At 39.3% G+C, this 57,671-nt stretch carries 52 protein-coding genes and 1 tRNA gene (1 of these 53 running past the window's edge); 21 read left to right on the top strand and 32 right to left on the bottom strand.

Translation table 11 applies throughout. The features are described from left to right. A protein-coding gene (ppx, locus tag J8L71_RS00265) for an exopolyphosphatase (RefSeq protein ID WP_210998757.1) crosses the window boundary here: on the top strand, positions 1-653 show its end. 835 nt of this gene lie to the left of the window's left edge; 653 of the gene's 1,488 nt are visible here — the last part of the coding sequence; the start codon falls outside the window, past its left edge; it ends in the stop codon at positions 651-653. Positions 654-691: 38 nt separating this feature from the next. Here the strand turns inward: ppx and J8L71_RS00260 are convergent, their stop codons facing one another. The 7 genes from J8L71_RS00260 to J8L71_RS00230 all read right to left on the bottom strand — a co-directional run bounded on the left by J8L71_RS00260 (position 692) and on the right by J8L71_RS00230 (position 9,826). Further along, complete coding sequence (locus tag J8L71_RS00260; RefSeq protein ID WP_210998756.1) at positions 692-1,147, bottom strand: hypothetical protein; 456 nt, start codon at positions 1,145-1,147, stop codon at positions 692-694. A 224-nt stretch (positions 1,148-1,371) separates the two neighbouring features. Further along, positions 1,372-4,491: an efflux RND transporter permease subunit gene (locus J8L71_RS00255; RefSeq protein WP_210998755.1), complete on the bottom strand. Its 3,120-nt coding sequence runs from the start codon at positions 4,489-4,491 to the stop codon at positions 1,372-1,374. An 8-nt stretch (positions 4,492-4,499) separates the two neighbouring features. After that, a complete protein-coding gene (locus tag J8L71_RS00250; protein WP_210998754.1) occupies positions 4,500-6,023 on the bottom strand; it encodes an efflux RND transporter periplasmic adaptor subunit in 1,524 nt (507 codons plus the stop codon). Further along, entirely contained in the window at positions 6,013-7,377 is a 1,365-nt protein-coding gene (locus J8L71_RS00245; RefSeq protein WP_210998753.1) for a TolC family protein, read from the bottom strand. Before J8L71_RS00245 ends, J8L71_RS00250 begins: the two co-directional genes overlap by 11 nt. A 111-nt stretch (positions 7,378-7,488) precedes the next feature. Continuing rightward, positions 7,489-7,875 (bottom strand): hypothetical protein, encoded by a 387-nt coding sequence (locus tag J8L71_RS00240; RefSeq protein WP_247655152.1) that lies wholly within the window; start codon positions 7,873-7,875, stop codon positions 7,489-7,491. A gap of 71 nt (positions 7,876-7,946) precedes the next feature. Beyond that, positions 7,947-8,558 (bottom strand): paraquat-inducible protein A, encoded by a 612-nt coding sequence (locus J8L71_RS00235; RefSeq protein ID WP_210998752.1) that lies wholly within the window; start codon positions 8,556-8,558, stop codon positions 7,947-7,949. Positions 8,559-8,560: 2 nt separating this feature from the next. After that, entirely contained in the window at positions 8,561-9,826 is a 1,266-nt protein-coding gene (locus J8L71_RS00230; protein ID WP_210998751.1) for an EAL domain-containing protein, read from the bottom strand. A 147-nt stretch (positions 9,827-9,973) separates the two neighbouring features. On the opposite strand from J8L71_RS00230, the gene J8L71_RS00225 reads away from it, so the two are divergent. The 3 genes from J8L71_RS00225 (at position 9,974) to J8L71_RS00215 (ending at position 12,529) form a co-directional block, all read left to right on the top strand. Then, positions 9,974-10,723: a transporter substrate-binding domain-containing protein gene (locus J8L71_RS00225; protein WP_210998750.1), complete on the top strand. Its 750-nt coding sequence runs from the start codon at positions 9,974-9,976 to the stop codon at positions 10,721-10,723. Positions 10,724-11,006: 283 nt separating this feature from the next. After that, positions 11,007-11,573 carry an alkylphosphonate utilization protein gene (locus J8L71_RS00220; RefSeq protein WP_210998749.1) on the top strand — a complete coding sequence of 189 codons (567 nt, stop codon included), beginning with the start codon at positions 11,007-11,009 and terminating at the stop codon, positions 11,571-11,573. Between the two features lie 137 nt (positions 11,574-11,710). Further along, positions 11,711-12,529 (top strand): META domain-containing protein, encoded by an 819-nt coding sequence (locus J8L71_RS00215; protein ID WP_210998748.1) that lies wholly within the window; start codon positions 11,711-11,713, stop codon positions 12,527-12,529. Positions 12,530-12,609: 80 nt separating this feature from the next. Here J8L71_RS00215 and rlmJ read toward each other — a convergent pair whose 3' ends face one another. Next, positions 12,610-13,449, bottom strand: a complete 840-nt coding sequence (rlmJ, locus tag J8L71_RS00210; RefSeq protein WP_210998747.1) for a 23S rRNA (adenine(2030)-N(6))-methyltransferase RlmJ — start codon at positions 13,447-13,449, stop codon at positions 12,610-12,612. 238 nt (positions 13,450-13,687) lie between these two features. On the opposite strand from rlmJ, the gene zapB reads away from it, so the two are divergent. From zapB to J8L71_RS00170, 8 genes are all read left to right on the top strand, one after another. After that, positions 13,688-13,918, top strand: coding sequence for a cell division protein ZapB (zapB, locus tag J8L71_RS00205; protein WP_058549326.1), 231 nt, complete (start codon positions 13,688-13,690; stop codon positions 13,916-13,918). Further along, positions 13,918-14,223, top strand: a complete 306-nt coding sequence (locus tag J8L71_RS00200; protein WP_210998746.1) for a cell division protein ZapA — start codon at positions 13,918-13,920, stop codon at positions 14,221-14,223. Before zapB ends, J8L71_RS00200 begins: the two co-directional genes overlap by 1 nt. Positions 14,224-14,285: 62 nt before the next feature. Further along, positions 14,286-15,305, top strand: coding sequence for an MBL fold metallo-hydrolase (locus J8L71_RS00195; protein WP_210998745.1), 1,020 nt, complete (start codon positions 14,286-14,288; stop codon positions 15,303-15,305). 59 nt (positions 15,306-15,364) lie between these two features. Beyond that, positions 15,365-16,840 (top strand): transglycosylase SLT domain-containing protein, encoded by a 1,476-nt coding sequence (locus J8L71_RS00190; protein WP_210998744.1) that lies wholly within the window; start codon positions 15,365-15,367, stop codon positions 16,838-16,840. A gap of 65 nt (positions 16,841-16,905) precedes the next feature. Continuing rightward, a complete protein-coding gene (locus J8L71_RS00185; protein WP_210998743.1) occupies positions 16,906-17,394 on the top strand; it encodes a peptidylprolyl isomerase in 489 nt (162 codons plus the stop codon). A 29-nt stretch (positions 17,395-17,423) separates the two neighbouring features. Further along, entirely contained in the window at positions 17,424-18,152 is a 729-nt protein-coding gene (locus J8L71_RS00180; protein WP_210998742.1) for an SDR family oxidoreductase, read from the top strand. Then, complete coding sequence (locus J8L71_RS00175; RefSeq protein ID WP_210998741.1) at positions 18,149-18,988, top strand: amidohydrolase family protein; 840 nt, start codon at positions 18,149-18,151, stop codon at positions 18,986-18,988. The genes J8L71_RS00180 and J8L71_RS00175 overlap by 4 nt, the downstream gene beginning before the upstream one ends. Before the next feature lie 49 nt (positions 18,989-19,037). After that, positions 19,038-19,409 carry a hypothetical protein gene (locus tag J8L71_RS00170; protein ID WP_210998740.1) on the top strand — a complete coding sequence of 124 codons (372 nt, stop codon included), beginning with the start codon at positions 19,038-19,040 and terminating at the stop codon, positions 19,407-19,409. Between the two features lie 73 nt (positions 19,410-19,482). Here the strand turns inward: J8L71_RS00170 and J8L71_RS00165 are convergent, their stop codons facing one another. From J8L71_RS00165 to J8L71_RS00150, 4 genes are all read right to left on the bottom strand, one after another. Next, on the bottom strand, positions 19,483-20,658 hold the full coding sequence (locus J8L71_RS00165) for a mandelate racemase/muconate lactonizing enzyme family protein (RefSeq protein WP_210998739.1): 1,176 nt from the start codon (positions 20,656-20,658) through the stop codon (positions 19,483-19,485). A gap of 9 nt (positions 20,659-20,667) precedes the next feature. Next, entirely contained in the window at positions 20,668-21,435 is a 768-nt protein-coding gene (locus tag J8L71_RS00160) for a class II aldolase/adducin family protein (RefSeq protein WP_210998738.1), read from the bottom strand. A 140-nt stretch (positions 21,436-21,575) separates the two neighbouring features. Continuing rightward, positions 21,576-21,899 (bottom strand): c-type cytochrome, encoded by a 324-nt coding sequence (locus tag J8L71_RS00155; RefSeq protein ID WP_210998737.1) that lies wholly within the window; start codon positions 21,897-21,899, stop codon positions 21,576-21,578. Between the two features lie 217 nt (positions 21,900-22,116). Next, positions 22,117-22,656: a DUF2058 domain-containing protein gene (locus J8L71_RS00150; protein ID WP_210998736.1), complete on the bottom strand. Its 540-nt coding sequence runs from the start codon at positions 22,654-22,656 to the stop codon at positions 22,117-22,119. Between the two features lie 199 nt (positions 22,657-22,855). Between J8L71_RS00150 and J8L71_RS00145 the strand changes: the two genes are divergently transcribed. Next, positions 22,856-24,004, top strand: coding sequence for an MFS transporter (locus J8L71_RS00145; protein ID WP_210998735.1), 1,149 nt, complete (start codon positions 22,856-22,858; stop codon positions 24,002-24,004). Here J8L71_RS00145 and J8L71_RS00140 read toward each other — a convergent pair. Further along, positions 23,971-24,471 (bottom strand): prolyl-tRNA synthetase associated domain-containing protein, encoded by a 501-nt coding sequence (locus tag J8L71_RS00140; protein ID WP_210998734.1) that lies wholly within the window; start codon positions 24,469-24,471, stop codon positions 23,971-23,973. The two genes, J8L71_RS00145 and J8L71_RS00140, sit on opposite strands and share 34 nt — an antisense overlap. A 1-nt stretch (position 24,472) precedes the next feature. Then, complete coding sequence (locus J8L71_RS00135) at positions 24,473-24,880, bottom strand: hypothetical protein (protein WP_210998733.1); 408 nt, start codon at positions 24,878-24,880, stop codon at positions 24,473-24,475. A 165-nt stretch (positions 24,881-25,045) separates the two neighbouring features. Between J8L71_RS00135 and J8L71_RS00130 the strand changes: the two genes are divergently transcribed. The 4 genes from J8L71_RS00130 (at position 25,046) to J8L71_RS00115 (ending at position 32,039) form a co-directional block, all read left to right on the top strand. Further along, positions 25,046-25,121, top strand: a tRNA-Ala gene (locus tag J8L71_RS00130). A gap of 184 nt (positions 25,122-25,305) precedes the next feature. Next, positions 25,306-26,568, top strand: a complete 1,263-nt coding sequence (locus J8L71_RS00125; protein WP_210998732.1) for an extracellular solute-binding protein — start codon at positions 25,306-25,308, stop codon at positions 26,566-26,568. A gap of 44 nt (positions 26,569-26,612) precedes the next feature. After that, entirely contained in the window at positions 26,613-29,774 is a 3,162-nt protein-coding gene (locus tag J8L71_RS00120; RefSeq protein WP_348771766.1) for a response regulator, read from the top strand. A 66-nt stretch (positions 29,775-29,840) separates the two neighbouring features. Beyond that, complete coding sequence (locus J8L71_RS00115; protein WP_210999332.1) at positions 29,841-32,039, top strand: EAL domain-containing protein; 2,199 nt, start codon at positions 29,841-29,843, stop codon at positions 32,037-32,039. Positions 32,040-32,093: 54 nt separating this feature from the next. Here J8L71_RS00115 and J8L71_RS00110 read toward each other — a convergent pair whose 3' ends face one another. Together J8L71_RS00110 and proB are read right to left on the bottom strand one after the other, a co-directional pair. Then, positions 32,094-33,341: a glutamate-5-semialdehyde dehydrogenase gene (locus J8L71_RS00110; protein WP_210998730.1), complete on the bottom strand. Its 1,248-nt coding sequence runs from the start codon at positions 33,339-33,341 to the stop codon at positions 32,094-32,096. Then, entirely contained in the window at positions 33,338-34,444 is a 1,107-nt protein-coding gene (gene proB / locus J8L71_RS00105) for a glutamate 5-kinase (protein ID WP_210998729.1), read from the bottom strand. The genes J8L71_RS00110 and proB overlap by 4 nt, the downstream gene beginning before the upstream one ends. Positions 34,445-35,303: 859 nt before the next feature. On the opposite strand from proB, the gene J8L71_RS00100 reads away from it, so the two are divergent. After that, positions 35,304-37,151, top strand: coding sequence for a sodium:proton antiporter (locus J8L71_RS00100; protein WP_210998728.1), 1,848 nt, complete (start codon positions 35,304-35,306; stop codon positions 37,149-37,151). 86 nt (positions 37,152-37,237) lie between these two features. On the opposite strand, the gene J8L71_RS00095 is transcribed toward J8L71_RS00100, so the two are convergent. From J8L71_RS00095 to cutA, 15 genes are all read right to left on the bottom strand, one after another. Continuing rightward, entirely contained in the window at positions 37,238-37,876 is a 639-nt protein-coding gene (locus J8L71_RS00095; protein WP_210998727.1) for a tetratricopeptide repeat protein, read from the bottom strand. A 111-nt stretch (positions 37,877-37,987) separates the two neighbouring features. After that, entirely contained in the window at positions 37,988-39,301 is a 1,314-nt protein-coding gene (locus J8L71_RS00090) for an adenylosuccinate synthase (protein WP_210998726.1), read from the bottom strand. A gap of 215 nt (positions 39,302-39,516) precedes the next feature. Beyond that, positions 39,517-40,395: a protease modulator HflC gene (gene hflC, locus J8L71_RS00085; protein WP_210998725.1), complete on the bottom strand. Its 879-nt coding sequence runs from the start codon at positions 40,393-40,395 to the stop codon at positions 39,517-39,519. A gap of 5 nt (positions 40,396-40,400) precedes the next feature. After that, positions 40,401-41,570, bottom strand: a complete 1,170-nt coding sequence (gene hflK, locus J8L71_RS00080) for an FtsH protease activity modulator HflK (RefSeq protein WP_210998724.1) — start codon at positions 41,568-41,570, stop codon at positions 40,401-40,403. A gap of 100 nt (positions 41,571-41,670) precedes the next feature. Beyond that, positions 41,671-42,960: a ribosome rescue GTPase HflX gene (hflX, locus tag J8L71_RS00075; RefSeq protein ID WP_210998723.1), complete on the bottom strand. Its 1,290-nt coding sequence runs from the start codon at positions 42,958-42,960 to the stop codon at positions 41,671-41,673. Positions 42,961-42,975: 15 nt separating this feature from the next. Next, positions 42,976-43,239 (bottom strand): RNA chaperone Hfq, encoded by a 264-nt coding sequence (hfq, locus tag J8L71_RS00070; protein WP_007375939.1) that lies wholly within the window; start codon positions 43,237-43,239, stop codon positions 42,976-42,978. 81 nt (positions 43,240-43,320) lie between these two features. After that, entirely contained in the window at positions 43,321-44,211 is an 891-nt protein-coding gene (gene miaA, locus J8L71_RS00065) for a tRNA (adenosine(37)-N6)-dimethylallyltransferase MiaA (protein WP_247655172.1), read from the bottom strand. Between the two features lie 37 nt (positions 44,212-44,248). Beyond that, positions 44,249-46,093, bottom strand: coding sequence for a DNA mismatch repair endonuclease MutL (gene mutL, locus J8L71_RS00060; RefSeq protein WP_210998722.1), 1,845 nt, complete (start codon positions 46,091-46,093; stop codon positions 44,249-44,251). Positions 46,094-46,124: 31 nt separating this feature from the next. Continuing rightward, positions 46,125-47,468 (bottom strand): N-acetylmuramoyl-L-alanine amidase, encoded by a 1,344-nt coding sequence (locus J8L71_RS00055; protein WP_210998721.1) that lies wholly within the window; start codon positions 47,466-47,468, stop codon positions 46,125-46,127. A 54-nt stretch (positions 47,469-47,522) separates the two neighbouring features. Beyond that, complete coding sequence (gene tsaE, locus J8L71_RS00050) at positions 47,523-47,987, bottom strand: tRNA (adenosine(37)-N6)-threonylcarbamoyltransferase complex ATPase subunit type 1 TsaE (RefSeq protein WP_210998720.1); 465 nt, start codon at positions 47,985-47,987, stop codon at positions 47,523-47,525. A gap of 126 nt (positions 47,988-48,113) precedes the next feature. Beyond that, on the bottom strand, positions 48,114-49,454 hold the full coding sequence (gene accC / locus J8L71_RS00045) for an acetyl-CoA carboxylase biotin carboxylase subunit (RefSeq protein ID WP_210998719.1): 1,341 nt from the start codon (positions 49,452-49,454) through the stop codon (positions 48,114-48,116). Between the two features lie 26 nt (positions 49,455-49,480). Beyond that, on the bottom strand, positions 49,481-49,945 hold the full coding sequence (gene accB / locus J8L71_RS00040; protein ID WP_210998718.1) for an acetyl-CoA carboxylase biotin carboxyl carrier protein: 465 nt from the start codon (positions 49,943-49,945) through the stop codon (positions 49,481-49,483). A gap of 38 nt (positions 49,946-49,983) precedes the next feature. Next, a complete protein-coding gene (aroQ, locus tag J8L71_RS00035; protein WP_210998717.1) occupies positions 49,984-50,436 on the bottom strand; it encodes a type II 3-dehydroquinate dehydratase in 453 nt (150 codons plus the stop codon). Between the two features lie 228 nt (positions 50,437-50,664). Then, positions 50,665-52,503, bottom strand: a complete 1,839-nt coding sequence (locus tag J8L71_RS00030) for a protein-disulfide reductase DsbD (RefSeq protein ID WP_210998716.1) — start codon at positions 52,501-52,503, stop codon at positions 50,665-50,667. Next, positions 52,503-52,823, bottom strand: coding sequence for a divalent-cation tolerance protein CutA (gene cutA / locus J8L71_RS00025; RefSeq protein WP_210998715.1), 321 nt, complete (start codon positions 52,821-52,823; stop codon positions 52,503-52,505). The genes J8L71_RS00030 and cutA overlap by 1 nt, the downstream gene beginning before the upstream one ends. Positions 52,824-53,001: 178 nt before the next feature. Between cutA and J8L71_RS00020 the strand changes: the two genes are divergently transcribed. The 3 genes from J8L71_RS00020 to groL all read left to right on the top strand — a co-directional run bounded on the left by J8L71_RS00020 (position 53,002) and on the right by groL (position 55,572). Continuing rightward, positions 53,002-53,478 (top strand): FxsA family protein, encoded by a 477-nt coding sequence (locus J8L71_RS00020; protein ID WP_210998714.1) that lies wholly within the window; start codon positions 53,002-53,004, stop codon positions 53,476-53,478. Between the two features lie 108 nt (positions 53,479-53,586). Beyond that, positions 53,587-53,874 (top strand): co-chaperone GroES, encoded by a 288-nt coding sequence (locus J8L71_RS00015; RefSeq protein WP_089348829.1) that lies wholly within the window; start codon positions 53,587-53,589, stop codon positions 53,872-53,874. 48 nt (positions 53,875-53,922) lie between these two features. After that, positions 53,923-55,572: a chaperonin GroEL gene (gene groL, locus J8L71_RS00010; RefSeq protein ID WP_210998713.1), complete on the top strand. Its 1,650-nt coding sequence runs from the start codon at positions 53,923-53,925 to the stop codon at positions 55,570-55,572. Positions 55,573-56,328: 756 nt separating this feature from the next. Here the strand turns inward: groL and J8L71_RS00005 are convergent. After that, a partial coding sequence (locus tag J8L71_RS00005) for a polysaccharide lyase 6 family protein (RefSeq protein ID WP_210998712.1) occupies positions 56,329-57,671 on the bottom strand: 1,343 nt, incomplete at its 5' end.

The raw sequence follows: 57,671 nt of genomic DNA, 5'->3' as shown, positions 1-57,671 counted from the left end.
TTACAATCACCGAGCTAACTTACAGTGATTTTTCACTGCGCGAGGGATTGCTTCATGAAATGCAGCAAAAGTTAGCCGACAAAGATATACGCAGTAATACCATAAATAATGTTAGCGATAGATACACGGTAGATAAAGCTCACGCGACACGAGTTTCAGATACCGCGATTTGGCTCTATGAGCGCTTAAAATCCCCTTGGCAACTTAACAATAAAGACGATGTTGCTTTACTCATTTGGGCAGCAAAACTACACGAAATTGGCTTATCTATTAACTCATCAGGTATTAATAAGCACAGTGCTTATATTGTAGCTAATAGCCAATTACCGGGCTTTACACAGCAAGAGCAGCTAATACTCAGCTCACTTATTCGTTTTTATCGTAAAAAAATAAAACTCGATGAACTTTCTGAATTTATAACTATTTCTCAGCAGCAGGTGCTTAAGCTTATTACTATTTTACGTTTAGCGATTTTATTTAATCAAAAACGACAAATTAGCCAAAAACCAAATATGGAAATTAGCGCAAATAACACTGGATTATTTATAAAGTTTTGCGATAACTATCTTCAAGAGCACACCCTGCTTCAAGCCGATTTAGCGCTAGAACAACGCTATTTAAAAAAGGTTGGTATCGCGTTTAACTGCTCTTAGATCAAAAAAGCAGGGGGCCAACACCCTGCTTTTTGTAACTACATATCCATATGGCGGTTTGTGCTTTGCATCATTTGCTTTAAGCCTTGCTCTTCCAGCTCTAATATTTGCTCAAGCTTTTCCTGACCGTTATCAGTTTCGGCGCGCTCTAATAAATATTTATATAGCTCAATCACCTTTTGATGCTGACTTGATAAGTAGTTTTGAATTACTTTTTCATCAAACTGCTGATCTTTACTAATATCTTCAAACGTGATCAGGTCAGGGTTTTCTGCAAAGTACTCATAACTATAAGTATCTAAAGTATTAATTTCGGTAATAGCTTTAAAACCCACTAAATCCTCAGCGAGCTTTTTTTCGTAATTTAGGTAATAGTCCACCAGCATCGCGTTATGTTCATCAAGTATGTCCTTTACACTATAAAAATTTGCCGCCATTTGTGTGTGAAATAAAACGGTCCAATCGTACACTTCTTTAATTGTTTTAACTTGCATGTGCGTTCCTTACTAAGTTGACTGTACTACTTTGTTGCGTAAAACATGCCAACTAAAAAAACAACTAAAAACAAAAGCTTAAAATTAAAATAAATAATAATGAATCATTTAATAGAACAACTTACAAATTATAGGTAATTTTTATAGAGCAATGCTTTAGTAACCTGAGCCTAGTTACAAGGCGCAGATCAGGTTAAAAAATGATACATTGCTCTGTTGTCTCGTTATTTAAGCCCTTGCTTGCGCCATAATAAGTAAACGGCTGGAATAACAACCAAAGTAAGGGCAATTGCGCTTATCATACCGCCAACCATAGGCGCTGCAATTCGGCTCATTACTTCGCTGCCAGTACCAGTACCATAAAGCACTGGTAGCAAACCAATAATGATAGTCGCTACCGTCATCATTACTGGGCGCACCCGTAGCCCTGCCCCTTCAATAATTGCTTGTTGTAACTGTATTAAACTAAGCGGCTTACCTATTAGCTCAGCTTCTAAGGATTTTTCTTGATAGGCTTGATTTAAATACACCAACATAATTACGCCAATTTCAACGGCAACACCGGCTAAGGCAATAAAGCCCACACCTACTGCTACTGAAAAATTAAATCCCTCTAAATACATTAACCATATGCCACCAATCATCGCCAGTGGCAACGTAGCCATAATAATAGTCACTTCAGCAAAGCTTCTAAAATTAAGGTAAAGCAATACAATAATAATCGCTAAAGTAAGTGGTAATACGTAAGTAAGTTTGTCTTTGGCTCGCTGCATGTATTCGTACTGCCCAGCCCATGTAATAGAATAACCAGCAGGCAATACTAAGTGCTTATTTAATACTTGCTGAGCATTTTGTACGTAAGTGCCAATATCAACACCGTCAATATCAATAAGCGCCCAACCATTTACACGTGCATTTTCACTTTTTATCCCGGGTGGGCCATTTTCAATAAATACATCGGCTACATCAGCAAGAGCTATACGCTGCCCAGAAGGCGTAACTATAGGAAGTAACATGAGCTCTTCTGGTGAGTCTCTGTATGCTTGCGGATAGCGTAAATTTACCGGGTAGCGCTCTTGCCCCTCTATTGTTTGTGTTACGTTCATTCCGCCAATAGCCGTCGCAACAACTTGCTGTACATCGCTGATATTTAAACTGTATCGAGCGGCTTTTTCACGGTTTATGTCTACTTTAATGTAGCGTCCACCTGCTACTCGCTCAGAGTAAACCGATGCAGTGCCTGGCACGTCTTTTAGTAACACTTCTATTTGTTGACCTATTTTTTGAATTTCACTCAACTTTGGCCCAGCCACTTTAATGCCTACCGGGGTTTTAATACCCGTTGCAAGCATATCAATACGCGTTTTAATTGGCATAACCCACGCATTAGTCAGCCCTGGAAACTTAACCAAATCGTCGAGTTCTTTTTTGAGCTTGTCGAGTGTCATTTCCTTGCGCCACTCATCTTTTGGCTTTAATTGAATGAAGGTTTCAATCATCGTAAGCGGCGCTGGGTCGGTCGCGGTTTCGGCGCGGCCCACTTTCCCAAATACCGTTTTAACCTCTGGCACAGTGGCAATTAACTTATCAGTTTGCTGCAAAATTTCGCGTGCTTTACCTATCGATAAACCAGGGTAAGTAGTGGGCATATACATTAAATCCCCCTCATCAAGTGGTGGTATAAACTCACTCCCCATTTTATCTAGCGGATAAGAGCCTATAACAGCAACCACGCAGGCAAGTAGCAAAGTTACTTTAGGAAACTTAAGCACTTTATTTAATAGCGGCTTATACGCCATAACTAATAAATGATTTACTGGATTCTCTTTCTCCTTAAGCACCTTTCCACGTATAAAGTAGCCCATTAAAACTGGCACAAGTGTAATCGCAAGCCCCGCAGAGGCGGCCATTGCATAGGTTTTAGTGTAAGCCAAAGGTGCAAACATACGCCCTTCTTGCGCTTCTAAAATAAATACCGGCATAAAGCTTACGGTTATAATAAGCAAACTAAAAAACAACGCAGGACCTACTTCACTAGCCGCTTTAACAACTATCTCCCAGCGGTTTTCGTTAGTTAATGGCGTTTTTTCCATATGCTTATGCATATTTTCAATCATGACTATCGCGCCGTCGGTCATTGCACCAATAGCAATAGCAATGCCTCCTAACGACATTATATTGGCGTTAATCCCTTGCCAATACATAATAATAAACGCAGTTAAAATACCTAGTGGCAAGGTAATAATAGCCACTAAAGATGAGCGCACATGAAACAAAAACACCACACACACTAATGCAACTACAATCAGCTCTTCAATTAATTTACTGGTTAGGTTATCAATTGCGTTATTTATTAGATTAGAGCGATCGTACACAGGGACTATTTCAACGCCCTCTGGTAATCCTCTTTTGAGCGATGCTAATTTTGCTTTTACCAATTCAATTGTTTTTTGTGCATTTTCGCCATAACGCATAATAACTATGCCGCCAGTTACTTCGCCTTCTCCATTTAACTCGGCTATACCGCGGCGCATTTGCGGCCCTAACCGTATGTCGGCTACATCTCGCAATTGCAGCGCAGTACCATTGGCGTTTACACCAAGGGGAATAGCCTCTAAATCGGCTACACTTTTTATATAGCCGGTGCTTGTTACCATGTATTCAGCTTCTGCCATTTCTACCACAGAGGCGCCCATTTCTTGATTGCCTTGCTTTATAGCCGTTTGAATTAGGCTTAGCGGAATACCATATGCGCGTAACTTATCGGGCTCTACATTTACTTGATATTGCTTAACCATGCCACCTACGGCTGCAACTTCTGACACCCCCGGCACGGTTTGTAACTCAAACTTTAAAAACCAATCTTGCAAGCTTCTTAATTGGCTAATGTCATGCTTATTTGTTTTATCAACCAGTGCATATAAGTAAATCCAACCAACACCCGTTGCATCGGGGCCAAGCTCTGCATTAGCCGTTTCAGGAAGGCGTTTTGCTACTTGACTTAAGTATTCTTGCACGCGGCTTCGTGCCCAATACAAATCGGTTTTTTCATCAAAAATAACGTAAACATACGAGTCGCCAAAAAACGAAAAGCCTCTTACTGTTTGCGTCCCTGGCACAGAAAGCATTGCCGAAGTCAGCGGGAATGTAACTTGGTCTTGCACGACTTGTGGGGCTTGCCCAGGATACGAGGTTTTAATAATCACCTGCACATCAGATAAATCAGGCAGCGCATCTACAGGAGTATTTTTTACTGCATATAACCCTCCCCCCATGAGTATTAATGTAAGCAACAACACAAAAAAGCGATTGCTAACAGACCAGCGAATAATGGCAGTTATCATAATGGCTCCTAGTGAGAACTGTGTTGCATAGTAGAGTGGCTATTTGGCTTTGCGATCTTTATCTCTGTAATCACAAATTCATCGTTAATAATGCTAAACGTAAAATTAATATACTGAGCATGTTTAAGCAGGCTGATATCTACCTCTGCCGATAATATAAAATCCATTGTGGCAGGCTCTCGATTCCATTTTGGTATGGCCTCACGACTGATATTAATGACACGATTTTGTAAGTTTATTGCATTAATAGTACCGTTAACTGTGGCTGTTTGTGGCTGCATAGTTGCCTTCATATCCATGCTCATACCCGAGTGTGAACTAGAGCCTAAATTAGGCATGTCCATTCGCTTAAAGTCAGAGCTTTTACTCGACTCAGAATCAATTAAAAACTGCGCCGAGGTAACAACCTTATCGCCCTCTAAAACACCCGATAGAATAACGGCTTCGGTACTATTAATATGCCCAACATCTACTTGCACCGATTTAAATCTCCCCTCCCCCTTTGCGATAACAACTCGGTTTTGGTGCTGAGTACGAATAACCGCTTCTTTTGGTACAGTGAGGTGAGCTTCACTCGCACTTGAATGAATACTTACTTGTGCAAACATATTAGGTTTTAAGCGGTGATCTTTATTATTAAATCTGAGTCTTACACGCAAAGTACGGTTTTTAGCGTCAAGCGCGGGGTAAATATAATCGACTTTGCCTTGCCACTTTTCTCCCTTTAAATAATCAAGGGTCATAGTAACGGGTAAGCCAACACTTACTTGCGCCGCTTGTCGCTCAAATACCTCCGCCTCTACCCACACTTCATCTAACTGAGCAATACTCATCATTGATGTACCTGGTTTTACAAAAAAACCTTCCCGTACATTTAGCTCATCAACCACGCCACTTTCACGGGCGTAAAATGTAATGTTTTGCATTACTTTTTTATTATTTTGAAGACGCTGTATAAACCCATCAGACACATTTAGCGATTCTAAACGTGCTTTTGCCGCCCTTATTAGCACCGTATTATTACGGTTTACTGCTAGTAAAAACTCTTCCTGAGCGTTCACCAACTGAGGGGAATATAAGGTATACAAAGACTCACCCGCTTTAACTTGTGCGCCTTGTGCTTTTACAAATAAAGTTTCTAACCACCCTTCTACTCGTGGATGAATATGAATTAACTGATCTTGGTTGTACTGTACATATCCCACGGTATTAATATCGCTTTGCAGAGTTTTTAGCTGTACCTTACTGGTTCTTACACCCAAGTTATTAACCACCTCTGGAGAAATAGTTACGGTACCTGGGCTATTGTTAGCATCATCTTTATAAACAGGTACTAAATCCATCCCCATAGGCGAAAGCCCCGGTTCATTGCGTTTATAATTACTATCCATTGGCGCAACCCAATAAAGTGGCTCTTTTGAGGCATGTTGCTGCTCACCTGCTCCTGAGCTATCTGTTAAAAATTGCTGTGTTATCGCCAAAACACCCGCCCCCACAGCGCCCGCTATAAGTAGTTTTAAATTAGTATTCATTAGTCTCTCCTACTTGCTCAGCCATTACTTGGGTATCTAAACTACTTGCATAGTAATTAAGGCGGGCAGTAATAATTTGCTGGTCGACGGTAATATTTAGGGCATCTATTTTGGCGTTTAGCTCACTAATACGCGCACGCATTACCTCAGAAAAATCACCATCATCGCGGGTATATGCATTTAGCGTAGCTTGGGCTTGCTCTGCTACTTGTGGTAATAATGTGTTTTTATAAAGCTGCTCACGTTTTTTTAGCCGTGCTAACTGGCTGTACTCTTTAAAATACATCCCTTTTAGTTTTTGAAGAGCAACCAACTTTTGCGTTTTAGTTGCCTCTGCGGTTGCAATAGCGGCTTTAACTTGCTGATCTTGTCTGTTATCGGTAAATAGTGGCAAGTCGATACTCAACCCTATTGAGAGTAAGTCAGCTCGCGATTCTCCCACAGGCGTATCATCTCGATATCCATAACCCACATTAACACCCACTTGAGGTTTGTAACTTTGCTTGGCAAGGGTAACTTCGGTTTGTTTAGCTGTGACTGTTTTTTCTATAGCAACAATTGCCGGATGAGCTATTAAAAGCTGTATTAACTGGTTAAATTCTAATTGTGAAAAGTCAATTAATGGGGTCGTTTTAATAAAATCACTATTAACTGGCTGCATTAACATATCCATAGGTAGCCACTGTGCAAGGCGACTTTTAGCACTTTCAAATTGCTGCTCAAGCGTAATAAGCTTATCTTCAAGGCGGGTAAGCTCTAATTGTGCTCGAATAATGTCTTGCTGACGGGTTTTACCTAAGGTGCTTGCGTAACTTGCCTCTGTTATTTCTATTAGCTGAGAAAACAAACCTTTGTCTTGCTCAATTAGGTCAATACTGCGTTGTGCCCTGTAAGCATTTAGCCATGACTCAATTACAATTGCTTTAACCTGAGCAAGCCTATCGGCGCGTTGCCAAGGATACTGCTGCGCTAATTGAGCTAACGCTTTTGTTTGTAAGGCTCGGCTATCACCACGACTAAATTTTTGGCTTAAATCTACTTTTAGCTGCGTCATTCCTTCTTGATCAAACGCATATCCATTCGTTGGTAAATTTAATAAACCAACGGTTAAAACGGGATCGGGTAGGCTGCCCGCAGCAATACCTTTTGACATAGTGGCCGCTTGCATTTCGCTGCTAGCTTTTAGCCATGGTTCATTTGTAAGTGCATAATTTAGCGCCTGCGCTAAGCTAAGCGTTTGGACTGAACGGGGTGAATTTTGTGTTTGAAAATCAAAGGTACTTTGCGCTTTAGCTACCGTACTTAAAAGCACAGTACTACATAATATTATTTTAAAGTTTATAACGAGGTTCATTACCTACTCCGGCCAAAATAAAGAAAACAAAAGTCTTATCTCAAGGCAGAAAAGGTGATTAGCAGCTGTTGAAGCTCAAATATCTAAATTTTAAATACACCTATCCTGCAATTAAGCAAACATAGGAGGTCGGTAAAGTGAGCGAGGTATCGTAATTTGTGTGGATGGGACGCTTAAGTTAACCTTCTCAGACTCAAGCAAGGTAATGCTAAATAAACTTTCTACGTTAAACATTGAATTTGTAGCGCAGCCGTTTATGGGGCACTTGCATTCATTTTTAGATGTGTTTTCGTTGTCACAACAATCCATTGCTGCCATGTTATGAGACATATTCTCATGCATTTGGGCATCACTTTGCGGCATATCCATTTCACTGTGCGTGAATGTTTTAGCGCCCTCATGCGGCATTTCACACACCATAGCTACAGACGCAACAGCTTGACCCACAAAAGTGAGTAACAAGGTGACGATAAGTAAGCTTGAATGAAAACGCTGCAATGTAGTGCCTTTAAAATAAATGTCGGTGTAATTATATGGCAACTCAGTTATTGCCACAAATTTTTAAGTCGTTATTTAGAAACTGTAATTGGTGTTTTTATTAAGTTACTCGCTAAAATTGCAAAAATACAATATGCGCAAAAATACCAAAAACCTTCGCCAAATTGAGCATTCATAATAAGTAACTCACCACTTTGCCCGTGTGCGTTTCCAGCAAGGTAGGTTACTATTAATGCAATAACAAATACATCAACCATACTCCATTTACTCAGTGCACATGTAACCAAACCGAGTTTTTGCTTAACACCTCCCACTGGTAGGCAACAATAAAGCAGCTGCATAAGTAGCTTTAAGCTAGGAATAACAATAGAAAATAACGCCACCAAAGCAGCTACAAATAAGTTGTTGTTATTAGCCAGCTCTTTAACCGTGCCTAAAATACTTTGTGTTTTGCTATAAGCGCTTATTTCGCCTTCTAACTTATCAAGCCCTAACATGTTCGAGAACATCATTAACATACTTCGGGTACGCCCATCACCTTCTTCGGCAAGCATTTCAATACCCGCTTGCGCTAGTTTTGATTTATCAATATTACCTTCAATGCTTAACACTGGTTTTGTAATACCAGGAAAAAGTAAACCTAGTGCAATTACTACACTTATAACCGATAACCAATTACGCATATTTATTCTGCTATCGCCTCAATAATGTCATCACTGTATAAAACAGCATCTAATACAAAGTTAAACATGTGGCCAATATGTAGCTCAGGATTTATTTTAGCCAATTTAATAATTGCTTCATCTGTATTATCTAATTCAAATTCTTTTATAAGCGACAAACAACTCCCTAAGATTCCGCTCTCTAAAAGTAATGCATCCGATATCGCTTCATCTAAAGTGAACTCATTAACCACGTCTTTTAAATCAGCATCTAAAATAGCATCAAGCACTGAGAATAAACCAACAAGATAACCCTGCTCGGTTAAGTCTTCATTATTTTTCTCCAATATAAGCGACATAAGCTGCGCACGCGTTAAAGCTAACTTAGTCAATTCTGTTGGCTTTTCAACGCCTAGTTCGCTTATTGCTAAAACACGTACAAATTGCCTTATAGTGTCTTCACCTAAATAAATAACGGCTTGTGAAATAGAGGTGATTTTTAAGTTTGCTTTACCCGAACGCGCATTTGCTAGTTTTAATACCCTAGCGGTAATAGCTACATCTTTTGCTACTCGTTGATGAACTTCTTTAAAGCAAAGCATTTTTTTAGCCGTAAAGCGCAGTAAGTCAAAAACGGTTAACTTCGATGGCTCTACGCCCTTGTAGGTAATCATTTCTGGGCGAGAAAAAAAGTACCCCTGAAATAAATCACACCCAGCGGCTTTTAATGCATTAAATTGCTCATACGTTTCAATCCTTTCTACAATTACTTTTGCGTGAGGATAGGCGCGTTTGATTTTTTTAATACGTATATTGGTTTTAATAACCGGTTCATCTATTTCTATTTTTATATAATCAACATGCGCCAATAAAGGCTCCCATTTAGCATCCCCATCGTAATCATCTAAAGCAAACACATACCCTTCTTCTTTTAACTCCTGCACACGTTTAGCAACAGCTGGAATGTTGCCTATACGCTCCACAATTTCAATTACACTGTTCTCTGGCAGTAAGAGCTTAGGAAAATTATCTAAAATAGTTTCTGACGATAAGTTTATAAACGCTAAATGATGTGCAGTTAGTCTATCTAGCCCTAATAGCATTAACGCATTGAAAAACAATCGACTAGTAGCGTGCATATCAGAAGTACCCGCAGGAAACGCATTATTAGCGGAGTCGCGATAAAGGAGCTCATAAGAGAACACATTTTGATCAACATCAAAAATAGGCTGCCTTGCAACAAACTGCGTTATTTTTTGTGCTTTGTCAGAGATATTTTGTAATTTCACTTCGCTCTAAACCTATAAGACGGTGGCTAAACAGCCAATAATTAAGTGTACTTTAAAGTAAGTAACACAAGATAAATATAGCAATCATTGCAAAACAACTGAAACTACATAACACTTAGATAAAATTTAACTATAAAGCGTGAAGGTTTGCCAAACTTAATTCGATTATTAGCGTTATGTCCTTTGCTATGTGTATTTTTTAGCTACGCTAGCACTAATGCGATCCCCCTTAAATATAATATTAGCGCGTCGGGTAGTCACTATCCATATTATACGAATAATCCCAAAAAGCCTGGCATACTCCCAGAAATTATCGAAAAAGTACTCGATGGTGCAAATATTGAGGCTTCTCATGTCGACTTACCTACAAAGCGTATTACCAAATACTTACAAAATGAAGTAATAGATTTTGATGTAATTTCATTGGAATGGCTCCCTAAGAGTGAAAGGAATGACCCTCGTTATGTTTTTTCAGAACCACTTATTTATGCCACAGAAATGATTGTTACTTTGCCTCAAAATGTTAATAACTGGCAAAGCGCTGATAACTTAAGGGGTAAAAATGTCGGAACGGTACTAGGCTACTATTACTATGATGACAACACCTTTGAACGTGTTGACTTTCCATCAGAGAAGGAACTTATGACAGCCCTATCAAGAAACCGTGTAGAAGCTGCACTCGTTGGTAAGCTAACAGCGCTTTATTGGGCCAAACAGCTAGATATGCGTATAGCGTTTGGTGCGCAGCACTCTCATGGTTTTTTAACTATTCGTTTGTTAAGTAAACACAAAAACCTATTACCGAAAATAAACCAAGCAATTAAAAACCTTCACAGCCAAGGCTATATAAAAAATATTGAAAATAAGTACATTCTCAACACTGGTTCGCTTAACTAAGCGCTCTATTTGAAGGAGCTAAACATTGTAGGTAGTAAGGTATGGCCTTGTTATTTGGTCTCTTTGACTAATAATTACTACCGCAAGGTTTTGGCTTGCGTATTTATGCAATCTTTTACAGTAGACTTCAAAGTGACTAGCGTCTGGTAAAGCACCTACAAATGATTAAGTCCTAGTATAGATTGATATACCCACACAAAATTAAGGGATTAATAGCGCGGACTTTATGTAATGGGGTATAATAGCAGCAAATGTTAACTCCATCAGAACCAGAAAGAGCCCCATGAGTATTGAAAAAGCCTTAATTGAACGTAGTAATAATCAATGTGAATTATGCGGTGCAACCGACAACTTATCTGTTTACGAAGTACCGCCCGTTACTGAAACTCATTCAGACAAATGCATTTACACATGCCAAACATGTAAAGATCAAATCGAGAATAACAGCGAACTCACTCCAACACATTGGCACTGTTTAAACGACAGCATGTGGAGCCAAACACCCGCTGTACAAGTTGTGGCTTACAGAATGTTATCGCGCTTAGCGCCTGAGAATAGCTGGGCACAAGACGCTTTGGATATGATTTATCTTGAAGAAGATACATTAGCATGGGCCAAAAAAGCATTAGCCGAAGACGATGACGTAAAGCACGTAGATAGTAACGGGGTTGTTTTGCAAGCAGGCGACACAGTAACACTTATTAAAGACTTAGACGTAAAAGGCAGCAGCCTGACCGCAAAACGTGGTACAGCGGTACGTAATATTGGCTTAACGAGTAACCCTGAACATATTGAAGGGCGAGTTGATGGGCAACGTATTGTTATTTTAACTAAGTTTGTTAAAAAATAATGGTATGTATTTAATTATTAAAGGCGCTGGAGCGCCTTTTTTTGTACCTAAAGCTCACCTGAACTCTGAGTAATTAAGTAATTATTAAGCAGCGAAGCACTACACTGTGCGAATAATATTGAGTAAGGATAACTAACATGACAAAGCATCAGGCAGTATTTTCACGTAAAAAAACATTAACAGGCTTAAGTATATTGGCACTCAGCGCTTTTACATTAACAGGCTGCGACCAACAAACTACGCATACTGAAAAAGCCGAGCAAGCCGAGAGTGTATCGAGTTTGACTACACTCGTTACGTATAAAGATCGCAGTATGCTTCGCCCTGATTCACAGTTAATAGTCACGCTTTCTGATGTGTCTAAAATGGATGTTAAAGCCGACATAATCGCACAAGAAGTAATAGATATAACCCAAGCGCCACCTTTCACTGTTGAGATGGTATATGACGCTGACAAAATTAACGACCAAGACAGTTATAACTTAACAGCCAGAATTATTAATAAAGACAACGTACTTTATAAAAGTGACGCACAATACAACCCATTTAAAAGCACACTGTCGGGTGTGCCGCACGAGATAGAAGTTGTTAGAGTTAAAGTACAAAAGCCAAATGTTACTCTCGCTAACACTTATTGGAAGGCGGTAACAGTAAATGCAAAAGCTGTGAGCGTTAAAACTAAAGAGCCATTTATTAAGTTTGATAAAGACAACCGAGTTAATGGCTTTTTAGGCTGTAATAATTTCAGTGGAAGCTACAACACTAAGCAGCAATCTATATCATTTAGCCAGTTAGCAAGTACAAAGAAAATGTGCTCAGAAAACATGGATCAAGAAGCCGCCATGTCAGACGTACTCAGTAAAGCTAAAAAGTGGGAAATCACAGGTGAGTCTTTAAAACTTAAAGACACTAACGCCAGTACTCTAGCGACGTTTAACGCTGTATATTTTAATTAAGCACCGCTGATTAACCTAGCTATACTTTATTTTAATAAAAAACGCCCAGATGAGTCTGGGCGTTTTTTATAGAACTTAACTTATTCGTCGACAAGCTGCTCGCTTCTATAAAAGCCACTTGATTTACTTAAAAGCTCAACTAATTCTGGCATTACCGCATCCATAGTTTGTTTTAGTTTCCATGGTGGGTTAATAACTATCATGCCTGATGCCGTCATTCCGTGAACGTCAGTATCAGCTTCGGTACCTAGCTCAAACAATTGTATGTTTCGCATACCTGAGTTAATTAAGCCTTGCTCCATATTATCAATACGTTCTCTATCCACTACCGGGTACCAAATCATATAGGTACCTGTAGCAAAACGTTGGTGAGCTTTAACGAGTGTACTTACAACTGTTTCGTAATCGTCTTTAATTTCATATGGAGGGTCAATTAACACACACGCTCTGCGAGATGCTGGTGGCAGTAAGCCAACTAACCCTGCAAAACCGTTTTCTCCGCGCACTCGAATAGAGCGTTTACCTTGCATGTTTTCTTCAAGTAACAATAAATCGCGCGGGTGCAGCTCAAAAAACCAACCCTTATCTTGACGACGTAAATAATGCTCAGCAATTTTTGGCGAACCTGGGTAAAACGCTAATTCGCTTGTCTCGTTAAACGATTTTATTAAATCAATGTAATCGTTTAATGCTTCATGCTTACTTGTGTGGGTCCAAAGCTTTTCAATACCATCTTGATACTCTTGTGTTTTTTGCGCATCTGCAGCGGCAAGTTCAAAAAAACCAGCCCCCGAATGAGTATCAATATAATCAAGCGGTTTATCTTTAATTGTTTGATAATTTAACACCTGAGCCAGTACTAAATGTTTAAGTACATCGGCTGGATTACCCGCGTGAAAAGAGTGTCTGTAACTAAGCATTATTTATTTTCGCCATACGCAATTTAATATCGCAAGTGAACCATAAGCACAGGGCTTTGGCAACTTGCACCAACATAAGAGAGTGTTTAAGTGAACCGTTTCTGAACAAAAAAGCACATATACTGAATTATCCCTTAATGAAGAAGAAAAATCAGCTAAAACCACCGTAAATGCTGGCAAATCAACACGCTTTGCTTTACATTTGCATGACATTAATTACAGTTTTATGAGCGCCTTTATGAATAACACTACTCTTCAACAACTCGAACAACTGATCGACTCTTTAATCGAACGTAATAATCAATTACAAGCTGACGTTACAAGCTTAAAAGAACAAAACGCTAAATTAAGCGATGACAACGAATTACTACAGCTTGAAGCGCTAGAAAATGAAGAAAAGCAAAAAGATGCCAGCACTACGTTATCTGGTCTTCTTGATAAGTTACAAAGCGCACAACAGGCTAGCTAATGTCTGAGCTGCAAAACCAGCGGGTCACTGTTGAGTTGCTAGGTAAAGAGCAGCAATTTGCTTGTCCCGAAGGGCAGGAAGATGCATTAATAGCAGCAGCTAAAAATTTAAACGATCTTGTTGAGCAAATGAAACAACGCTCAACCGTAAGAAACGATCAAAAAGCCCTACTAATGGCAGCATTAAACTTAAGCCACGAATTGCTAGAAGCAAAAACACAGGCTACAGTTGAGCAGCAGCATCAAGACCAACTGATTGATAAGCTCAGTCAGCAATTGACAAATGACCCCAAACACAAAAAATAAAAAGCGCACACTGCGCTTTTTATTTATTATAAAGTACTTAAATATTAGCGTAGAGATAATAAATGAAGTTAAAAATTTCAAAAATCACCTCTTTATGTAAGCACTTACTATTAGGCTTTACTTTATTATCATTAGCCCAAAATGCCTATGCAGCTGTCACTTGGAATACAATTAACCCTCATATTCAATTTTTAAAGCAACAAGATGACCTTCGATTTTACGACTCAAATCAGGTTCTCATTGAAGGTGACAAATGCGCTCTACTAGTTGATACCAGCGCCAACTTTGCTGCAGTTGAACAACTTGCCGAAGATTTAAAAAAGCGCCTTAAAACGCCTTTGTGTTATTTAGTCGCGACTCATTACCATGACGACCACTTATTAGGCATGGCGGTTATGCAAAGCTTTTTCCCTGACGCCAAACTTATCGTTCATCAGCAAGTAAATACTAACTTTAGCCAATATCAAAAAGCATATACTGACAAGTTAGACACCTATGAAAAAAGTATTGAGCTGAGTTACCAGCGCTTAGCAAACGTAGATAAAGACGAGCAAGCTCTGTGGCGTAATAAGCTGGAGCTTGCTAAAAGTAGATTATTTCGTTGGCAAGAGTACCAACTCAATAATCCGCAAATAACAATAAAGGCGCCTAAAAAAATTAATCTTGGTGGTTTTGAAATTATGATTGCTCCACAGCAAGCTCATACCAATGGTGATTTAACAATTAGCACTAATAACGCCACTGTACTTATTGGTGGCGATATCGTTGACTGGCTGCCATATCCTGGGCATGGGGAATTAAAAAAGTGGCAAACATTACTTACGCAATATATTAACGATGAAAATCTCAGCGTAATTATTCCAGGGCACGGCGACGTTTTAACAAAGGAGCAGCTTAAACAACCACTCTCTTTTTTAACGGCCATAACCGAGCATGTAAAAAATAACGACGGCCAAACTGTAGAGCAACTAATGCAGTCTTTTCCTGAGTCAGTTATTAAGCCTTACAAACAAGAAGCGCTTAATATAAAATCCAGCAACTTTTTTTTACAAGCTGGGCTTAACCGCGCTAAGAAACAGTAAATAACTCAACACAACGGATTGTGTTAAAATTGTAAAAGGAATTTATAAAAGTGATTACTATGCGCAGTTTGGTTATATTTTTTCTGGGTGTTTTTTTATTTGGCTGTGAGACGACGGAGCCTGAAGTTCAAGAAGCACCACAAATATTTACTCATTTTGAGCCTAGCTACGAACGCCAAAAGCAACTTGCAAAAACGCCAGGTGATACTGAGCCTAAAGCTACGCACACCACATCACAAGCCCCAAAAAAAGTTATCGTAAAAAAGCGACCACCCAAAACAACTGATTTATGGGTGCACATAGCAAATAACCTGCATTTTACCATTTACCAAAATCGCGCTTTAAATAAGCGTATTGACTGGTATTTAAAGCAGCCAAACTATTTACGCACAGTGAGTAAGCGTGCAGCTCCTTATTTATATCATATCGTAAAAAAGATAGAGCAAAAGCAACTCCCTATGGAGCTTGCTTTGCTACCTTTTGTTGAAAGTGACTTTAGGCCTACTGTTACCTCCTCGCAGCAAGCCGTTGGGGTTTGGCAATTGGTAGGCGCAACTGCGCATCATTTTGGGGTTAAGTCAGATCAATGGTACGACGGACGCCAAGATGTATTGGCATCAACCGATGCTGCACTTGATTACTTAAGCTATTTGCATAAACGCTTTGATGGTAACTGGCTGCATGCGCTTGCTGCATACAACAGCGGTGAAGGACGTGTTAAGCGAGCAATCGAAAAAAATAAAAAACGCGGTAAAAGCACGGATTATTGGTCGCTTAAGCTACCTAAAGAAACGGCCGATTACGTCCCAAAATTGCTTGCTTTAAGTTACTTAGTAAAACACCCGCAAAAAGGAATTAACCGGCCAAAACTTTCGAACAAACCAATTACTACGCAAATGAATGTAGGCCAACAATTTGATTTTTCGGTTATTGCTAAGCTCTCTGGCGTGGGTTCAAAACAACTACACTCTTTAAACCAAGGTTATTTAAAAAACCAAAGCTCACCTAATGGGCCTCACGCTTTACTCTTACCAATAGGGCAAGAAGCATTATTAAAAAGCCAGTTTTTTAAATCTAACTTTGCTGGCGAATACATAGTTAAACAAAACGATACGCTGTATGGCATAGCTAAACGTTTTAGTATGTCTGTCAGTGCGCTTAAACAGCTTAACGACAAACAAACTAACCTTATTGGAGTTGGTGAAAAACTCTTAGTTGGGCAACCTAAAACGTTACCTAAATCACTTATAGTAGATTACAAAATAAGCCCTTACCTTGAGCCAAAAGAAGTTGTGATCCCAACAATTGAAATAGACTACGAAGTTAAACAAGGCGACACGCTTTGGAGTATTAGCCAGCTCTACGATGTACCTCATAGTGACTTAGCTAAGTGGAACAAGTTATCAGCTTCAAGTGTATTAAAGCCAGGCAAACAGCTAATACTATTTATACCTCAAGCCGAACAGCCAAAATCAGCCCCGATAAAAAAAAACTTACTGCTCGATTTACAAAAAACACTAAATCAACCTTGGTAAGTTTCTAAAGTACTATATTTCGCGTAAAATCACGCCTTACAACAGTAAAATTTAAAGAGACAAGCATGCAAATTAGTAAAAATTCAGCAGTTGAATTTCATTACACCCTAAGCGAAGCGGGCGAACAAATTGAAAGCAGCGTAAACGATGCGCCACTGAGCTACATACACGGCAGCGAAGGCATGCTTCCTGGTTTAGAAAAATCACTTGAAGGCAAAGTAGCTGGCGATAAGTTTAGTGTTACGTTAGAGCCAAGCGAATCATACGGCGAGCGTGTTGATGACTTAATTCAACGCATTCCTCTTAAGCACCTACAAGGTGATGTAAAAGTATGGAAGCCAGGTATGACGGCAATGGTGCAGTCTAACCAAGGTCGCCACCAAGTAACGATTGTTAAGGTTGGCCGTTTTAACGCAGACTGTGATTTAAACCACCCATTTGCAGGTAAAACCTTAACGTTTGATGTTGAAGTTGTGTCAGTACGTGAAGCGACAAGTGAAGAAGTGTCTCATGGGCATGTTCACGCTGAAGGTGGCTGTGGCCACTCTCACTAAGCATTTTAGTTGTAAATAAAGGAGCAGGTATGTCGAAGGTTGCTATTGTTACAGGCGGAACAAAAGGTATTGGTTTAGCCGTAGTAAAACGCTTTATTGAACGTGGTTTTACTGTACATAACCTTGATATTGAGCCAAGTGAGTTTGGCGAATTTCATCAATGTGATGTAAGTAACGTAAGCGCAGTGCAAACATGTATAAATACAATTTGCCAGCAAAACCCTAAGATTGACATACTTGTATCTAATGCCGGTAAACATTTAAGTGCAAATATAGAGCATACCGATGAGGAAACTCTCGATGCACTTTTTGCACTTAACGTTAAAGGCGCATACGCGGCAGTACAAAGTGTACTGCCAAGTATGAAAGCACAAAACAGCGGTGCTATTATTTTAGTTGCCTCAGATCAAGCAATTATAGGTAAGCAAAATTCGTTTGCTTATAACCTTACTAAGCACGCCCTTGCGTCAATGGCTAAAACTACAGCACTTGATTACGCAAGCTTTAACATTCGTGCAAATGCAGTATGCCCAGGCACTATAGAAACCCCGTTATTTCATAATGCTATTGATGCCTACTGTAAAAAAAGTGGTGCTGATAAAAACAAAATAGTCGCAGAAGAGGCCAGCCTACAACCGCTAAACCGCTTAGGGCAAGCCGATGAAGTAGCTGCACTGATTAGCTTTTTGGCAAGTGATGATGCAAGCTTTATATCAGGCAGCCTGCAAAGTATTGATGGTGGTTACACAGCGCAATGAGCATGCAAATTATTGACCCTCACGTGCATTTTTTTAATCTTGTTGAGGGGCAATATACTTGGCTACAAGGCGAAACCCCACCAGCATGGCCTAATCTAGAAAGAATAAAACAACCAGTAAGTGCAGAGCAACTTATTAAAAGTACTGATTTTGAACTTGCGGGTATTGTGCACATTGAGGCTGGGTTTGATAATCAATCACCTATAAACGAGCTAAATTGGCTAAGCTCGCATTTAAAAAAACTGCCTTTTAAAGCCGTTAGTTATAACCAAATTGACTCACCTACAGAGCAGTTTAAAAGCGCCTTAAACGCTCAAGCTCACCCAAGTTTATGTGGTATCAGAGATATAACCGAAGGGACTGATGCAAAGCGTTTATTAAGCGCTAATAGCTTTAAAAACTTAGCGATGCTCTCAAACAACCAACTGCATTTTGACGCACAATTTAATATTGAAAATAGCGATATTACTAAACAAGTCGCTTACTACGCTAAGCAGCTACCGCAACTTCAGATTATAATTAATCACGCAGGGCTACCTAGCGATTTAGCTACATGGCAGCAAGGTGTTAAGTTACTTGCTCAACACAACAATATCGCCATCAAATTTTCTGGCTTTGAATTACTACACTTTACCAAACAGCAGCAGGTTACTTGTTTTACTTTTCTTTTAAATCACTTTGGTGAGCAGCGCGTTATATTTGCTAGTAACTTCCCTGTGTGTCAAATAAATACAAGCTACAACAACTTGTGGCACAGCTACAAAAGTATGTGTTTAAACAATAGCATATGGCATAACCTTAGCTATACAAACGCTAAGCACTACTATCAAGTGTAACTAAAAATCGTTATATTAAGCTCTCTTTTGCTAATAATTCGGCCAACTTATGAAAGCATACTTTTTAGTAATCGTTGTATTTTCGGCACTTTTTCTCAATGGCTGTATATCACAAAGCCCAGACCCTACACCTAAGCTGCAACACGCTTTACTGGTTGAGCCAAATAAAGCAGCCGTTGGCAAAGCTATTAAAGCACTTGTCCACATTCAAGAGGCCCAATTAGCTAACGATGTATTTACTACTAGCAGCACTGTAATTCTCAATAATGTAAAAGGTAATAATATTATCGATACACAAAGTCGTAATACCGCAGATCAGTTTGAGCTGATGATAAAAGGCACGCAGTGTTATATTCGCCATCTTAATAGTAAAGCCACTATTGAGCTTAAAGAGGCCAAATGTAAAATTAACGAGTTATAACTAACTACAACTTTCATAAAAAGAAAAGCCGGTAAGTGAATAATCACTTACCGGCTTTTTGTAACTTAAAAAGTTACTTTATTTCTACGCGTTGTGAGCGCATAACAATTTCATCATTTAATTCAATACCCAGCCCAGGCTCTTCTGATACTTCAAAGAAGCCATTTTTAGGTTGTGGATCTTGTAAACACAATTCACGGTTCCACTTTTTAATCGCATAAGTATGGTGCTCATGAATCAAAAAGTTAGGTATCGCCGTTTCTAAATGAAGCGATGCCGCTGTTGCAACTGGCCCGCCACATACGTGAGCCTGAATTCGCACATCAAAAATATCAGCGTAGTCACACACTTTCTTAGTTTCAGTAAAGCCGCCACATAAACCAATGTCTGGCTGTAGCACATCAATACTTTGATCTTCTAAATACGGGCGCACACCCCAACGGTTGTATAAACGCTCGCCACCAGCAATAGGCACAGCTACTTTGTCGGCTACTTTGGCATGCAATGAGTGGTTTAAGTAGTTAACCGGTTCTTCGTAATACATACAGTCAAACTCTTGTGCTATTTCGCCAATCTGAATTGCCGATGTAGCACCAGGTAAACTGTGGCACTCAAAAATAATGTCAACTTCATCGCCTACCGCTTCACGTATTGCTTGCATACGCGCACGGTATAGTTTCATTTCTGTACGAGAAATAATATTTGTACGGTCGTAATAAGTATTGCCATCTTTATCGTACTGAATCGGGTCAACTTTTACTGCATCGTAACCTTCAGCAACCGCTTTTAAAGCTGCTTCTGCGTATTCTTGTGGTTGTACTAACGCTTTAAACTCGCTATCCCAGTCAAACTGTAATTGCGATGCGTAAGTGCGTAGTTTGTCGTTAACTTTACCGCCAAGAAGTTGATATACAGGTAAACCAAGTGCTTTACCTTTAATATCCCAAAGCGCGGTATCAATAGCGCTCATTGCAGCATATACAACTGGACCGCCACCTAAGCCCCAAAAGCTTTCTCGTAGCATACGCGACCATAATTTTTCAGTTTGAAATGGGTCATGACCAATTAAAAACGCATCAGCCATTTCTTTAATCATGGCTGCGGCTGCACTGTGCCCTAAATCGTAGGCAAGACCTGCTTCGCCTACGCCGCTAATACCTTCATCGGTATGAATACGCACAAACACAGGTGTCCACGATGGTCTGTCAGGGCAATGAATATCAAATACTTCTACGCGATTTACTTTCATTTAAATTCCTTAATTAGCAAAACTGGGATCAAGTCGGTAGGCTTTACGCAACATAGCTGGCCACGCAAGTTGACCACCTGTAATACCGCTGTGCACCACGTTAGCTTGGTTATAAATATTGTCGATTATTGGCTGTGGCACTTCAATAGCTTCTTGTGAGCTGGCTTGCAATGCTAATTGTATTTCACAAGCACGCTGTAAATCGTAAAAACGCATAAACGCATCACCCACAGTGGGCCCTACCGTTAAGCCGCCATGGTTTACTAACAGCATATGATTGGTTGTGCCTAAATCATTTTGTAGCACTTTGCGTTCATCGTCGTTTACGGCAAGCCCTTCGTAGCCATGGTACGAAAGTGATGGCAGTGAAAACATTGAATATTGGCTCAGCGGTAACAAGCCATTTTTTTGAGTCGCAACGGCAATTGTTTCTTTGGTGTGTAAGTGAATAACACAATGTGCATCTTCACGTACCTCATGAATAGCACTGTGTATTGTAAAGCCCGCTGGGTTAATCTTAAACGGCGTGTCATCAATAATATTACCGTTTAAATCTACCTTCACTAAATTAGACGCGGTTACTTCATCAAACGTTAAACCAAAGGCATTTACAAGGTAATGATCGGTACCGGGTAATCGAGCCGACAAGTGCGTGTATATTAAATCTCCCCAACGAAAGTGATCAACCAGTCTATAGCAAGCAGCTAAATCAACACGTAGTTGCCACTCTTGTTCTGATACTTTATTTTTTAAATCGAGTTGGGGTAAATCAAACATAATAAGCCTTTTAAAAGACGCACCAAAACAAGATGCGAATAGATGTTTAGAAGTCTAAAGCAGTATTAATTTTATAGCAAACACAAACAAAACAGCCACACTATTGTGTGGCTGTTTTAAAGCTTAGCTATTGCTGCAAGTTATTTTACTTTAGATAGGTAATCTGCAATTGCATCAAACTCTTCATCAGTTACTGTAGCAACCATTGCTTTCATTGCCATAGTCATACCGTTGTTACGCGCACCTGACTTAATGTCTTTCATTTGCGCTACTAAGTAGTCTTTGTTTTGACCGTTTAGTTTTGGGTATGCGCCCATAATAGGTGCTTTACCTTCCGCACCATGACATGTTTGACAATTTTTAGCGGTATATAATGCAGCGCCATCAGCAGCTGCTGCATTAAACGAAAAACTTGCGGCTAAACTAATACCCGCGCCTACTAGTAGTGTTTTCATCTTGCTCATTGTATTTTCTCTTCTTTTTGACGGTTAGAAAAACTTCTTCAATGATTGTAGTAAACAATCAAATAAAAAGCATACGTACCAAGTCGCCCTTGACGATCAAACAAAACAGCGCGACTAATAAGTTTATGCTCACTCTTGTATACCTTAGCAAATAAAAATGAGCGACAACTTAATTAACCTAAACATGCTCTATGTATAAGCAAAATTTAGAGAAGATTTACCAAACAATATCATCTGGTACTTCAAAGTCTGCGTATGGATCGTCTTCATCTTTAGGCTTGTTTTCAGGCTCAACATGAAAAACAATATACTTTTCGTCTACTTCCGCCACTTTACGTGCCGGTTCGTCTTCAAGTACAAAAAACTGTCCTTCAAGCACACAAATAGCTAAACGGCCACCCGATAACGCTTTTTGAGTTTTTTCGTTTACGTCTAAACCTTTAACTTTATTTTGATAAGTAAAATTAAAGGTACGCTCGCCACGAATAGTGTCTTGGTTATGATGCTCTAAAATTTGCTTAACACGTGCCTCTTGCTCACGCTGTTTTAATTCATCTTGGCGAGACTGGTTAAGTTCTTCCGCCTTTTTTTGCTGCTCAAGCTTGGTTTGTTGAATATGCTTTTGCAGATCGCTAGGGTTACTTGTTGCCCCTTTTTTTTGCTTTTTTTGTTGCTTACGTTTTTCTGACTTAGCAACTTTAGCTTTGTGCGAAGTTGTTAAACCTGCTTGCAGCAATTGGTCTTGTAATGAACCCATGGCTTTATTCCACTAAAAACTTATATTAAGGTCATTTTAATCACCAACGACTACAAATAATAGTGCTATCGGTATTAATCTATCATACGAATGATTACTAACCATGATTTGGCGCAAATGCTGCTCATTTAACATATGAAATATAAGCCATTTTTAATATACTTTGATTAACTTATCTCCCCATATTCTAAGTTTCACAATGCGTCTATTTCATTTATTAGCATGCTCTGTGTTTATATTTTTTGTGCTTTACGCCCCGCAGCCTCTACTTAGCTTGTTTGCTAATGAATTTAATGTTCTGCCTGCACTTGCAGGCAGTTTAATGACCGTAACCATGTTGCCTTTAGCTATTGCACCACTTGTGTATGGATTAGTGTTGGCTAAGCATAACCCGCTTTTAATTCTTCGCATTGCCATGATTGTTTTAGGTTTTAGCTGCATACTCTTTATTTACGCGCCAAGCTTTGAGCTACTGTTGCTTGTTCGCTTTTTACAAGGCTTAACGCTTCCCGCAGCACTCACCGCAATGACCAGCTATATAGGAATGAGCTATACCGCTGATAGCTTGCAAAAAAACATGACGCTATACATAAGCAGTAGCATAATAGGTGGTTATTTTGGTCGCGTATTAGCAGCTATATTTAGTGACCTATGGCATTGGCAAAGTTTTTACTATGTAATTGCCTTTGCATTAATTTCTTTGGCTTTGAGCATTAACCACTCACGCTTTATTAAGCCGCCTATCAGCGAGGCGCTCTCACCTCTTGGTTACATTAAACAACTTAAAGAAGGGCCTGTGCTAAAAGTATATGGCGCAGTCTTTTGTATGTTTTTTTGTTTTGCAGCGCTTTTAAACTATTTACCCTTTATTTTGCAGCAAACCTTTAAAATAACAAATACGCGGGATATTGGCTTAGTGTATAGCGGCTACTTAATTGGCGCACTAGCATCTATTACAGCACCTTGGTTACTTAAAAAAGCTTCTACCCCTTGGCATCTATTAATTGCAATTTTTATTTTTTATAACATCAGTATTTTATTACTAATGAGCCAGCAGCTAGTGGTGTTTTTAATTGCGTTTACCTTATTTTGTGGCGCTATGTTTGTTATTCACTCTACAGCGGCGCCACTCGTTAATAAAATAAGTAAAGCTCCGCCAAGTGTAACAAATGGTGGCTATGTATCGTTTTACTACAGTGGAGGAGCGCTTGGGTCTTTATTACCAGGAGTGGTGTATCAGCATTATGGGCAAACAGCGTTTATGTTTAGCTTATTGTGTATTTGCCTATGTGGATTTATGCTCATTGTTTGGGCTTACCGAGATGGTAAAAAAACCACCCGTGGCTGATGCTGGGTATAATTAAAAAAGCTTTCTAAATCAGGCTTTTTTAACAACCATGTTTGAGTGTTTTCAAACGGGTGGCAATGAAATAAATCTCCAAACCAAATATCCTGATCTAACCATAAACTAACATTGTTTTGTTTGTCGTTAAACAGTGCCAACATAGACACACAACCAGGCTCAACCTTTAAGTAACGCGCTAAGCGCTCATTTGATGCAAACCCTAATCGCGACAAACCTTGCTGTTTAGCCAAGGTTTTTAAATCGAGCTGTTTATCGTGCGCTGTAATAACTAAAAAGTGACGCTTCCCTTCGTTATCGCGTAAAAATAGATTTTTTAGTCGAGTACCAGGGCGCTCTATCATAAAGGCATCTGCATCAAGACTTGTGTGCAATGGCGGGTGCTCTATTACATCGTAATTTATATTTAGCTGAGTCAGTGCTTCAGCTAGCTTTGCTTTATCCGCTAACATGTTACAAACAACGCCCTCGAAGCTGCACACTTAAATCGCGCCAAAGCACTTCATTCACTTCGTGTTTGTCTGGGCAATAGTTACGCGATGCTAGCTCTTCATTTAAAAGCTCTACAGCTTGATCTTCTAACTGCAGTTTTAATACACTCGACTCTTCAAAATGCTCTTGTTCAATATAACGCTGCACATCCGAACGATTAGGTCTTTTTTTACCGCCTCGTCCACCACCATCATCTAAATTAATATTACTGCGGTGCTTTGCCTTAACCGACACAACATATGCAAACAACTTATTGCCTTGCTCATCTTGCTTTTCGTGGAATTGTTTATTATTTATTTCAAAAGGAGGCTCGTCATTTGTGGCGCAACCCGCGAGTAAAACCATAAGCGCTAGAACAGATTTTTTCATTGTTTTTATCGTTTTAGTGTTGAATTAAGCTGAGTCTATCAAAAATTAGTGTAAACAGTGAAAAATTACGAAAAAATACTTGACCAATTTTATAAAAAAACTTAAAGTTCGTCCCGCTTGGAACTCAGCAGCCAAGTAGTTACGAAATACGTAATTTAGGAATGTGGGGCTATAGCTCAGCTGGGAGAGCGCCTGCCTTGCACGCAGGAGGTCAGCAGTTCGATCCTGCTTAGCTCCACCACTTTCCTACCCCTTCTTTTATACCTTTAGTAACTTTCTAAAAATACTCAAATATCAGTCTGTTTTATTATTTAATCCTATACTCTTTTTTATTAATTATAATTTTTATATTGTGCTGTTAACTTGTGTCTTTGCATGTTGTTGGCTATACATAATGTCAAACATATTAATACTTTAGGCTTAACATGGATTTGCATAAACGCTCCTCATTAAAAAAGTTAGCAACCATAGGGCTAACCGCAGGTGCTATTACACATGTTCCGTATGTATTTGCCCGAAAAAAAGTAACTTTAAGAGTGTTAGGTACCCACGTAACTCTGCAAGAAGCCATTCGTAAACAAGCCATGAGCGACTTAGGTATTAATATAGAGTTCTCCCCTGCAGGTAGCGCAACGGTGCTACAAAAAGCGTCAATGAATCCAGGCTCTTTTGATTTATACGAGCAATGGTCTAACAGTATTAATGTACTTTGGAATGCGGGCTCTATACAGCCAATAGCGAAAAATCGCCTATCTCACTTTAACGAAATAAACTCGCTAACGAAAACTGGTAAACTCACTGAAAATGCAAATATAGGCGCAGGAGATGCTCCTTATAAATTACTTAACGTGCAAGAAGACGGTACGTTAAGTGCACAAGAAAGCGATTCCATTAGCTTTTTACCCTATGTACATAATGTTGACTCCTTTGGCTATAACACTGAATTTATAAAGCCCGGTATTGCTTACGAAACCGAGAGCTGGAGCTGGTTACTAGATGAAGCCAACAGAGGAAAAGTTGCGATAGTAAATGCCCCCACCATTGGGTTGTTTGACCTTGCTTTAGCTGCCCAAAGCAAAGGGCTAATTAAATTTAAAAATATAGGTTCAATGACACGCTCAGAGCTCGACAGGCTATTCAGCATTCTTTTAGATTATAAACGCCAAGGCCACTTTAGTGGCTATTGGAACTCAGTACCTGAGTCTGTTGAATTTATGAAAAGTAATCGAGCTCATATAGAAAGCATGTTTTCCCCAGCTGTTTCAGCCCTAAATAGTCAAAATGTTAATGTTCGCTTTGCGGCGCCAAAAGAAGGTTATAGGGGCTGGCACGGGGTTATGTGTTTATCATCACAAACACAAGGTAGCGTTAAAGACGCAGCTTACGATTATATGAATTGGTGGCTTTCTGGCTGGCCAGGCGCATTTATTGCTCGACAAGGTTATTACATTAGTAACCCTGAGCGATCTAAGAGCCTTTTATCTCAAGCTGAATGGGACTTTTGGTATGATGGTAAAAAAACGCCTGTCGATCTTTTAAATACCAATGGAGATATAGCAATTAAAGCAGGAGAAAGCAGAAACGGTGGCAGCTATGTTAAACGCTTTAGTAATGTTGCAGTTTGGAACTCAGTGATGCCTACCTACGACTACAGCTTACAAAAATGGTATGAGTTAATTAGCCGATAATGTTAACTCGCTCAATAAAGTCAAAAATAACATTAGCGCTATTTGTGCTAATCAGTTTACTGATCATTCAAAGCTATTTATTTAACTACTCACAAAACACCTTGCTGTCTTTGCAAAAAGCGCAGCAACAGGCACTAGTTCAAAGTGGTAACGTAACACAACTTGAAAACGAGGTGATTTCTCTACAAAGCCAAGCAATTGCTTTTATAGATAAAGCAAATAAAAGTACAATTGATAAGTTTAATTTGTATTTCAATCACGCCAATATAAGCTTAGGAAAACTAAAAAATAGCATCTCACAACGCTCACCTGATTATCAAAATATATTAATACGCCTTGATGAGTACCTACACAATTATAAAGAAACTTTTGATCAGACTGTACTTAACAGAAATAAAAGAGAGCGTCTTTATTCAGAACAATTCCAAAAGCCAATAGAATCATTAATACTTGAAATTGAACAACTACAAATAGACGCAACTCAGCAAACTATCTACGCAGATACTTTACTCACAATTAGTAACCTAGAGCATGCTGTAGTGAGCTATTTATACCAGCCAAACTTTGACGAAGCTCAAAATGTGAAGCAAAATTTAAATCACTTACAAACAAAGTTAACTAGTATCACCAGCGATAATCACTCATTTTTAACAAAAGTTGATGAATTAAAAAAAGCATACAACCAACTTATTTTGCTTACTCGCAGTTATACTTTTTCAACCAATGTAGTGCTAACAGGCATAGAAAACGAACTACTCTACCTAGCCACTCAAATAAAAAATATTGAACATGAAAAACTGTCTGAAACAGAAAAAAAACTGAGTTCACAACTAGAAAGTAATACAGATCAAGCAAACGTATTTGCTGCTTTAATTACCATAATTATTATTTTAGCAAGCTACTTTATTTTTAATGCTGTCATTAAACCTATTACTCAGTTAACCACGCTATTGAATGGTATGAGTAACGAGAAGAAAATTACATTAAATAATAGTAACCAAAACCAAAGTGAAATAGCCTCAGTTATTAGAGCAGCCAATACACTTTATGAAAAAAACAAACAAACTAAAGAGTTACTAATAGAAACCCAAGCTTTAAACATACAAATGGAGTCAATGAATAAAGATTTAACGGTGGCTATTTCACAAGCCAAAAGCGCGAATAAAATGAAGAGTGATTTTGTAGCAAATATGAGTCATGAGTTACGCACTCCCATGAACGGTATATTAGGTATGCTGCAATTATTAAGAGACGGTGATTTAGCAACTAAACAACAGCATTATGCTGATAAAGCCTACTCTAGTGCTCATAATTTACTGCATATATTAAATAATATTTTAGATTTTTCTAAACTTGAGTCAGATAAAATAAAAGTAGAGAAAATCCCTTTTACTCTCGATTCGATTATTAAAAATACGACAAACCTTTTTAAAGACAGTGCTAATCAAAAGGGATTAAATTTAGAATTTAACTTGCATGCAGACCCTAACCTTGAGCTTATTGGCGACCCTTTTCACCTAAATCAAATAATCAATAATTGCATTGGAAATGCGATTAAGTTTACTAAATATGGAAAAATTCAATTAATTATTGAAACTATTGCACAACAAAAAAACATAATTAATCTGCGTTTTTGTATCAAAGACACTGGTATAGGCATGGATGCAGAACAGCAAAAGCAAATATTTAATTCTTTCTATCAAGGTGACGCTTCAACCACTCGCAAGTACGGCGGAACGGGCTTAGGTCTTACAATAAGCCAAGAATTTACAAAGGTATTAGGTGGGGAAATACAAACAAGAAGCGAGAAAGGTAAAGGAAGTGAGTTTTATTTTACTCTTCCATTTGAAATTGCACCTCAGCACAAATTAAAAAAACGCGCGCTGTTAATTACACAGCATAAAGAACAAACAGAGCAGCTGCTTTCTCTACTAACTAGTATAAATATAATTCCAGAGACAACCCAAGAGCCACTTAGAGCGCTGGCAAAAGTCTCTCAGCCAAGTTCCCCTTTCGACATTGTTATTTTGACGCTTTGCGAGGAAGAAACTAAAAACAGTATTATTTTGCAAAAGCTTATTGAGAGTGCTCAGACAGGTACTCAAAAGCTAAAAATAATTGCGATTATAACTGACACCGATACCCCTAATTTAAGTAACATCCCACATGATGTTCATATCATAACTAAAAGCTACCGTAATTCTGAACTTTTAAAATTACTAGCTCCAAATGGCTCTCCTAAACAAGTTATACATGAAAATCTTATTCAGTTTACAGGTAATAAAGCACTGATTGTTGATGACAGCCCACTCAATATTGAGGTGACAACTGTCATGCTAGAAAAACTAGGTTTAGAAGTATTTAGTGCATTAAACGGCCAACAGGCCATTGAAGCAGTGGAAATGCACGTTTTTGATATTATTTTTATGGATATTCAAATGCCAGTAATGGACGGCATAACAGCAACACGAATTCTAAGAGAGAATCAGGAGCAACTCCCTATTGTTGCATTAACTGCCGCAGTTCTTCCTGAGGATAAAAAAGCCGCGATAAATGCAGGGATGAATGATTTTTTAACTAAACCTCTTATTTTTGACTCGCTTTATGAATGTATAAAAAAACATTTAACTACAAATAAAAATAGAATGGTGCTGAATATTCCCGTAGCCTTAGAGAACTTAGAACAGAATAGAAAACTTATTAATAAGCTTTTGGAGCAATTTGCAGCAGATTACAGAAGCTTTAGTGTTACATTCAAAAAGCACTTAGATGCTAACAACAGCGCTGAACTGGCTAGAAACACACACGCGCTTAAAGGCTTAGCAGGTACGTTAGGGCTCGAAAAGCTAGAACTAATAGCAAAGGAAATAGAGCGGCAAATAAATAATAAGGAGCCTATTTTATTTTCACAGTTAGATGGGCAGTTAATACTCACATTTCATGCAATTAAACAATATTTGCTCACACAGCAGTTAAGTGAAAAAGAGCCTATGGGCGAGATTCATAACCTTGATGAATCTATAGATGCTATTTACGAATTAGCTGTGAGTGCTAAACCGATTCCAAATGATTTATTAAAAAATTTAAACAGCTCTACCTTAGAAACATCACATCCATTACACCAGCTTAAATCCGCAGTAAATCAATTTAACTATCAACTTGTTATTGAACTTATAACTCAGTATCGAAATGGTGATTTTAATTAGCCAATATTAAAAAATTAAGCTAAGTTATATTAGTTAATATATCTAAAAGGATTGAATGTGCACGCGATGTATTCGGCTGAAAAAAACAATGATTATCATAATCAAAAACACAAACCATTAGTTTTAATTGTTGATGATGAGCCTAACAATCTACACGTTCTGGTTGAAGGTCTGCTAACCGATTATGATGTTAGGATTGCAACTAGTGGTGAGCAAGCGCTTGTATTTATAGAATCGATAAAACCTGATTTGATCTTGCTTGATATTATGATGCCTGGCATGGACGGCTATGAGGTATGCAAAACACTAAAATCTCGACAGAATACTAAAGGTATCCCGATCATTTTTGTTACTGCGATGACCAATGAAGACTCTGAAGAGCATGGGTTTGCATTAGGTGCCATTGATTATATACATAAACCCTACAAACTTGCGCTAGTAAGGGCTCGTATTCGCACACACATCACCTCTCAAGGTATGCTTGATAGGCTTATAGAAAAAAACTTCGACCTACACGATAAATTATTAGAAATAGAATCTTTAGCACAAGAATTAAGTGCAAGAGAAGAAGAGCTAAAGCAACTATCCTCCAAACAAAAGCTTTTTTATCAAGCACTTACAAGCACAGCTGACGGCGTTGTAATTACAGACTCTCAAGGTGAAATAATTGCTGTTAACCCGTCGTTTTGCCGAATTACAGGCTTTTGTGAAGCGGAGGCACTTGGCACTCAGCTGCATAAACTAAAACAAAATAACCAACCTGGCATTAGCTTTAATAACGTATGGCAACATGCAAATAAGGCGGGATATTGGAGTGGTGAACTAGTTACAAGGCGCAAAAACGGTGAGCTATACCCTGAACTTTTAACACTAAGCATGGTTAAGGGCGATCAAGATACCAATATACATTTTATTGGTGTATTTAGTGACATATCGAGCATAAAAGTTACCCAAGAAAGAATAGACTATTTAACTTGGCATGATGAGCTCACAGCCTTACCAAATAGAAACGGCTTTTTAAAACAGCTTGAACAACAATTACAAAATTGCTCCAATGAAAACAGTTATGCCTATATTTATATTATCGATATAGATAGCTTTCATTCTATAAACGATGGCCTAGGTTTATTAGCTGGCGATAAAGTATTAAAAGAGCTCGCCAACCGAATTCACAAAAAACTTGATAAAAAAGATGTAATAGCTCGCCTAGGTAGTGATGAATTTGCAGCGTTAAGCAGTGTGGATAAGGGCGTAGGAAGGCTTAGAACACAAGAAATAGCAGAACGAAAAGCGCAAGAGCTATTAAGAGTCATTAATGCCCCCTTCATGATTGAAGACCAAGAGATTAGTATCACCATAAGTATAGGAACTTATATATTCCCTCGTGAAGATCAATGGGAAAACGCTATTGAAACAATAAGGAACTGTGAGGCAGCTTGTTATAAAGCAAAAGAAAAAGGTGGTAACAGAGTTACTTTTTTTGATAATTCGTTTGGGGAGCAAGCAAGGCGCAGATTTGAAATAGAACAAGATTTACGCAAAGCTATTTCACAAAATGAGCTGTCGCTTTATGTACAATCACAATTTGATGGTAAACAGCAGCTAAAAGGTGGCGAAATTTTACTACGGTGGACTCACCCACAAAAAGGCTTTATTAGTCCCGCTGAATTTATTCCGGTAGCTGAAGAGTCGGACATCATTTATGACCTGGATTGCTGGGTACTCTCTAATGGACTTAAACTTATTGAGAGCTTAGATGAGCGTCACCGAGATTTAAGTCTTTCGATAAATATAAGTGGAAGGCATTTTCACGAATCACGCTTTTTATCTCAAATACAAACCGAAATTGAAAAATATAATATACAACCAAATCAACTAACAATAGAAATTATTGAAGGCACATTACTTAATCATATGGAAGCAGCTGTTGAGGCGGTACGTTTTCTTAAAAACTTGGGTGTGCGCGTATCAATTGATGATTTTGGTACTGGGTATTCAAGCTTAACCTACTTAAAACAGTTGCCGATACAAGAGCTAAAAATTGATCGCTCGTTCGTTTTTGATGCACCGACTGATAATAACGATAAATTAATAATTGATATGATAGTAAGTTTAGGTCGTGTATTTGAATTAGAAGTGATTGCTGAGGGGGTAGAAAACCAATCTCATTTTGATTTATTAAAAGAGTACCCTGAAGTAATTTTGCAGGGCTATTACTTACATAAGCCAGAGCCTGCAAATGACTGGTTAGAAAAACTAAAGTAAAACTAAAAAGCCGAGCAGTTTAACGACTCGGCTTTTTTGACTAACCCGCAGCTATTATTCGCGAACTTGCCCGACACCATTAACTAAGTATTTTTCAGTCGTTAATGATTCTAAGCCCATAGGACCATATGCATGCAGCTTAGTGGTAGCAATACCAATCTCTGCGCCTAGGCCAAGTTGAGAGCCATCTGAAAATCGAGAAGATGCATTTACCATAACTACTGATGCATCAACACTGCGTTGAAACAGCTCTGCTGTCGTGTCGTTTTTAGTACATATTACTTCGGTATGGTTAGAACCAAACTGAGCGATATGATCAACTGCAGCGCTGAAAGTTGGCACGACGCGAATAGCTATCTCAAGATCTAAGTATTCTTCACCAAATTCGTTATCGGCTAGTACGGTTGCATTATCAAAATACTTTGCTGCAGTGCTATCGGCATTAATTTTTACGCCTTCTTGGCGTAATACTACGGCACATAAATTTAAAAATTCATCAGCAACATCTTGGTGAACTACTAAACCTTCAAGTGCATTACAAACGCCGGTACGTTGTGTTTTACCATTAAGTAGTAAGTTAAGTGCAATCTCTAGATCAGCATCTTTATCTACGTATAAATGACACACACCTTTAAAGTGCTGAATAACAGGAATAGTGCTATTCTCAGTTACAAAGTTAATTAAACCTTCGCCGCCGCGAGGAATAATCAAATCGATGCTTTCGCGTTGCTGCATTAATTCCATCAATAAAGCACGGTCAGGATCAGGAATAACAGAAATAAGCGAAGTTGGTAGATTATGCTTATCAAGCACACTGTGCATTACACTTGCGATGGCTTGTGAGCTTTTAAGTGCTTCCTTACCACCACGTAAAATAACACCATTGCCTGATTTGAAACAAAGTGCACCCGCGTCTGCTGTTACATTAGGGCGAGCTTCGTAAATCATACATACAACGCCTAGAGGTACGCGCATTTTGCGAATTTTAATACCGTTTGGTCGCTCAGTGATGTCACGTAACTGACCAACAGGATCATCTAAACTCACAATTACCTCAATACCTTCGGCCATTGCCTCGATACGTTCATCATTTAAAGTTAGACGGTCGATCATAGAGGCTGCTAAATTATTATCACGCGCTGCACTCAAGTCACTTTCATTTTCTTTAATGATAAACGCTTTTTGAGCGCGTAGCGCTTGAGCCATTTCTGTTAATACTTGGTTTTTAGTCTCGGTGTCGAGTAAAGCAAGTGTTGTCGCAGCTTTTGCTGCCTGGCGTGATATATCCGTAATTAAACTCATGACTTCTCCAATAATGCGATATCTTTTTCAGAAATTACAGGACCAATTGAATCCTGCATTTTTTCACTAAATTCACTCTGCTCGTTATCTGCAATAAAGTTTAACAAACAGCTACTATAATTTGCGGTCGCTTTGGCTAAACGCGTACCGTCTTCACTTCGTACTAAAATGGTGTCGCCAACGGCAAATTCACCATGTACTTCCATAATTTCATCACCACGGATACAGCCGCTTTCACCTTCTAGAGACTCATCAAATGAGCCATCGACTACTACTTCACCTTGCTCATTTGCTGTATGCGTCATCCAGTGAACTGAATCTTGCATTGGTTTTTCATATGGTGAGAATACTGTTCCAGGGTTGTCACCGGCTAACAAACGAGTAAATGTTTCTTCTTTAAAACCGTTAATAATATAAGTAGCAATACCATGTGATGTTGCTTTTTCAGCGGCCTCAATTTTTGTTTTCATGCCGCCCGTGCCTACTGAACTTGTAGCACATCCTGCCATAGCATAAATAGACTCATCAATTGATTTAATTTCAGGTAATAAAATAGCATCATCATGCAAATTAGGATTTTTATCGTACAACCCATCAACGTCTGAAAATATTAATAGCGCGTCTGCATCAGCGGCAGCTGCCACCATGGCTGATAAGTTGTCATTATCACCGACTTTTAAATCATCCGTTGTGACTGCATCATTCTCGTTGATAATTGGTAGGATCCCATGTTCAAGCAGAGTAAAAACAGTTTCTCGAATACTTTGGTAACGCTCACGATCACGCAAATCGCCGTGTGTTAATAATAATTGTGCTGAAGGAAAATCAAAAAAGCGGTCCCACATAGCAATCATTTCTGTTTGACCTGCAGCCGCCATTGCCTTTTTCATAACAACTGAACGAGGTTTATCTGAAGGAAATAAGTGCGACCCTGCCGCCACCGAGCCTGACGAAACTAAAATAACCTCAATACCACGGGCACGACAACGAACAATAAACTGTGCGATGGTTAATATGTAGCGCGAACGACAGCCATCTTGATCTGGTGCTATCAGAGCACTACCAACTTTAAGTACGATACGTCGCCAATTTAACTTTTGCATAAATGTTCCACTTTCCATTTTATTTGTGCTCAGCTTTCGTGAGCTAAAACTTAGTAGCCACGTTTATAAACATAGCTGCGAATTTATTTAATCATTTAAAACACTTTTTTGCGCACACACAAAAACCATATCTAAAGCCTTAGCTTTAAATTTGAGGTCATATAAAAATAGCAACAACTCAAAACCTGAGCGGCACTAATTAAAAAATTTAAAAGTGTTGTTTATGCATCGCTGTAAAAAGCTGTGTGTGGCTTTTTTATTAACAACATACATAGAGCCTCTAAAGTCTGATACACCAACAGATAGGGTGAAGACCAAAGGACCGAGATTTAACCGCCACGATGGGGGTAAAATATTGAAAGTAATAGTTCAACTCAAACCTTTGTTTATTTAAAAAATTAAATAAACGTGTTTAGTAAAACCATACCAATAGTTCAGTAAATGATTTTTTATAGCGTTCTAATGCCTGATTAGTCGTTAACAACTGATTATAATGATTAAAAATGACGTTATGATTAACAACGCAATTTTTATTAAATAAACATAATTAGATAACTAATTATTAGAACACGAAGTATATTACGCTATTTTATGCTTTAAAATCAAGGTTAAAATTCGTGCTAAGTAAATACAAAATGATCCTTGAAGGTTATTTTTGATTAAAATTCAATAAATTGAATTGATACAGCTCAACAAAATAAGCTAGTCACCCTCTCGCAAAAACCCGAATGCCGACTAAAATTCCTTAAGTAATTAAAATTAAATTAGTAAATATAAACTTTCGCGTGTATACCCCTGTATTAATAACTAACAAAAGTTATACTTTTAAATAACGTCATCAATAAGGAATTTTTATTCTATGTCAGCAATTTATATAGCCGGTATCGCACTTTGCTCCGTACTTGCCCAATGGGTAGCGTGGGCGTTTAGGGTACCCGCTATTCTCTTTTTATTGCTTACTGGTCTTTTACTCGGGCCATTTAGTGGTGTTTTAGACCCTGATGCACTCTTGGGTGACTTGTTATTTCCTGTTGTGTCGCTAAGTGTAGCGGTGATTTTATTTGAAGGTTCTCTCACCTTGCACTTCAGAGAACTTAAAGGGATAAGCAAGGTGGTGCGCAATTTATGTTCTATAGGAATGCTAACTACCTGTATTATCATTAGTCTCAGCGCTTATTGGTTATTAGAGCTGAATTGGCGTGTGGCTGCAGTGTTAGGCGCCGTTTTGGTTGTTACAGGCCCTACCGTTATAGCACCGTTACTGAATTCAATGCGCCCTACACAAGATATAGATCGCATTTTGCGCTGGGAAGGTATTGTTATTGACCCAATAGGCGCGTTATTTGCGGTTTTAGTATTTGAAGCGGTAATGCTTGTAGGCCAAGGCGAAGTACTTAGCCACACTATTATTGCTTTATTCAAAACACTGGGTGTTGGACTAAGTATAGGTGTCGTAGCAGGCTGGGTGACAACGCAACTTATGCGCCGTGAATGGCTGCCATTTGAGCTCCATAAGTTTGGTATTTTGGCACTTGTACTAATTAGTTTTTCTGTATCAAACTATTTAAGCCACGAATCTGGCTTATTAGCAGTCACCGTATTTGGTATATGGCTGGCAAACCAAAATGATTTGGAAATAGATTCAGTACTAGAATTTAAAGAAGATTTGTCGATGATTTTAATATCGACACTGTTTATTTTACTTGCCGCCCGATTACAACTCTCTGATTTAATGATGCTTGATAGCGATGTTTTCATCTTTTTAGCCGTCGTATTATTTATTGCGCGCCCACTGTGTATTGCAATATCCACTTTTGGAACTGATCTGCCCATGAAGTCTTGCTTGGTACTCTCTTGGATTGCCCCTAGAGGTATTGTTGCTGCGGCAGTAGGCTCTGTATTTGCGTTAAGTATGATGGAAGCTGGCGTGGCAGATGCTGAAAAAATGGTGCCGTTAATATTTACTGTAATTATTATCACTGTCGTATTACAAAGTTTAACAGCCATACCTGTGGCTAAATTGTTAGGTGTGCGCCAACCATCACCTAATACTATTTTAATTATTGGTGCTAACCATGTATCACGGGCTATTGGTCGAGGCTTAAAAGAGCAAAACATACCCGTTCACTTATCAGATCCAGCTTGGGAAAACTGTAGAATGGCGCGCATGGATGGATTACCTTGTTATTATGGTAATCCGCAGTCGGAGCATGCTGAGCGCTATTTACCATTAACCACCATTCGAAGTGTATTAGCATTGTCGCCTAACAGGCATCACAATGCACTCGGCGTTCAGTATTTTTCTCATTTGTTAAATGAGAAAAATGTGTTTTCTTTGCGCTCATCTACCTCACATGCTAAAGCAAACAAAGACAGTGCCACGTTTTTATCAAGACAGATACTATTTGGTGATGATGGCTCATACGCACGTTTGAGTAGCATTATAGCTAAAGGCGGTAAAGTCAGTGCAACCCGTATTTCAGAAGAGTTTAGCTGGGAGCAATATCAAGAAATGAATTCTGAGGCTATCCCGTTATTTATATTGAAAGGTGATAAAGATAGCGATGACGATACACCTGTAAAACTAAGGCCATTTACAATAAATATGGAAAAGCCGCCTCAAGAGGGCGAACGTATCGTCGCATTACAGCCTCCTAAAATGTCAGTTTTGAAAGACCCACAAAACAAGACTAAAGAAGAAAGTTAAGTCGCTTAAATTAATCTTAAAACACAAAACCCTAGCTCAAAAAGCTAGGGTTTCTTTTTATCTCAATTAATCAAAATTCTATTTAATTACATTGGCATGCGAGCCCGCGCTACAACACTGTCTGGCATCTTTTGCGCTAACTTGCTCAGAGCGCGTTCAATTTTTTTATGTGTTGCTTTATCAGCCACCATTGAATTAAACAACCACCTATAAGCATCCTCAAAGTCACGCGGGCTACCATAACCATTGTTAAACAACGTCACTAAACGTAGCTGCGCCTTTAAATTTCCTTGCGATGATGCCTCTCGTAAATATGTAATGGCCATCGCTTTATCTTGCTGCACTAATCGACCCGTGTCGTAATAGCGCCCTAATTGCTCTAATGCAGCCGCTAAGCCTTGCTCAGCCGCTTTACGCATGTAATACACGCCTAACTCTACATTTCGTTCAACACACACACTATAAGCCAGCATGTCGCCATATAAGAACTGATATGAAGGCAGCGCCATTTTATTGGCTCGCGCTTCAATATCTTGCACTAACTGGCAATCATCTGCCTTTACACGCTGCAAATGTGTATTTTTATTTATAAGTGCAATAAGCTCTGATTCAGTATATAGCGGTACTGCAGCAGGAGATTCATCTGCTAACGCATTGGTATTTATAAATAAAGATAACGACACTAACGGTAAAGCTAGTACTGAACTTTTAAAAAATTGGCGCATGTTCACCACGTACAAAAATAGACTTACTAAATAATATACAAAGATCGTTCCAAGGTGAATTTTAGACACAAAAAAAGCTGCATTAAGCAGCTTTTTTTACATCATTGGCCATTATGCAAACGGGTTGCGAAGTACCATAGTTTCTACACGATCTGGGCCTGTAGAAATAATATCAACAGGTACACCTGTGATTTCTTCAATGCGCTTAATGTAGTCAATCGCTGCTTTTGGCAAACCTTCAAGGCTTGTTACACCAACAGTGTTTTCAGACCAACCAGGCATTTCTTCGTATACTGGCGTTACTTTCTCGTAACCTTCGGCAGCTAATGGCGTTACGTTTGTAACTGTGCCATCTTCAAGCTGGTAACCAGTACAGATTTTAAGTGTTTCTAAGCCATCTAAAACGTCAAGCTTAGTTAAACAAAAACCTGAGATGCTGTTGATTTGAACTGCACGGCGCATTGCTACTGCATCTAACCAACCAGTGCGACGAAGGCGACCTGTAGTAGCACCAAACTCATGACCTTTATCACCTAAGTGCTTACCTACAGGGTCTTGCTTATCAAGACCATCGTAAAGCTCTGTAGGGAAAGGACCTGAGCCAACACGTGTTGTGTACGCTTTAATAATACCTAAAACGTAATCAAGGTTTAACGGACCAAAACCTGCACCTGTAGCAACGCCACCAGCAGTTGTATTTGAAGACGTTACATAAGGGTAAGTACCGTGATCGATATCAAGTAATGTACCTTGTGCACCTTCAAATAAAATGTGCTCGCCTGCTAAACGTGTTTGATCTAAAAGCTCAGTTACATCAACAACCATTGCTTTTAAGATATCTGCAACAGCCATTGCATCATCAAACGTTTTTTGGAAATCTACAGCGTCTACTTTGTAGTAGTTAACTAATGTGAAGTTGTGGTACTCAAGTACTTCTTTTAATTTAGCTGCAAATAATTCAGGATTAAATAAGTCACCTACGCGTAAACCACGGCGTGCCACTTTATCTTCGTATGCTGGACCGATACCACGGCCAGTTGTACCAATTGGCTTGTCGCCACGAGCAGTTTCGCGAGCTACATCTAATGCAACATGGAAAGGCAGGATCAACGGACATGCTTCGCTTATTAAAAGACGCTCGCGTACTGGTACGCCGCGCTCTTCTAGCATGCCAATTTCTCTCATTAGCGCTTCTGGTGATAAAACAACACCATTACCAATCACACATTTAACATTGTCACGTAATACACCCGATGGAATAAGGTGTAGAACTGTCTTTTCACCGTCGATAACTAAAGTATGACCCGCATTGTGGCCACCTTGATATCGAACTACTAAAGATGCTTTGTCTGTAAGGAGATCAACAACCTTACCCTTACCTTCGTCACCCCATTGGGTGCCTAATACAACAACGTTTTTACCCATCGTAAATTCACTTAGAGAAAATTAGGACGAGATTTTACCAGAAAACCAAACGAAAGATCACCCCTGTTCAGCTTATTTTTTCTGCGGATAATATTTAGAAGTAAAACAGAGGCTAATAACCACATAAATAACAGTGATTTAAACAACTAAAACGCATTAAACAAAAAGCCCCGCAAATGCGAGGCTTTATAACTTTTTAAATATTAGGGCTAAGCTTATTGCACTTTAGCGCCTTTCATATATTTAAAGAAGTCACTGTCTGGTGAAAGCACCATAACGTCTTGCTTATCTTTAAAGGTCTTTTTATACGCCTCTAAAGAACGTACAAAACCAAAAAACTCAGGATCTTTGTTGTACGCTTCAGCATATATTGCAGCAGCATCAGCATCACCTTGACCTCGTACAGAACGCGCATTACGCTCTGCATCAGCAAGCATTACCGTTACACGACGATCAACACCCGCACGAATAGTCTCGGCTTTTTCTTGACCCTCAGAACGATGCTCTTTTGCAACTGCAGTACGCTCAGCGCGCATACGTTGGTAAATAGAGCTACTAACTTCTTGTGGTAAGTTAATTTGCTTAACACGAACATCAAGTACTTCAATACCAAGTTCACGTGCGCTTTCAGAAGCTTGAACTAATGCTTCTTCCATTAATTCACTACGTTCACCTGACACAATTTCGCGAATTGTACGAGTACCAAAGTTAGTACGCAGACCATTGTTTACTTTTTGCTTAAGTAACGTTTCAGCATATTGCTTATCGCCTCGAGCACGTAAGTAAAAAGCGCTAAAGTCGTTTACACGCCATTTAACAAACGAGTCAACAATTAAGTCTTTTTTCTCGCTTGTAACAAAACGATCTGGCGTACCATCTAGCGTTTGAATACGTGCATCAATACGGCGTACTTGGCTAAAAAACGGCACTTTAAATTGTAGGCCTGGGCCATATACAATCGCTTTGTCGTCACTGTCTTTTTGCACCTTGCTGAATAACATTACAATCGCTTTTTGTCCTTCAGGTACTACAAATACCGATGAAAAAGACATAACAATGGCAGCTAATAGTATTACTAAACTAAAGTTTTTCATTATGATTATCTCCCATCATTAAAGCGGTCATTGTTAAAGCGGTCATTACCACTGTTAACAGAGCTATTGCGTGACGTATTAACTTTATTACGTAAGTCTTGAATATCACTTGAGCTAGGAAGTGCTACGCGAGTTGCAGTGCCTTGCTTGTCCATGATTTTATCAAGAGGTAAATACATCATGTTGTTGCCGCCTTTCACATCAACTAACACTTTAGAGCTGCTACCTAGCACCTCTTCCATTGCGTCAATGTATAAACGTTCACGAGTAACTTGCTTAGCCGCTTGATACTCAGGTAAGAGCTTTTCGAAACGTGCCACTTCACCTTGTGCTTCAAGTGTAATGCGTTCTTGATAACCCTCAGCTTCTTGCGTCATACGTGTTACTTGACCACGAGCACGTGGTTCAATTTCACGCGCATAAGCCTCGGCTTCGCGGATAAAACGTTCTTCATCTTCTTGCGCAGCAATTGCATCATCAAAAGCATCTTTAACTTCTGTTGGTGGGCGTGAGTCTTTAAAGTTAACGTCTGTTACGATTAAACCTAAATTATAAGGTTCGATGATTTTATTAAGCTCATCCCACGTATTTTGACGAACAACTTCACGTCCATTCGTTAGTACTTGATCCATTTTTGCATGACCAACCACATAACGAAGCGCGCTATCCAGTGCTTCTTCTAAGCTGTTATCAGCATTAGTGACACTAAACTTATATAGGTATGGGTCAATAACACGGTACTGTACTTCAAACTCAACGCTTACCACGTTTTCATCTTCAGTTAGCATAAAGCCCGAGGCCGATAATGAGCGAACTGCTTCAATATCAACAGGAATAACAGTTTCAATAAACGTCATTTTCCAGCGTAAACCTGGATCTGCAATTCGGTCGTATTTACCAAATTGAAGTACCACTCCGCGCTCAGCTTCTTTTACCGTATAAATACCACTTAACGCCCATACAATAACGGCGATAATAAGGATAAATGAAATACCGGCTCCGCCAAGTCCACCACCGCTACCATTGCCGGATTTTTTTCCGCCAAATAAGCCGCCTAACTTGTTACTAAACTTACGGAACACCTCGTCTAAATCAGGTGGGCCTTGATCACGTCCGCCTTTATTATTCCACGGATCTTTGTCATTGCCATTATTACCCGGTTCATTCCAGGCCATAGCTATACTCCATTGTTATCTAAATAAATTAGGAAATTGTGTTAAATCTAACAAATCTACCGCGTTTCTCATACTAAAACCGACGTTAATGCGTCAATTTTTAATTACGGCTGATAAAACCAGCAATTTCAGGACCAAATTCTTTAATTAAACGATTCCACTCAACCATTGGCATTCTAACATCTAATAACCAATTGCCTTGCTCATCAAAGCGTTCTTCGTGAACTGCATTTAACGTAAACAATGAAGCTCTCAAACGCCCGTACATAGGCGCTAGCAGTAACGTTTCGCTAAACATTTGCTTAGCTAATAGGTCGCTAATTGCTTCACTTAATAACTCACAACCTTCACCAGTTTGTGCACTTAGCCATACTCTTATAGGTTGGCCTTCGTCATCCCGATCAATTCTTGGGCTAACATCATCAAGTGCATCAATTTTATTGTATATAAGTAATTGCGGAACTTCATCGGCTTCAATTTCTTTAAGCACCGACTGAACTTGTTCAATGTTTTCTTTACGACGAGGGTCAGCCACATCAATAACATGTAACTGTAAGTCTGCCTCTCGCGTTTCTGTAAGTGTTGCTTTAAAGGCTGCGACTAAATCATGCGGTAAATGGCGTATAAACCCTACAGTATCAGCTAAAATTACTGAGCCTACATCGCCTATATCAAGCTTACGTAGTGTTGGGTCAAGTGTTGCAAATAATTGGTCAGCTGCATACACGTCAGAATCAGTGATTCGGTTAAATAATGTTGATTTACCCGCATTTGTATAACCAACCAACGACACAGTCGGAATTTCGTTGCGCGTACGCGCACGCCTGCCCTGTTCACGTTGCACGGCTACTTTAGCCAATCGAGCGCGAATGTTTTTAATTCTCGCACGTAGTAAACGTCTATCGGTTTCAAGCTGTGTTTCACCCGGTCCGCGTAAACCTATGCCACCTTTTTGTCTTTCAAGATGGGTCCAACCGCGAATAAGTCGGGTCGACATATGGCGTAACTGTGCAAGCTCAACTTGAAGCTTACCTTCATGGGTACGAGCTCTTTGAGCAAAAATATCGAGAATAAGTGTCGTTCTATCAAGTACACGGCATTGGCAAACGCGCTCTAAATTGCGTTCCTGAGACGGACTTAATTGATGATTAAATATGACGACATCTGCATTGTGGATTTTGACAATTTCAGCTATTTCTTCTGCTTTACCGGTACCGACGAATAGTTTCGGATGTGGTGCTTGACGGCTGCCTTGCACAACCGCCAAACTACTAACACCAGCAGAAGATACCAACATTTCTAATTCATGAAGATCTTCACGATCGCCATCTTTAGGTAAGTCGATATGAACTAAAATTGCCTGTTCGCCGGATTCATAGCGGTCAAACAAGCATTACGCTCCTAATTAAAAGTTTCCAGCTTCTGGTTCTTCAGTGCTCTCATCCCCTTGAACACCTTGGAAGTTGACTGCGCGAGCAGGTACAACTGTAGAAATTGCATGTTTATACACCATTTGATTTACGGTGTTTTCAAGTAAAATAACAAATTGGTCGAATGACTGAATTTTACCTTGTAATTTTATGCCATTTACCAAAAAGATTGATACTGGAATGCGCTCACGACGTAGTGCATTCAAAAATGGGTCTTGTAACGATTGGCCTTTTGCCATGTTATTATTCCTTCGTTCTAGGTGTTATTATAATTAAGTGGCTGAACTTATTTAAATAAACTAAATAATTTTCAACTACTACTAGCTTAGCGAACTTACTACACGATGCAAGTTTTCTTCATCACCTGTTGTTAACCAAGTAACATCAGGCCAACTGCGTAGCCACGTTAACTGACGTTTAGCCAATTGGCGTGTTGCTGCAATGCCGCGAAAAACCATTTCATCATGGCTTGTTTCACCCGCAAGGTAATCCCACATTTGTCTATAACCTACACAACGAATAGAAGGCATATTGGGATGTAAATCCTTACGTAGATATAGGGACGAAACTTCATTTTCAAACCCCTGATCAATCATTATTTTAAACCTTTCTTCAATTCGCTTATGCAATTCACTGCGCTGCTGTGGCGCAATGGCAAATTGATGAAAAGTATAGGGTAAAGATGGCTGCTTTTGCTTTTGCAACTCAGTCATTGTTTTACCTGATATACGGTAAACTTCTAAAGCGCGATTAATTCTTTGTGAATCGTTTTCACTTATTTTTTCGGCAGCTTCAGGGTCAACTTTAACTAGCTCTTTATATAAGTAAGGCCAACCATGCTCATTAGCTTGTGCTTCAAGCTCTGCTCGTATAGTTGCATCAGCCTCTGGCAATGGTGATAAGCCATCAATTAATGCCTTAAAGTACATCATTGTACCGCCAACAAGTACAGGCACTTTACCTTGTTTATGAAATTCATCAATTTTTTGTACCGCATCTCGCCTAAAATCGGCCACCGAGTAGGTTTCACTCGGATCCAGTAAATTAATTAAATGATGCGGAGCACGTGCGAGTTCTTCAGCGTCGGGTTTTGCAGTGCCAATATCCATACCTTTATACACTAACGCTGAATCGACGCTGATAATTTCAGTATTTAAATGCTCACACAACGAAATTGCCAATGCTGTTTTGCCAGCAGCGGTTGGGCCCATTAAAAATATGACCGGTAAATTACTCAACACGAACACCTTAGTTTAATTGCGTTAAATAGCTATTTAGCTCTATTTTAACTGCTTTCTCTTGCAAACGTTCAATTGTTTGCGGATTATTTTGTAAGCGAATTTGTTGCTCTAAAAATACATTACTTGAATAAAAGCGAGTAGGTACACACGCTAACTGCCATTCAAGCCAACTTTCAATATTTTCAAACTCTAACTTACATGCATTCAGTAAATGTTCTATTGCATTAGATACATCGAGTAAATACAAACAAGCAGGTAACTTTTTAACCATAACGAATTGTTTTTCTATAACAAGTTCAAAGCCAAGTAAGGTAAACCATGATTGTTGCGCTGCTATTATTACGCAATCTTCTTTTGATAAATTGACTCTTACTGGTAATAAAAGCGCTTTACCTTCAAGGCTCCCTAACTCTTTTATTTGGTTATGCCAATCATCAGGCAATGCATATTTAAAGTGCGAGCAATAAAGTTGCTGCTGTAAACTGAATACGCATAAGCCTTCGGTTACACTTAATATTGCAACTTCGTTTAGCTTTGCGGGCTGTTCATTACTAAAAGTATTGCTCGCAGTGCTTGTAACATTGTCAAAATGCGCCGCATGTTGCTCACTTACACCTTGATAAAACGCATTTACGTCGTGATGATTAGTCGCTTCATTGCTACGATAAGCATTACCGCTCCCACCACTTGAAGAACGTGAGGTAGAGCCGCCACCAAAGCCTGAGTTAGATGGCTGTAATTGCGATTTGGGGTAATCAAAAACACCTGCCGACTGTGTTATTTCATTACCTGTATACAAAGACTCAGAACCAGCTGTTATAGCCTGTTGCGCATTGTCTATTGATTCACTAACAAACTCACCTTGTAAAGGTACTACAACTTGTTTAATAGCCTGTAAAATAAAGTCATGTACTAAGCGACCTTGATGAAAACGCACTTCGTGCTTTGCAGGATGTACGTTTACATCAACCTGGCGAGGACCTATATCAATATAAATAACAAAACCAGGTAACTCTTGTGCACCGCTCACTTCTTCAAATGCTTGGCGTATAGCATGCAATATAAGCTTATCGCGCATCATTCGATTATTTACATACGTGTACTGCGTTGTATTAGCTGAGCCGACAGGTAAAACCCAGCCATGCAATTGCAAACCGCCCTCACCCGATTGAATATGTAAACCTTGTTCTGCAAATGCTTTACCAGCTACTTGCGCCACGCGAGTAATAGCTTGAGCAGGGTCTGTTTTAGCGCGATATTGCCTTACAACCTTTTGATTGTGAGTTAGCGTTATAGAAACATCAAAGCGACTAAGTGCAATACGTTTTATAAGCTCATCAATATGAGTAAATTCGGTTTTTTCGGTGCGTAAAAATTTACGCCGTGCAGGGGTATTAAAAAATAAATCTTTAACTTCTATTGTAGTTCCATCGGGGTGGGCAACAGGTTTAACTTGCACCGCCATATCGCGCCCTTCTGCAAATGCTTGCCACGCAGCTTCTTGTTCCTTCGGTTTTGAACTAAGCGTTAAACGCGATACAGAGCTTATGGATGCCAGCGCCTCACCTCTAAAACCTAATGAACAAATATTCTCTAAATCATCAAGCGATTTTAATTTGCTCGTCGCATGGCGAGAAAGCGCAAGTGTTAGCTCATCTTTACCTATACCCGAGCCGTTATCACGAATACGAATAAGCTTATGGCCGCCACGTTCAATGTCTATTTGAATACGCGTAGCGCCCGCATCTAAGCTATTTTCTACTAACTCTTTTACTACCGACGCGGGGCGCTCTACCACTTCGCCTGCGGCAATTTGGTTGGCTAAACGCGCGGGTAATATTTCAATACTCATGAACGTCCTAACAAATATTTTTACTGAGGATTTAACTTTGCGGTATATCGAGTTCTTGACCAATAAACAGCGTGTTTGAGCTAAGCTTATTAGCCTGTTTTAATTTACTAACTGTTACCCCATAACGACTTGCAAGCATACTCAAAGACTCACCAGGGCGGACTTTATGCTTAGTAGGATATTGCGATTTAAGTTTTGCAAATAACGAGTCATCAGGCGGGTTTTTTAAATAATAATTTTTAATAGACGTAAATATCGCTTTAGCTAAGCGCTCTTGATGATTAGCACTTTTAAGCAGGCGCTCCTCTCTCGGGTTAGATATAAACCCTGTCTCAACCAAAATAGAAGGAATATCTGGCGACTTTAAAACAGCAAGGCTTGCATGTTGAGGATCTTTTTTATGCAGTTTAGCCACTTTTTTAAGCTCTTTAACTACCTCGTCGGCCACACTTAGACCGGTCTTCATTGAGTGATCCATCGACATATCAAGCAATGCTTGCGCTAAGTATTTTTCGTTAGCAGCATCTTTAATTACATCTGCAGCTCCCCCTAAAAGCTCAGAGTGTTTTTCTTTATCTTCTATCCATTTACCTATCTCAGAGTTAGCTCTACGTAACGACAATACCCACACAGAAGCGCCATTAGGACCTGGGCTTGTAAATGCGTCAGCATGAATAGAAACAAAAAAGTCCGCCTTTTTTTGACGAGCACGATTAGTGCGAGTATTAAGTTTTACAAAGTAGTCACCACTTCGCACCATACGCGAAATCATTCCCCGCTCGCCATCTATCATGCGCTCTAAGCGCTTAGCAATTTGTAAAGTAATCGTTTTTTCATATGTACCTGATGGACCAATAGAGCCTGGATCTTCACCACCATGCCCCGCATCAATAGCAATAACAATATCGCGCTCTTGGCTTAGCTGACGGTTTTTAGCTGCTGTTTGCGCAGGAGACGCGACGGTTTGCTTTTGAGCTTTATTGTATAAATCGACCACTAATCTATTTTTATAAGGGCCTGCGGGTGCTAGTGCGAAAATAACCGGTTTAACAGGAGAGCTTAATTCGAACACTAACCTAACACTTTTCTTATTTTTAGGTTTAGAGTAGCGAAGTTTACTAACTATTTGATGCTTTGACGGTATACCGGGTAATATTTTCAGCTCGTTAGTATTGTCTAAATCAACAACTAAACGGCTCGGATTTTTAAGCATAAAATAGCTAAAATCTGGCTTTTCATCTAAATCAAATACAACGCGAGTGCTATCTGGTGATGGCCAAACTCGGGCACTGTTAATCGTATTTTGCGCCCACAGTGGCAAGCTCACAGCAAATACCATAAGGGTAAAAAGAAATTTAGTTATACCTCGAGTCATTTTAATAACCACTGCCTTAACTATTTTTTATTATAAGAGCTAGCTTTATGTATCTTAGCTATTTAGTTTTTCGACAATTGCTACACCGCGCTCACTTGCACTATTAATAACAATTTTTCGCTCATCGCCTACATAGCTTAGAGTAATATCTAAATCAGGCACAGGAATAAATTCACCACCTTTTTCGGGCCATTCAACTACGCATATAGCATCAGCAGAAAAATAATCTCGTATTCCCATGTATTCAAGCTCTTCAGGGTCACCTAAACGATACAAGTCAAAGTGATAAACGTTAGCTCGCTCAAGTTCGTAAGGTTCTACCAGTGTATATGTTGGGCTTTTCACCTTACCTGTATGGCCAAAACCTTGCACCACACCTCGCGTAAATGTTGTTTTACCAGCACCTAAATCACCATGTAAATATATAACCGCACCTTGCTCTACAATAGCAGCAACCTGATTACCCATTGCTACTGTGGCTATTTCATCATTTAAGTGAGATTGGAAACTACGCGTCATTACTACCTCAAAAATTTACTTAAAAGCGCATGTTTGCTAATCATACCAGAATATTTATTTAAGGCGATAAATTGCCGTTTTAGGCATAAAAAAACCGGCCTAAGCCGGTTTTTAAAAACAGGGAAATTATAACCCTAATTTCTTCTCAAGATAGTGGATATTCGTTCCACCATTTTGGAAATGCTCATCTGCAAGAATACGTTTATGCAAAGGAGTATTCGTTTTAATGCCGTCAATCACTAGCTCGTTAAGTGCATTACGCGCACGTGCTATAGCAACATCACGGTTTTCGCCGTAAGTGATTAACTTACCAACCATTGAATCGTAATGTGGTGGTACTGTGTAGTCAGCGTAAATATGGCTGTCCCAACGAATACCTAAACCACCCGCTGGGTGAAAACGTGTAATTTTACCCGGTGAAGGAATAAACGTTTCAGGATCCTCAGCATTAATACGACACTCAACAGCATGTCCGCGAATAACCACGTCATCTTGAGTGAAAGATAATGGCTGACCCGCAGCAATTTTTAACTGTTCTTTAACCAAGTCAATACCAGTAACCATCTCAGTTACAGGATGCTCTACTTGAATACGTGTATTCATTTCAATGAAGTAAAACTCGCCGTTTTCGTATAAAAACTCAAACGTACCTGCACCACGGTACCCAATTTCGATACACGCTCGAGTACAGCGTTCACCAATAAATTTACGCGTTTCAGCAGTAATGCCTGGCGCCGGTGCTTCTTCAACTACTTTTTGGTGACGACGTTGCATAGAACAATCGCGCTCACCTAAATGCACAGCATTACCTTGACCATCTGCAAGTACTTGAACTTCGATATGACGTGGATTTTCAAGGAATTTTTCCATGTAAACCATACCATTACCAAAGAACTGCTTAGCTTCTTGTTGAGTCAATGAAATTGAATCAATCAGTTCAGCTTCGCTGCGTACTACACGCATACCACGGCCACCACCGCCACCAGCGGCTTTAATAATTACTGGATAACCGATACGCTTAGCGATTTGCATATTGCGTTCTTTATCGTCTGACACTGGGCCATCAGAACCCGGTACACACGGAACACCTGCTTTACGCATTGCTGCAATTGCAGACACTTTATCGCCCATCAAGCGGATTGTATCGCCTTTAGGACCAATAAATACAAAGCCACTTTGCTCAACTTGGTCGGCAAAATCAGCATTTTCAGCAAGGAAACCATAACCTGGGTGAATCGCTACTGCGTCTGTTATTTCTGCCGCTGCAATAATGCGCGGAATATCTAAATAACTTTCAGTTGCTGATGGTTTACCAATACAGATGGTTTCATCTGCAAGCAATACATGCTTAAGATCGCGATCTGCCGTTGAATGCACAGCAACCGTTTTGATCCCAAGCTCTTTGCAGGCGCGCAATATACGAAGTGCAATTTCACCTCGGTTTGCAATGACTACTTTATCTAACATTAGAGTTGGCCTTTTAGGTTGCGCTATTATTCAATGATGAATAGAGGTTGATCAAATTCTATTGGCTCGCCATTTTCAGCTAGGATAGCTTTTATAGTACCGGCTTTATCCGCTTCAATTTGGTTCATCATCTTCATAGCTTCGATAATACAAAGCGTGTCACCCACTTTAACTTGTGAGCCCACTTCTACATATGCTGGTGCTTCTGGAGATGCAGCAGAGTAAAAAGAACCAACCATAGGTGATTTAACTTGATGACCCGTAGGTGCTGCTGGAGCTGCGTCAGCTTCAACTGCAACAGGAGCCGCTGCGGCAACTGGTGTTGCAGGCGCTGGAGCATACTGCTGTGGAGCAAATTGTGCGTAACCTGGGCCCGCGCTCATGTTGTTACGGTTAATACGTACTGACTCTTCACCTTCAGTGATTTCTAGCTCAGCAATACCCGATTCTTCTACTAATTCGATAAGTTTTTTTATCTTGCGAATATCCATTTTACGACCCGCCTGTTAGTTTGTGTGTTAATTTAAAATTAAATTGCGTTTTGCAATCGGCCCACTGCACAGTTTAGTGCCGCGTGGTAACCCATTGCGCCTAATCCACATATCACGCCTTGCGCCACATCAGAAAAATAAGAATGGTGACGAAACGCTTCACGTGCGTGCACATTGCTTAAATGCACTTCAAAAAACGGTATATCAACACTTAGCAATGCATCACGTAATGCGACGCTTGTATGCGTAAATGCAGCAGGGTTAATTATTATATAATCAACCGCTTGCCAAGCACTGTGTATGCGTTCAATGAGCGCTTGCTCGCTATTACTTTGAAAATGCGTTAACTCAACATCCAGACTATCAGCGGCACTTGTTAGTTCGCTCATAATTTCACTTAGCGTTTGAAAACCGTATTTATCCGGTTCACGTTTGCCCAGCATGTTTAAATTTGGACCATTAACAACTAAAATGTTAAATTTTGCAGCCATAATACGCGATATATCCTATAAGTAATGAGTTAAGCGGTTACTAACGATTTTTTACTATAACATCTGTATAAAAAACCAAGATAGCAACAATTTCTCACGTTAACCAACTATTATAGTGAGTTCGATGTAAATAGCAGCAAAATACTGGTCTAATCTCTATGATGGGAACAAATTTTTGGGAGGGAAATAGTAAGCCGCTCGGTTTATACAAGCGGCTTAATTGCACTATTATTGTGCGCTGGCGCGCACTGCAGCTAAGTGAGTAGCAAAATCATCAGCATTTAAAAAGCCAGTAACTCGTTGTGTACTTAACTCTTCGCCTTGGGCATTAAAAAACAAAATGCTGGGTAAACCAAACACAGTGTACTCTTCCATCAACTCAATTGTGCTGTTATCGCTACTGGTTAGATCAACCTGAATGAGCTGAAAGTGGTTAAACTCACTTTGCACTTTTGCATCGGGAAATGTGTAATGCTCAAACTCTTTACACGCCACACACCAGTCGGCGTATAAGTCGACCATAACCATTCGGCCTTCATCGCTAGCTTGCGCTACAGCTTCTTTTAGCTCAGCTAAATCGGCTACCTTTTTAAACTCATTAGTTTGAGTGTTGAAATGAATAGTTTGATTTTGCTGCGGCCAAATATAGTTTTTAGTGAGTGTAAACCCAGTTAAAACAAGCAAAATGGCACTAAACCATAATGCTGTTTTTAATTTACTCTGCACCTGAGCGCTTTGCCAATAATGCAAATACAACGCGGTTGCTAAAGCAAGTAGACCAGCCATGAGTAAAATAATATCAGCGTCTACTATGCGCTCTAATAAAATAAGTGGTACTACAAGCATTATAAAACCAAACAAGGTTTTAACTTGCTCCATCCAGCCGCCAGCTTTTGGGAGTAACTTTCCGCCAGATGTACCTAATAACAATAACGGCAAACCCATACCAAGGCTTAATACATAAAGCGTTAAACCACCAACTAGGTAATCACCGCTTTGCGCTACAAATAATAAAGCTGCCGACAATGGCGCTGTAGTACAAGGAGATGCAATAAGCCCCGACAAAACCCCCATAAAAAATACGCCAACGTAATTGCCGCCTTTTTGGTTGTTACTTACCTGAGTTAACTTGCTCATCATGCTGCTTGGTAGTTTTATTTCGTACCAGCCAAACATCGACATAGCTAATAAGACAAACAATAAACTAAAGCTAATAAGTACAAACGGATGTTGTAAGTACCCTTGAACTTGCCCACCTAAAGCTGCAACAACAAGCCCAAGCGCTGCATAGGTAACGGCCATACCCTGTATATACACAAACGATAATGCAAATGCTTTTTTAGTTGAAAGATTTTGTTGCCCTGCAATTAAACTCGACAAAATAGGAAACATAGGAAAAACGCACGGTGTAAATGCAAGTCCCACACCCACTACAAAAAATATTAATAAATTAGTAATTAGACCCTGACTTGCTAATTGCTCAGTTAACGAAAGCTCTTTTTCAGGCTCACTAGAATTTACTTGTTTAGACTTTGTAGGTTTTTCGTTAAGTGCCGCAAACGTACTTTGTGCTGTAGCTACGTCATCATTTGAATTAGCTTGATTAACAGTGTTAGGCTCTTCGGCATTAATCACACTAAGCGGAATACTTATTACTTCTGGCGGGTAACAGAGCCCTGCTTTAGCACAGCCTTGGTAACGTACCTTAACCATAGCCCCTTCAGTAATATCACTCAGTTTGCTGACAACACTTACAGCATTAAAAAATACTTCAGTTTTACCAAAAAACTCATCTTCAATAATTTCGCCACTGCCAGAGTCGCCTACTTGAATGTTGGCTCCCTTGGCTACTATTTCTATTTTCTTTTTATATAGGTAGTAGCCTGGTGCAATATCCCAACCAACAAATAATGTACTTCCTTGCTGATCAAAATCAAATACAAAGGCTTGCTCTACCGGTAAAAATGTTTGCTGAGGCGGCCCAAGCAAATCACCAAGTAGGTTATTATTCTCCGCTTTTACAGGAAGCGTTAATAACGTTACCAGCAATAAAAAGAAAAAACGCATTAATTCAACACCTCGTCCATCCAATTAAAATACGCCAAATTACCAGTTGACACTTCTACAACCTGAATCTCTGGCACTTCATAACTATGCAGCTCTTTTATAGTTAAAAAAACATCGTTCATTTTATCTAGTTTGGTTTTGATCAGTAACTTTGTTTCGGTTGCCTCGGCAATTTCACCTTCCCACATATATATTGAACTAATGTTTGGTATGATATTCACACATGCGGCTAACTTTTTTTCTACCAACGCTTTTGCCAATGCGCGAGCTTCTGGCTCATCTTTGCAGGTTGTAAAAATCAGTTTAAATTGCGTATTCATAATGAACCTTTACTTATTTGACGTTGTTTAACCTCATAGTATCCGATAGCAAGTTCAATGTGTAGGCGCTAAAACATCTACAAAGTAACGATACGTAACCAGTAACCTTGAAAATAGACCCCCTCACCCTCACTTATATTTCATCAACTCTTTTGAGTGTCATTATTTAGAGAGCGTTATGTTTAGATTTTTATTTGTGCTGTTTATCATCATTCCTATTATTGAAATTGCACTACTTATACAAGTAAGTGATGTAATAGGTGGATTTGCGACCATTGCGTTGGTTGTTATTACCGCGATTTTAGGTGCTAAAATGGTGAAGCAACAAGGCATGGGTGCACTGCAAAATGTGCAGACACAAATGGCACAAGGGCAAATGCCAGCCAAAGAGTTATTTACCGGAATTTGCGTGGTAATTGCAGGTGTATTACTTTTAACGCCTGGCATTATGACTGATGTATTTGGCTTACTGTTATTAACCCCTGCAATTCGTAATAAATTAGCTGCAGGCCTTGCTAGCCAAGCAACGGTTAGAATGAGTGCGGGTATGCAGCAAGGTCCATCTCCATTCGCTGGGCAGCAACAAACAAAGCAAGAACAGCCACAAATGGAACAACCAACAACTATTGATGGAGAATATGAAAGAAAAGATTAAAAATTTATCGTTTTTTCTCTTGGAATTTTTTACTCCACCCCCATTAATGATTGCAAATTAGAAAAGCTTTTTTCTGTACTGTTCAGAAACTGTTAGGAGAACTAAAAAATGAACATTCGTCCTTTACAAGATCGCGTAATCGTTAAGCGTCTAGAAGAAGAAACCAAGTCTGCTGGCGGTATTGTATTAACTGGCTCTGCAGCTGAAAAATCAACTCGCGGAGAAGTTATTGCCGTTGGTAATGGTCGCGTTCTAGAAAACGGTGACGTTAGAGCTTTAGAAGTAAAAGCCGGTGACACAGTGTTATTTGGCTCATATGTTGAAAAAACTGAAAAGATCGAAGGTCAAGAGTACCTGATCATGCGTGAAGACAACATTTTAGGCATTGTAGGCTAACCCTACTTTTCGTTTAACAAACATTTAAGAATTTAGAGGAATTTAAACATGGCAGCAAAAGAAGTACTTTTTGCAGGTGACGCACGCGCTAAAATGCTAACTGGCGTAAACATCCTAGCAAACGCAGTTAAAGTTACATTAGGTCCTAAAGGCCGTAACGTTGTACTAGACAAATCATTTGGCTCACCAGTAATCACTAAAGATGGTGTATCTGTAGCAAAAGAGATCGAACTTGAAGACAAGTTTGAAAACATGGGTGCACAAATGGTGAAAGAAGTTGCATCTAAAGCAAATGATGCAGCGGGCGATGGTACAACTACCGCAACAGTACTTGCACAGTCTATTGTTAATGAAGGCCTTAAAGCAGTTGCAGCGGGTATGAACCCAATGGATCTTAAGCGCGGTATTGATAAAGCAATTATCGCAGCTGTTGCTGAGCTTAAAGAACTTTCAGTTCCTTGTGCAGATACTAAAGCAATTGCACAGGTAGGTACTATTTCAGCAAACTCTGATAAAGAAATTGGTGAAATCATTGCAGATGCAATGGAAAAAGTAGGCCGTAATACAGGTGTTATCACTGTTGAAGAAGGTCAATCACTTGAAAACGAACTAGATGTTGTTGAAGGCATGCAGTTTGACCGTGGTTACCTATCGCCTTACTTTATCAACAACGCTGAAAAAGGCGCCGTTGAATTAGACAACCCGTTCATTCTACTTGTAGACAAAAAAGTATCTAACATTCGTGAGTTACTACCTACATTAGAAGCAGTTGCTAAAGCAAGCAAGCCACTACTCATTATTGCTGAGGACCTTGAAGGTGAAGCGCTAGCTACACTAGTTGTGAATAACATGCGTGGTATTGTTAAAGTATCAGCAGTTAAAGCGCCTGGTTTTGGCGATCGTCGTAAAGCAATGCTACAAGACATCGCAGTATTAACTGGCGGTACCGTTATTTCTGAAGAGATTGGTCTTGAACTTGAAAAAGCTACAATCGAAGATTTAGGTACTGCTAAACGCGTAGTTATCACTAAAGATGATACAACTATCATTGATGGCGCAGGTGAAGAAGACGGCATTAACGGCCGTGTTGCACAAATTAAAGCGCAAATTGAAGAAGCAACGTCTGACTACGATAAAGAAAAACTACAAGAGCGTATGGCTAAACTTGCCGGCGGTGTTGCAGTAATCAAAGTAGGCGCAGCAACTGAAATTGAAATGAAAGAGAAAAAAGACCGTGTTGAAGATGCATTACATGCAACTCGCGCAGCGGTTGAAGAAGGCGTAGTACCTGGTGGCGGTGTTGCATTAGTACGTGCTGCAAGTAAGCTTGTAGAACTACTTGGTGATAACGAAGATCAAAACCACGGTATTAAAGTTGCACTTCGTGCGATGGAAGCACCACTTCGCCAAATCGTAACTAACGCAGGTGACGAAGCGTCTGTTGTAATCAACGCAGTTAAAGGCGGTGAAGGTAACTACGGTTACAATGCCGCTTCTGGTGAATACAGCGACATGCTTGAGATGGGTATCCTAGATCCAACTAAAGTAACGCGCTCTGCACTACAATTTGCAGGTTCGATTGCGGGTCTGATGATCACAACTGAAGCAATGGTAGCTGAAATTCCTAAAGAAGAAGCAGCTGGTGCCCCTGATATGGGTGGCATGGGCGGAATGGGTGGCATGGGCGGAATGATGTGATAAACATCACCGCTTAAGCACCTTGCTTATATAAAAACCCAGCTTTTGCTGGGTTTTTGCTTTTTAGCAGCCTTCAATTCTATGTGTTGCAATTTATGCCAATTCGCAATAAGACTTAACCTGAACTCTGCTTAAAAAACTTGTTAATACGTTGAATTAATGTGATATTTAAATTTATTTTTTCTAGCCAGAGATTTTTAATGAGAACGAAGCGAATTTACCCGTCAATAGCTGGCCTATAATGCGGTTAGCGCTGAAAGTAGCGGCTCAAGATAGATTTACTATCCACAGTTCGGGTTACTTAACCAATTTTGGGGGTTCAATATAACGTGAACAGAATTAAAAGCTTCTGATATACGGATGCATGGATGTAGGTGGTAGTGCAATGCAAGAGCAATTAGTAATAACAACTAAGTAACGAAGTTTTTGCCTTATTATCGACACGATTTTCTCACCTAAAATAGATCTCTTAATTAAGCGAATTGGTATTAAGCGTATTCGAAGAACTAATTACCGTAACAAAATACTTTCGCTCCCCCCAATATATATTGGAGCACACACAGTGCTATTTATTATATTCGTATGCTTACCTTTTAATTCGCTTCGTTAGCGAGTTAAACAGCCAAGCGTAATCACATAGGAGATTTTATAAAATGATAGCTTTTAATATATATTTTTCACTAAAAAAGCCGATTACTTGCAAAGGCAATCGGCTTAATTAAAGCGCAGTATAAATCGTGCGTTACACGCTAACTGTTATTGTGCTTTTGTGCCAACATCATTTGGTGTTAATGGCGTTGGAACAGACACTGAAGGCGAAGTCGTTAATACTTTCAATTGAGCACTCGTTAATATAGTGCCTCCATTTACCACGGCAGACCCTGTTGCATAGGCAGTATTATTAGAAAAAATATTTGTATCGCTAGCAGCACTATTATTGAACAGTAATCCTTCGCTACCAATTACAACATTGCCAATAATCGAGATATCCGTTGGTTTATTTTTATACTTGCTGTCTTCACGGCCAATATAAATACCACCACCAATACTATTCACAATTGTATTGTTAGTAATAGTGACATCAGTAGGGGTTTGGTGGTTATCACCATTTGAACTGTCAGATGTATCACCATTATCAACTAATAGAGGTAGTCTCCAGCTTGTACCAGATAAACCTTCCATGTAGTTATCATAAATACTATGGCCTGCACCATAGACACGAATACCACCCGTTTGATAGTTATCATCACTTATAGTATCGCTTGCACCAGTTCCGTAAAAATAGTTTCCGTATACTTCATTACTATGTCCTAGACGCAGTGATAATGATCCCATAGAGTTTTTAAAGGTATTATAACGAAACGTATTTTCTGACGTTTTAATGGTTAAAATTTCATTTTCACCATCACAGTTTTCAAACAAGTTATATTCAACCACGTTATTTGTCACAATATCCTGAGATGAAGAGATCCCCATTACTATTGCTTCACGATCTGAATCACCCGCTGGAACACCATCGATAAGATAAGGAGCAATGTTGTTAAAATAGTTATGATGGATATGTGCATTCTTTGTCATTTGTCCATCGTCATACTGTAGCTTAATGTAGCTACCAGTGTTTTTTTCACCATCAACAACGCTGATATTTTTATCATGGAATTCATTGTAGCCAATCTCTATATATTGACTTGACTGGGTGATCACTAAAGAACTTTGCCCTTCTGTTACATCTAAGTGGTCAAAGTAATTACGTAAGATTTTAATATTGGTCGAATTTTCAATTTTAACTAAGGTACTTACATCATTTGATGGGCCAAAAAGGAACCCTTGTAGCGTAATATTATTTGAATTATTAATAGTCGCATTTTCTAATTTAAGGGCTCCAATGGATTCTGCACGAATTAAAACTGGACTATCGAAACTAATATTTTTAATTGAAATTTCACCACTGTTTGTAATGATAATTTCATCACCTCCTGCAGCCTCTGCTAACGTATCATTAAGATCATCCGCACTTGTATAATAAGTAGTCCCTGTTACAGGCGTTGGCTCTACTGGTGTTGGCTCTACTGGAGCAGGCTCTACTGGAGCAGGCTCTA

Origin of the sequence: Pseudoalteromonas sp. MMG007, from assembly GCF_018100985.1 — a bacterium.
Classification (GTDB): Bacteria; Pseudomonadota; Gammaproteobacteria; order Enterobacterales; family Alteromonadaceae; genus Pseudoalteromonas.
Note: the sequence above shows the minus strand (reverse complement) of the source record. Positions and strands in the feature narration are given on the sequence as shown.

Bases quoted from the DNA above. Each gene is read 5' to 3' on its own strand.
- J8L71_RS00260 (WP_210998756.1), bottom strand. From the start codon at position 1,147: ATGCAAGTTAAAACAATTAAAGAAGTGTACGATTGGACCGTTTTATTT.
- J8L71_RS00255 (WP_210998755.1), bottom strand. From the start codon at position 4,491: ATGATAACTGCCATTATTCGCTGGTCTGTTAGCAATCGCTTTTTTGTG.
- J8L71_RS00250 (WP_210998754.1), bottom strand. From the start codon at position 6,023: ATGAATACTAATTTAAAACTACTTATAGCGGGCGCTGTGGGGGCGGGT.
- J8L71_RS00245 (WP_210998753.1), bottom strand. From the start codon at position 7,377: ATGAACCTCGTTATAAACTTTAAAATAATATTATGTAGTACTGTGCTT.
- J8L71_RS00235 (WP_210998752.1), bottom strand. From the start codon at position 8,558: ATGCGTAATTGGTTATCGGTTATAAGTGTAGTAATTGCACTAGGTTTA.
- J8L71_RS00220 (WP_210998749.1), top strand. From the start codon at position 11,007: ATGAGTATTGAAAAAGCCTTAATTGAACGTAGTAATAATCAATGTGAA.
- J8L71_RS00215 (WP_210998748.1), top strand. From the start codon at position 11,711: ATGACAAAGCATCAGGCAGTATTTTCACGTAAAAAAACATTAACAGGC.
- rlmJ (WP_210998747.1), bottom strand. From the start codon at position 13,449: ATGCTTAGTTACAGACACTCTTTTCACGCGGGTAATCCAGCCGATGTA.
- zapB (WP_058549326.1), top strand. From the start codon at position 13,688: ATGAATAACACTACTCTTCAACAACTCGAACAACTGATCGACTCTTTA.
- J8L71_RS00200 (WP_210998746.1), top strand. From the start codon at position 13,918: ATGTCTGAGCTGCAAAACCAGCGGGTCACTGTTGAGTTGCTAGGTAAA.
- J8L71_RS00195 (WP_210998745.1), top strand. From the start codon at position 14,286: ATGAAGTTAAAAATTTCAAAAATCACCTCTTTATGTAAGCACTTACTA.
- J8L71_RS00190 (WP_210998744.1), top strand. From the start codon at position 15,365: ATGCGCAGTTTGGTTATATTTTTTCTGGGTGTTTTTTTATTTGGCTGT.
- J8L71_RS00185 (WP_210998743.1), top strand. From the start codon at position 16,906: ATGCAAATTAGTAAAAATTCAGCAGTTGAATTTCATTACACCCTAAGC.
- J8L71_RS00180 (WP_210998742.1), top strand. From the start codon at position 17,424: ATGTCGAAGGTTGCTATTGTTACAGGCGGAACAAAAGGTATTGGTTTA.
- J8L71_RS00175 (WP_210998741.1), top strand. From the start codon at position 18,149: ATGAGCATGCAAATTATTGACCCTCACGTGCATTTTTTTAATCTTGTT.
- J8L71_RS00170 (WP_210998740.1), top strand. From the start codon at position 19,038: ATGAAAGCATACTTTTTAGTAATCGTTGTATTTTCGGCACTTTTTCTC.
- J8L71_RS00165 (WP_210998739.1), bottom strand. From the start codon at position 20,658: ATGAAAGTAAATCGCGTAGAAGTATTTGATATTCATTGCCCTGACAGA.
- J8L71_RS00160 (WP_210998738.1), bottom strand. From the start codon at position 21,435: ATGTTTGATTTACCCCAACTCGATTTAAAAAATAAAGTATCAGAACAA.
- J8L71_RS00155 (WP_210998737.1), bottom strand. From the start codon at position 21,899: ATGAGCAAGATGAAAACACTACTAGTAGGCGCGGGTATTAGTTTAGCC.
- J8L71_RS00150 (WP_210998736.1), bottom strand. From the start codon at position 22,656: ATGGGTTCATTACAAGACCAATTGCTGCAAGCAGGTTTAACAACTTCG.
- J8L71_RS00145 (WP_210998735.1), top strand. From the start codon at position 22,856: ATGCGTCTATTTCATTTATTAGCATGCTCTGTGTTTATATTTTTTGTG.
- J8L71_RS00140 (WP_210998734.1), bottom strand. From the start codon at position 24,471: ATGTTAGCGGATAAAGCAAAGCTAGCTGAAGCACTGACTCAGCTAAAT.
- J8L71_RS00135 (WP_210998733.1), bottom strand. From the start codon at position 24,880: ATGAAAAAATCTGTTCTAGCGCTTATGGTTTTACTCGCGGGTTGCGCC.
- J8L71_RS00125 (WP_210998732.1), top strand. From the start codon at position 25,306: ATGGATTTGCATAAACGCTCCTCATTAAAAAAGTTAGCAACCATAGGG.
- J8L71_RS00115 (WP_210999332.1), top strand. From the start codon at position 29,841: ATGTATTCGGCTGAAAAAAACAATGATTATCATAATCAAAAACACAAA.
- J8L71_RS00110 (WP_210998730.1), bottom strand. From the start codon at position 33,341: ATGAGTTTAATTACGGATATATCACGCCAGGCAGCAAAAGCTGCGACA.
- proB (WP_210998729.1), bottom strand. From the start codon at position 34,444: ATGCAAAAGTTAAATTGGCGACGTATCGTACTTAAAGTTGGTAGTGCT.
- J8L71_RS00100 (WP_210998728.1), top strand. From the start codon at position 35,304: ATGTCAGCAATTTATATAGCCGGTATCGCACTTTGCTCCGTACTTGCC.
- J8L71_RS00095 (WP_210998727.1), bottom strand. From the start codon at position 37,876: ATGCGCCAATTTTTTAAAAGTTCAGTACTAGCTTTACCGTTAGTGTCG.
- J8L71_RS00090 (WP_210998726.1), bottom strand. From the start codon at position 39,301: ATGGGTAAAAACGTTGTTGTATTAGGCACCCAATGGGGTGACGAAGGT.
- hflC (WP_210998725.1), bottom strand. From the start codon at position 40,395: ATGAAAAACTTTAGTTTAGTAATACTATTAGCTGCCATTGTTATGTCT.
- hflK (WP_210998724.1), bottom strand. From the start codon at position 41,570: ATGGCCTGGAATGAACCGGGTAATAATGGCAATGACAAAGATCCGTGG.
- hfq (WP_007375939.1), bottom strand. From the start codon at position 43,239: ATGGCAAAAGGCCAATCGTTACAAGACCCATTTTTGAATGCACTACGT.
- miaA (WP_247655172.1), bottom strand. From the start codon at position 44,211: ATGGGCCCAACCGCTGCTGGCAAAACAGCATTGGCAATTTCGTTGTGT.
- mutL (WP_210998722.1), bottom strand. From the start codon at position 46,093: ATGAGTATTGAAATATTACCCGCGCGTTTAGCCAACCAAATTGCCGCA.
- J8L71_RS00055 (WP_210998721.1), bottom strand. From the start codon at position 47,468: ATGACTCGAGGTATAACTAAATTTCTTTTTACCCTTATGGTATTTGCT.
- tsaE (WP_210998720.1), bottom strand. From the start codon at position 47,987: ATGACGCGTAGTTTCCAATCTCACTTAAATGATGAAATAGCCACAGTA.
- accC (WP_210998719.1), bottom strand. From the start codon at position 49,454: ATGTTAGATAAAGTAGTCATTGCAAACCGAGGTGAAATTGCACTTCGT.
- accB (WP_210998718.1), bottom strand. From the start codon at position 49,945: ATGGATATTCGCAAGATAAAAAAACTTATCGAATTAGTAGAAGAATCG.
- aroQ (WP_210998717.1), bottom strand. From the start codon at position 50,436: ATGGCTGCAAAATTTAACATTTTAGTTGTTAATGGTCCAAATTTAAAC.
- J8L71_RS00030 (WP_210998716.1), bottom strand. From the start codon at position 52,503: ATGCGTTTTTTCTTTTTATTGCTGGTAACGTTATTAACGCTTCCTGTA.
- cutA (WP_210998715.1), bottom strand. From the start codon at position 52,823: ATGAATACGCAATTTAAACTGATTTTTACAACCTGCAAAGATGAGCCA.
- J8L71_RS00020 (WP_210998714.1), top strand. From the start codon at position 53,002: ATGTTTAGATTTTTATTTGTGCTGTTTATCATCATTCCTATTATTGAA.
- J8L71_RS00015 (WP_089348829.1), top strand. From the start codon at position 53,587: ATGAACATTCGTCCTTTACAAGATCGCGTAATCGTTAAGCGTCTAGAA.
- groL (WP_210998713.1), top strand. From the start codon at position 53,923: ATGGCAGCAAAAGAAGTACTTTTTGCAGGTGACGCACGCGCTAAAATG.